Here is a 57,671-nt window from a genome sequence, read left to right on the forward strand (position 1 = left end):
CAGGCGGAACTGGTTGACAGCGATCTTGGCGATCTGCTCCTCGGTCAGCTCGAACAGTACCGGCACCGGCTCGAAGGGACGCCGGCCCTGTTTCATGCGCTTCTCGAACAGCTCGCGGTCTTCCTCGGTCAGGCCCAGGACCTGCACCAGAGTATCGAGGGTCTGTCGCCAGTTGTCGGCCCGCTCGCGGGTGATGGTCAGGCTGAAGCTGGGACGGTTGTCGGCGACGATGATGCCGTTGCGGTCGTAGATCAGGCCCCGGGTGGGCGGGATCGGCTGGACATGGACCCGGTTGTTTTCCGACAGGGTCGAATGGTAGTCGTGCTGGATGACCTGCAGGTAGTACATGCGCGCCACCAGTACGCAGGCGAGCGCAAGAAAGATGATCGCCCCGATCGTCACGCGGGCGCGGACGAGCTGGGCGTCTTTCTCGTGGTCCTTGAGGCGTATGGGTTGCGACATCGCAGGTACGGACTACTTGTGATACGGATGGCCGGCCAATACGGTCCAGGCGCGATAGAGCTGCTCACCGACGAGAATGCGCACCAGCGGATGCGGCAGAGTCAGCGGCGAGAGCGACCAGCGCTGTTCACTGCGGGCCTGCACCTCGGGCGCGAGGCCCTCGGGGCCGCCGACCATGAGGTTGACGGTCCGGGCCTCCAGGCGCCACTGCTGGAGTGTTTCAGCCAATTGCTCGGTGCTCCAGGGCTTGCCGGTAACCTCCAAGGTCACCACGCGCTCGCCCGGCTGCACCTTGGCCAGCATGGCCTCACCCTCCTGGCGGATCAGCCGGGCGACGTCGGCGTTCTTGCCGCGGGTCTGCAGTGGGATCTCGACGAGTTCCAGCGGCAGTTCCGGCGGTAGACGCTTGACGTACTCGTGCCAGCCCTCCTCGACCCAGCGCGGCATGCGCGAGCCGACGGCGATGAGACGCAGGCGCACCGGACTTATTCGCCTTGGGCGGCGCGGCTCTGCTCGGCACCGCGCCAGAGGCGCTCGAGGTCATAGAACTCGCGGGTGGTCGGCAGCATCACGTGGACGACCACGTCGCCCAGGTCCAGCAGCGCCCATTCGCCGCCTTCCAGGCCTTCGCTGCCCAGCGGACGCACGCCCTGCTGCTTGACCTTTTCCAGCACGTTGTCGGCCAGCGACTTGACGTGGCGGCTAGAGGTGCCGCTGGCGATGACCATGATGTCGGTCACGCTGGTCTTCTCACGGACGTCCAGGGAGATGATGTCCTGGGCCTTCATGTCTTCCAGGGCGGCGATGGCCACCTGGACGAGTTGTTCGCTTTGCATGGTGTAGCTCTTACCTCGGTTCGGAGGACGCCGGATAGAGGCCGTGCGTCCGGATGTAGTCAAGCACGGCATCGGGCACCAGGAAGCGGATGGACTTCCCGGTAGCCAAGAGGCCGCGGATCTGGGTGGCGGACACCGCGAGCGGGTTCTGCCAGATAAAGGTGATCTGCCCGCCCGGCCCCTTCAGGGCCTGGGGATCGGGCTGACTGCGCGCCGCCAGGAAATCACGCAATTCCTGGCAGGGCTCGCTGTCGGCGTCGGGTCGTTGCAGGACCAGGATGTGGCACAGCTCCAGCAATTCGCGCCAGCGGTGCCAGCCTGGCAGGCCGCAGAAGGCGTCCCAGCCCAGCATGAGCAACAGCTGCACCTCATCGCCGAGTTCGGCGCGCAGGCTTTCCAGGGTCTCTATGGTATAGGAGTGACGCGTCCGGCGCAGTTCCCGGTCATCGACCACCAGGGTCGCGACGTCGGCCACCGCCAGGCGCACCATCGCCAGGCGATCCTCGGCGGAGACGCTGGGCGCTTCGCGATGGGGCGGTCGGGCGCTGGGAATCAGCCGTAGCTCGTCCAGCGCCAGGGCTTCGGCCACCTCCAGCGCCGCGCGCAGGTGGCCGATGTGCACGGGATCGAAGGTACCGCCGAACAAGCCGATGCGGGTGGGCAGGCTGCTCATCAGCTGCGGACGTGACCGTCGCCGAAGACCACGTATTTCTCGCTGGTCAGTCCTTCCAGGCCCACCGGCCCGCGGGCGTGCAGCTTGTCGGTGGAAATGCCGATCTCGGCGCCCAGGCCGTATTCGAAGCCGTCGGCGAAGCAGGTCGGCGCATTGACCATGACCGAACTGGAATCGACTTCGGCGAGGAAGCGTCGCGAACGGCCGAGATTTTCCGTCACGATCGCATCGGTGTGATGGGAGCCGTAGTGGTTGATATGCTCGATTGCCTGGTCCAGGCCCTCGACGATGCGGATCGACAGAATGGGTGCCAGGTATTCGGTGGACCAGTCGGCCTCGGTGGCGGGCAGGGCCTGGATCAGGTCACGCGTACGCTCGCAGCCCCGCAGTTCCACGCCCTTCTCTTCGAAGCGGCGCGCCATGGCCGGCAGGAAGGTTTCAGCCACCTTGGCATCGACCAGCAGCGTTTCCATGGCACCGCAGATGCCATAGCGGTAGCACTTGGCGTTGAAGGCGATGGACTCGGCCTTGGCAAGGTCGGCAGCCTCGTCGACATAGACGTGGCAGATACCGTCGAGGTGCTTGATCACCGGGACGCGGGCATCGTTGCTGATGCGCTCGATCAGATTCTTGCCACCCCGCGGCACGATGACGTCGACAAACTCCGGCATGGTGATCAGGGCGCCGACGGCAGCCCGGTCGGTGGTCTCCACCACCTGGACCGCGGCAGCGGGCAATCCGACCTTCGCCAGGCCCTTCTGAATGCAGGCCGCGATGGCGCGATTGGAGCGAATGGCTTCCGAGCCGCCGCGCAGGATGGTCGCGTTGCCCGACTTCAGGCAGAGACTGGCCGCATCGATCGTCACGTTGGGACGAGATTCATAAATGATGCCGATGACCCCCAGCGGCACGCGCATCTTGCCGATCTGGATACCGGAAGGCCGAGCGCTCAGGTCGCGAACGGCGCCCACGGGATCGGGCAAGGCGGCAACCTGTTTGAGACCGTTGATCATCGCGTCGATCCGTGCCGGCGTCAGCGTCAGCCGGTCCAGCAAGGCCGGCTCGAGTCCCGCTGCTGTGGCCGCGACGACATCCTCGGCATTGGCTGCGACCAACGCCTCGCGATCTTCGCCCAAGGCATCCGCAATGGCGCTCAACGCCAGGTTCTTCTGGCCAGTGGACGTACGAGCAAGGACCCGCGACGCGGCACGGGCAGCCTGGCCAAGACGGGTCATGTAGGCGGAGACGGACTCGGTCATGGTCGGCGGCCTGCGAAAGACGGTGGGAAAGCCGCAGAGTATAGCGTCGCCGGGCCCTGCGCGGCCAGCGCCGAGGGGCTTGGCCATGGCATTCGCCTGCGCGATTTGGTTGACTCGCCACGGCCTGTCGGGAATCATCCGCGGCTGTATTTGCCGTTCAGCTTGCGTTCAGCTATTCCCTAATAGCCGAAATCGCTCCAGCTCTGCGCCAGGTGCTGCAGCGACGCCTACCAGCCTTCACGGAAAGAACCATGCCCAAGCACCTCACCTTGTCCCTTGGTCTGCTCGCCCTGCTGATCCATGCCGACGCAACCTGGGCCGCCGCTGCCGACGCCGCGCCGACCGCGGCCGCCATCCAGGCCCTGGAAGCCCAGCTGAAGAAGACGCCCCAGGATCCGGATGCCCTGGGCAAGCTGGGCAGTGCCCGCCTGGCGCAGCAGCGCTGGACCGATGCCGAGCAGTTGCTGACCCAGGCCGTACAGAAAGGCGGTAAGACCTGGCAGCCGGCGCTGGACGAGGCGCGCTACCACCACCTGCTGGAACGCGCCCATGCGGCCGAGAACAAGCGCGAGCTGGACCAGGCGCGGGATCTCAGCGTCGAAGCCATCCGGCTGAAGCCCGAAGCGGTCGAGGCGCAGCTGTTCCTCGCCGGCATCCAGAGCCAGAAGCGCCAATGGGAACTGGCCGAGGCCACCTACCGCCAGGTGCTGATGCGCGAGCCGGCCAACGTCGACGCCTACTATGGGCGCATCGCCGCGCTCAACGAGCTGGGCCGCACAGAAGAAGCCCTGCAACTCACCAAGAATCTGCAGCCCAGCGCCAAGAATCAGGTCAAGGGCCTGGATCGCCTGCGCGCCGGCCAGGCCATGCAGGAGGCCGAAGCCGCCGAGGCGCGGGGCGATCTGCAGGGCGCCTCGCGCCTGCTGGAACAGGCCCGCAAGGAAGCCCCGGAAGATCCCTGGCTGCGCCTGGCCCAGGCCCGCCTGGAGGTCCGTCAGGGCCGACCGCGCGCCGCCCGCGATCTGGTGGACAGTCTGGTCAAGGATGGCGCCCAGCGCCCCGAGGTGCTCTATGCCAGCGCCCTGCTGTCCAACGAGCTGGGTGAATACCCGCGCGCCATGCAGACCCTGATGCGCATTCCCCAGGCGCAGCGTTCGCCGGATATGAACGCCCTGGCCGCGCGCATCACCTTCAACGAACAACTGGCCGAGACCGTGGCCCTGGCCAAGCAGGGTCGCCGCGAGGAAGCGCGCAGCCTGATGCAGCGCCTGGAAGCCCGCGCCGGGCGCAATCCGGATCTGATCGGCGATCTGGCCGAGGCCTTCGCCACCGCTGGCGATCCCGAACACGGTCTGGCCCTGCTCAAGCCGATGATCTCCGGCGATACCCGCCCGGCGCCCGCCATGCAGCTGCACTACGCCAGCATCCAGCTACAGCTGAACCAGGACCAGACCGTGGGCAACGTCCTGCGCGACCTGCAGGGCGTGGTACTCGACAGTGGCGAGAAGCAACAGTACGACGACCTCCTCGCCCGCTATCGCATCCGCCAGGCCGATCGCCTCACCGATCAGGGCAAGCTGGCCGCCGCCTACGACACCCTGGCCCCGGCGCTCAAGGCCCGTCCCGACGACAAGGCCGCCCAGGCCGCCCTGGCGCGCATGTACCTGGCCAGTGGCGACACCCAGAAGGCCCGCCAGCTCTATCGCGACGTGCTCAGCGACCAGCCCAAGGACGCCGAACTCTATCTGGGCGCCGCTGAGATCGCCGCCAAGTCCCAGGACAGCGTCACCGCCCGCCAGTATCTGGATCAGGCGGTCAAGCTCGGCCAGAGCGATCCCCAGGTGCTGCGCCGCGCCGCCCTGCTCTATCGCGACATCGGCATGGCCGGTACCGCGACCGGCCTGCTGGAGCAGGTGGTGCAGGTGGAGCGCAAGGATCGCGAATCCGCGGCCCGCGCCGCCGGTGCCAGCGACAATCCCTTCGCCACCCTGCCCGGGCAGACCCGCAGCGATGACGCCCTGGCCGCCGTTCCGGCCGCCGCGGGTGGCAACGCCGGCGGCGCCGACTACGCCTGGAGCGATCCGCTGCAGGCGCAGAAGGCTGCCAACAACCCCTTCAACGACCTGTCCGTGGTACCCACCAGCAGCCTGTCGAGCAGCCTGGCCACCGAGCAGATACTCGGTCAGTTGCAGCGCGAGCGCAGCATCCGCATCACCCAGGGTCTGAGCGTACGCAGCTACGATCCCAGCGGCAGTTCGCGTCAGACCACCGTCAGCGCGCCGCTGGAGATCTCCTTCCCCGCCGGCGACCAGCGCCTGGCCGTGCGTGTCACCCCGACGCGAATCAACGACAGCAGCAGCGAGGGCAGCCAGAAGGAAAACGGCGTGGCGGCATCCATCGCCGTGGAAGACGCCGGGCGCGGCCTCAAGGGCGATATCGGCGTCTCGCCGGTGGGCCTGAGATACAGCACCGTGGTCGGCGGCGCGACCCTGGAACGCCCGCTGAGCAGCCTCAGCGAGAACCTGCTCTATGCCCTGAGCGTGTCGCGGCGTTCGGTGACCGACTCCCTGGCCTCCTACGGCGGCATCCGCGATCCGCGCACCGGCCAGGAGTGGGGCGGCGTCACCGCCAATGGCGGCCTGGCGCGGCTGAGATACGACGACGGGCGCTACGGCTCCTACATCTACGGCGCGGCCCATCGCCTGACTGGCCATGACGTCAAGGACAACGACCGCTTCGAGATCGGCACCGGCGTCTACTACTATCTGCGCAATGGCCCGGACAGCCTGTTCACCGTGGGCCTCTCGGCCACCGCGATCGGCTACGACAACAACCAGAATCACCTGACCTACGGCCATGGCGGTTACTTCAGTCCACAGCGCTACTTCGCCATCGGCGTGCCCCTGGTGTGGGCGCAGCGCGGCGATCTCTGGGCCTATCAGGTGCAGGGCATGCTGGGCGTGCAGACCATTCGCCAGGACGCTGCGGATCGCTATCCCGACGACGCCGCCCTGCAGGCGGCCGCGGAAGCCGCCGGCGAAGGCCAATACGGCAGCAAGAGCAAGACCGGCGTGGCCTACAGCCTCTCGGCCAGCGGCGAATACCGCCTCAGCGGGCAGTTCGCTCTGGGGGGCCGTCTGGGCATGGACAATGCCCAGGACGAGCGCGACGTCAACGGCAACCTCTATCTGCGCTACTTCTTCGAAGAGCAGGAAGGCCGACCGCAACTCTCGCGGCCGCAGCCCTACCGTTCGCGCAACGAGGAATAAGCACAAAGGCCCGCACCCGCGGGCCTTTTTCTTACCCTGCGGCATCCTTCCTTCGCCGCCGAAACGACCGCTCATCCCCACATTCGTCGTCGCTTCGACCGCCCCATCCCCAGGCCGCGCCTTTCGTCCGAACCGCACCAGACATGGCGTTGACGAGGCGTTGAGGTCATCCAACCATTGCCGCAAGACAGGGGCGAATAGCGCAACTATCCGTTCGCTCCGCTGCAATGCCCGCATACGCATTTTCAATTGGTGCGTCACGAATCCCGCGTGACAGTATTCGCAAAAATGACGCCTGGTGGCTTTTAGCCATTAATCTGACGTCAAGCATCCGCTCAGCCCCTCAACCTCCCGGAATCAGCCATGGTCCGTTCGCTGGATATTGCCAATCTGTTCCGCTCCTTCGGCGGTGATCCCCAGCGCTACCAGGAATTCGAGGCGCCCGAAGCGGAGTTGCATGAGGCGGTCTCGACGGCTGCGCCGCTGCCGTCCCCACGCGCACCGGTCGAAGCGGTCAGGGCGCTTGCCGAGTCTGCCGTTCAGGCCGAGCCAGGCGAGTTGCCGCCGCTGTCGCGGGAGCTGGCGCAGCTGCACAGCAGCCGCCAGGCCAGCCAGGCGGCTGCTGCGCTGGATCAGGCGCTGAGTCGCTCGCGACCGGCACTGGCCGGTCCAGTGCTGGCACTGACCTCGGCCCGGGGCGGGACCGGCAAGACGGTCATCGCCGCAGGCCTGGCCCAGGCACTGAGCCGCAGCGGCCAGGCGGTGCTGCTGATGGAGCTGGACAGTCAGAACGTGCTGTCTTCGCTGTTGCTGCAGGAAGCCTCGTCCACCACCGGCTCGATCAGGGCTCCGCTCTCCGCCTGCCTGGCGGTGGACGATCGCCTGCGCCTGGTGCCCTTCGGCGCCCCCGACGACCTGGATCTGCAGGCTTTGGAACGCGCGCTGGCCACCGACACCCAGTGGCTGACGCGGCGCCTGCAGGCACTCGACGTCCCGGCCGACACCCTGGTGATCCTCGACTGCCCCACGGGCTCGACGCCCTTGACTCGTCAGGCGCTGGCCCTGGCCACCCGGGTCCTCGGGGTGACGACCGCGGATGCGACCGGCTATGCCAGTCTGCCGCGCCTCGAACGCCAGTGGCAGCACTGCACCGGCCAGGTCCATCCGCTGCACCTGCTCAACCGGGTCGATCCCGCACGTCCCCTGAGTCAGGACATCGCTGCCATCGTGGCGCATTCCTGGGGCGACCGCCTTCTCGGCGTACTGCCGGAAAGTCCTGATCTGGAGCAGGCACTGGCCTTGGGCCAGGGGTTGGCCAGCGTCCAGGACGCCTGGGCGCACGGCCTCGCCGAGTTGGGCCGGAAATTGCTCGGCGAGCTGCGACCGGCCTTGCGTTACGCGGCGCATTCCTAGCCATGAGCGTTCTCGACCGCCTGGATCAGGTTCGCCAGCGCCGCGCGGCGCGCAGTGCCGACGTCCCGCCCGCAACGCCGGTGGCGCCGGCCTGGCTGCAGCTGCTCGCCTGGACGGCCGCCGCGCTGCTGGGCGCCCTGCTGGTGAGCGTACCCCTGGCGCTGGAAGAGCAGGCGCTGTTCGCCGTCGGCTGCTTCGTCGCGGCCCTGCTGCTGCGCCGGCTGCCCGGGCGGCTGCCGGTGATCGCGCTGATCCTCTTGTCGCTGCTGGCGTCGCTGCGCTACCTCTACTGGCGCCTGACCAGCACCTTGGGCTTCGAGACGCCGCTGGAAATGGTGCTCGGCTACGGGCTGGTGGCCGCCGAGCTCTATGCCCTGGCGGTGCTGGTGTTCGGCTATCTGCAGACCATCTGGCCGCTGCGCCGCACACCGGTGCCGCTGCCGGCCGATCCGGCCGCCTGGCCCACCGTGGACGTCTTCATCCCCACCTACAACGAAGCCCTGAGCATCGTGAAGCTGTCGATCCTGGCGGCCCAGGCCATCGACTGGCCGCGCGACAAGCTCAGGGTGCACGTGCTCGACGATGGCCGCCGCGAGGACTTCCGCCACTTCTGCGCGACCGCTGGCGTCTCCTACCTGGTGCGCGAGAACAACGAGCATGCCAAGGCCGGCAATCTCAACGCGGCGCTCAAGGTGACCGATGGCGAGTACATCGCCATCTTCGATGCCGACCACGTGCCGACGCGCTCCTTCCTGCAGGTCTGCCTGGGCTGGTTCCTCAAGGATCCGCAGCTGGCCATGCTGCAGACGCCGCACTTCTTCTTTTCCCCGGATCCCTTCGAGAAGAACCTCAAGACCTTTCGCACCGTGCCCAACGAGGGCGAACTGTTCTATGGGCTGGTGCAGGACGGCAACGACCTGTGGAACGCCACCTTCTTCTGCGGCTCCTGCGCGGTGATCCGGCGCACCATGCTGGAAGAGGTCGGCGGCGTGGCCACCGAGACGGTGACCGAAGACGCCCACACCGCGCTCAAGCTCAATCGGCTCGGTTACAACACCGCTTACCTGGGCATTCCCCAGGCCGCCGGTCTGGCCACCGAAAGCCTGTCGCGCCATATCGCCCAGCGCATCCGCTGGGCCCGCGGCATGGCGCAGATCTTTCGCATGGACAATCCGCTGCTGGGCAAGGGCCTCGCCCTCGGCCAGCGGCTCTGCTACCTCAACGCCATGCTGCACTTCTTCTATGGTCTGCCGCGCCTGGTGTTCCTCACCGCGCCACTGGCCTATCTGCTGTTCAGCGCGCAGATCTTTCACGCCTCGGCACTGCTGATCACCTGCTATGTGCTGCCCCATGTGCTGCATTCCAACCTGACCAACTCGCGCATCCAGGGCGAATTCCGCCACTCCTTCTGGAACGAGGTCTACGAGACGGTGCTGGCCTGGTACATCCTCAGACCCACGCTGCTGGCGCTGATCAACCCACGGCTGGGCAAGTTCAACGTCACCGACAAGGGTGGCATCATCGCCCGCGACTACTTCGACTGGGAGCTGGCACGGCCCTACATCGTGCTGCTGGCACTCAATCTGCTCGGTCTGGGCGTGGGTATCGGTCGGCTGTTCTTCGGCGATCCCGAAGCGGTGACCACGGTGGCCATCAATCTGGTCTGGACTCTCTACAACCTGGTGATCGCCAGTGCCGCGGTGGCCGTGGCGAGCGAGACGCGCCAGGTACGCGCCGAACCGCGGGTGGCCGCCACCCTGCCGGCCGGACTCGTCCTCGCCGATGGCAGCCGCCTGGCGTGCACTACCCTGGACTTCTCCCAGAGCGGCGTTGGCCTGCAGCTACCCGAGGGTGTGCAGGTGCCCGAGGGCAGCGCGGTCGAGGTGGAACTCAGCCGCGACGGTCGCAGCCGCCGCTTCCCGGCCACCGTGGCCTTCAGCCGCGCCGGCGCTGTGGGCACCCGCTTCGCCGAGCTCAGCGTCACCGAACAGCGCGAGCTGGTGCGCATGACCTTTTCCCGCGCCGATCTCTGGGCCGAGGCCTGGGGCAATCATCGCCCGGACTCCCTTTTGGGCTCGCTGCGCGAGGTCAGTCTGATCGGCGTGCGCGGCATCGCCGATCTCAATCGCAACGTCTGGCGCCTGAGCCGACCTTCCCGGCGCACGGCGCCCTCCTCTTCCGCCTCCCTGGACCGCCCATGACCGTGTCGCTTCGTCTCGCCCCGCTCCTGCTCGCCACCCTGGGTGCCGCACCCGCCATCACCCTGGCCCAGAGCGCACCCCCGGTGGCCGTGGCCATGGCCGGCAGCGGCTACGACAACAGCTTCAAGCAGCTCGGCGCGGTCTATCCCTTCAATCTGCGCGGCATCGACAGTCGCGACGGGGTCAGCTTCGATATCCGTGCCGACGAGATCGTCAGCGCCGCCAAGGTGACGCTGAACTACACCTATTCCCCGGCGCTGCTGCCGGAGTTATCCCAGCTCAATGTACTGGTCAACGACGAGGTCGCCGCCAGCATTCCGCTGCCCAAGGAGACCGCCGGCACGCCCCAGACCCGGGTGGTGGATATCCCGCCGCGGCTGATCACCGAGTTCAACCGGCTGAGCATCCAGCTGATCGGCCACTACACCATGCAGTGCGAAGACCCGCTGCACTCCAGTCTCTGGGCCAAGGTGAGCAACGGCAGCCGCCTGGACATCCAGGTCAACCGCCTGGACCTGGCGCCGGATCTGGCGCGCCTGCCGCAGCCGTTCTTCGATCGCCGCGATGCCCGCCCGCTGGAGCTGCCCTTCGTCATCGCCGGAGCGGCGGACAACGGCACCCTGGAGGCCGCCGGCACCCTGTCGTCCTGGTTCAGCGCTCTGGCCAGCTATCGCGGCGCCCGCTTTCCCAGCAGCCAGAGCGCCTTGCCGGCCAAGGGCAATGCGGTGGTGCTGGTCACCAGCGAAGAGCGCGCCAAGACCCTGGGCCTGAGTCTGCCGGCACCGACGGCGGCGCGGGTCGACATCCTGGTCAACCCCTTTGATCCCCAGGGCCAGCTGCTGGTGATCTCCGGGCGCGATGCCAACGAACTCAAGCGCGCCGCGAGCGCCGTGGCCCTGGGTCACCAGACCCTGTCCGGCCAGGGCATGACCATCGAGACCCTGCAGGCGCTGCAACCGCGCAAGCCCTACGATGCGCCCAACTGGCTGCCCAGCGACCGACCGGTGCGTCTGGGCGAGCTGGCGACGCCCAAGGAGCTCGCCGTCTCCGGCTACGCGCCGGGAACGGTGACCGTGCCGCTGCGACTGCCGCCGGACCTGTTCCTCTGGCGCAACCAGGGGTTGCCGCTGCACCTCAGATACCGCTACACCCCGCAGCCGGTGGCGACCAATTCCTCGCTGCTGGTGAGCTTCAACGACCGCTTCGTGCAGTCCATCCCCCTGCCGTCCCAGGAGCACCTGGACCAGGGCTTGCTGGGTCTGATCAAGGACGAGGAATTGCCCCGCGAGGCCGAGGTGCGGCTGCCACTGGATGGGGAGGCACTGCAGGCCCGCCTGCAATTCCGCTTCATGTACGACTACCTCAAGCAGGGTGAATGCCGCGACGTCATCATCGACAACATGCGCGGCACCCTGGAACCGGACTCGACCCTGGATCTGTCCGGCTATCGGCACTTCATCGCCCTGCCCAATCTGGGCGTGTTCAAGGACAGCGGCTTTCCCTTCACCCGCCTGGCGGATCTGAGCGAAACCGCGGTGATCCTGCCCGATGCGCCCAGCGCAGCGGAGATCGACAGCTACCTGAACGTGCTCGGCCGCTTCGGCAGTTCCACCGGCTATCCCGCCACCGCGGTCACCGTGGCCCGCGCGGGCGAGGTCGAGGGTCTGGCCGACAAGGACCTGCTGCTGATCGCCAGCGGCGCCGACCAGCCGCTGCTGCAGCGCTGGGCCGCCCAGTTGCCGGCCGGCTTCGCCGGCAACAGCCAGCGCTTCGAGGTTTCCGACCTGGCGTTCAAGGTGCGCCAGTGGTTCAGCAGTGACAACGCGGTCAGCCTGGCGCGCAGCCGCGCGGCCCTGAGTGCCAGTGGCGGTGCCGGCACGGCCTTCGTCGCCGGCTTCGAATCGCCGCTCAGGAGCGGTCGCAGCGTGGTGGCCCTGGTCGCCGCCCGCCCCGAAGGTCTGGCCGACATCAGCCGCGCCCTCACCACCCGGGAAGACTATGCCCAGGGGCTGCAGGGCAGCCTGGCCACGGTGCGCGGCCAGCAGGTGGAGAGCCTGGTGGCCGACGAGACCTATCACATCGGTAGCCTGGGGCCGCTGCTCTATGTCCGCTGGCAACTGGCTCGCCACCCGCTGTTGATGCTGGGCTTGAGCGCCCTGGGCGTGGCCTTGCTGGCCGGCCTGCTCTATGCGGCGCTGCGTGCCCGTGCCCGTCAACGGCTGGAGCGCTAGACCATGATCCGCACGCCACTGTTGGCTACCCTGCTGACCGGTCTCCTGCTGCCGCCGCTGGCCCTGGCGGCCGGCACGCCCGAAGCGCTGCTCATCGAGCAGGGGCATTTCTGGCAGGCACGCAAGAACGCGCCCCGCGCCCAGGAGACCTGGAACAAACTGCTCGAACTGGATGCGCAGCAGCCCGAGGCGCTCTACGGCCTGGGCCTGATCGAGGTACAGGCCGACCGGCTGTCGGCGGCCCAGGCCTATCTGCGCCGCCTGCAGGCGCTCAAGCCCCTGCCCCAGCAGGCCTTGCAACTGGAACAGGACATCGCCCTGGCCAGTGGCGACAATCCGCAGCGCCTGGTGGATGCCCGCCAGTTGGTCAGCGAAGAAAAGCCCGTGCCGGCCCTGGCGCTCTATCGCCAGCTGTTTGGCGGTCGGCTGCCCCAGGGCGATCTGGCGCGGGAGTACTACGACATCCTCGCCTATACCCCCAATGGCTGGCAGGAAGCGGGTCCAGGCATCGAGCGCCTGCGCAAGCTGCAACCTGCCGACCCGGCGCTGATGCTGATCCAGGCCAAGCACCTGGCGCGTTTTCCGGCCAGTCGCAGCCGTGGCATCCAGGCCCTGGCCGATCTCAGCACGCGTAAGGACATCGGCGGCGAGGCCGCTGAGTACTGGCGCCAGGCCCTGGTCTGGAGCGGTCCGCCCGGTCCGGCCGAGGTGCCGCTGTTCGAGGCCTATCTACGCCAGCATCCCGACGACGCCGAGTTGCGCGCCCAGCTGGAAAAGGGCCGTGCCCTGAATCGCAGCGGCGGTCTGGATCCGCAACTGGCCCGCGGCATCGAGGCCTTGCGCCGCAATGAGCTGGGCGCTGCCGAAGAGGCCTTCCAGGCACGGCTCAAGACGGCACCTAACGACGCCAACGCCCTGGGCGGACTGGGCATCGTCCGCCAGCGCCAGGAGCGCTTCAGCGACGCCGAGGACCTCTTGAGCCGCGCCAGCCGCCAACCGGGCGGGGCGCGCTGGCAGGCGCCCCTGGCCGAGGTGCGCTACTGGGCGCTGCTCGCCCAGGCCCGTCAGGCCCAGCAGAGCAACGACTTCACTACCGCCCGTGCCCGCGTGGAGCAGGCGCTGCGGCTGGACGCCAAGCGTCCGGAAGCGCCGCTAGCCCTGGCCGGACTCCAGGCCCAGACCGGGCAGCTGGACGCCGCCGAGGCCGGTTATCGGCGGATCCTGCAGCAGGATCCGCGCAATCTGGAAGCCCGCCGCGGCCTGATCGACCTGCTGGCCGAGAGCGACCGTCCGGCCGAGGCCCTGCGCCTGCTCGACACCCTGACCCCGGCCGAGCGCGCCAAGCTCGGCAATCTGGATCGGCTCAAGGCCACCCAGGCCCTGCAGGAAGCCAAGCTGGCCGAAGGTCGTGGCGATCTCCAGGGCGCCCGGCGCGCCCTGGAAGACGCTCGCCGCGCCGATCCGGACGACGTCTGGACGCTGCTCGCCCTGGCCCGCCTGCAGCTACGCCAGGGCCAGGCTCAGGCGGCCCGCCAGACCCTGGACAGTGGCCTAGCCAAGGATCCCCAACGCCCCGAGGCGCTCTATGTCCGCGCCCTGTTCGCCCTGGAGCAGCAGGATCCCGCGGCGGCGCGCGAGCTGCTCGGGCGCATCCCGTCGGCCCAGCGCACTCCGGCCATGAACGGCCTGGCCACCGATCTCGACTTCGATGCCAGGGTAAGCGCCGCTCGCGACCTAGCCCGCCGCGGCCAGCAGCAGGCCGCACGCCGCCAGCTGGCGGCCCTGGAGCCGCAGGCCGGCGAGCGCGCCGCGGCCCTGGGTGGTCTGGCAGCGGCCTATGCCGAGGCCGGCGATCCCGAACGCGGTCTGCGCCTGCTGCGCGATGTCCTGGCCCGCGAACGCACGCCCGATCCCGCCCTGCGCCTGCAATATGGCGAGGTGCTGCTGCGCAGTGGCGCCGACGACGAGGTCAACGCCCTGCTGCACGACCTCCAGGGGCAGCGCCTGAGCGCCGCGCACCGTCAGGGCTATGAAGACCTGCTCTATCGCTATCGGGTGCGCCAGGCCGACCAGCTGCGCGAGCGCGGCGATCTGGTCACCGCCTACGACACCCTCGCGCCAGCCCTGGCCCAGCGCCCGGACGATGACCTGGCCAATGCCGCCCTGGCGCGGTTGTACCTGGCCAATGGTGAGGCCGACAAGGCGCTGCGCCTCTATGAGCCCCTGTTGCGCCGCGCGCCCGACAATCCCGGGCTGCAACTGGGCGCGGCCGATGCGGCCGTGCGGGCCCGTGACAGCGCCTATGCCGAACGCGCCCTCGAACGCGCCGTCACCCTGGGCGCCGATGACGTGGCGGTGCTGACCGAGGCCGCACGTCTCTATCGCGCCCTGGGCCGCGATGGCCGGGCCACCGAACTGCTGCGCCAGGTGGTCGCGGTGGAGCGCCGCGACGCCGAGACCGCGCGGCCCCTGGCCAGCGCGCCGGCCAATCCCTTCGGCACGCGGCGCGGCAGCGCCACCCTGGCCAGCCAGGCCATTCCGCCCACTGCCGACCAGTTGCTGGCGGCGGCCAAGGCCGCACCCCTGGCGGACGCGCCCGTGGCCCCGCAGGACAGCGCCGCCGAGCGCGCCCTGGACGACCTGTTGCAGACCCGCAGTGCGCGCATCACCCAGGGCCTCACCGTGCGCAGCAACGACAACGAGCGCGGCCTCGGCAAGCTCACCGACGTGGAGGCGCCGCTGGAGATCGACTTCCCGCTGGGCGACGTGCGCCTGGCCGTGCGGGTGACCCCGGTCAGCCTGAACGCCGGCAGCGTCGGCAGCGACGCCCGCAGTCGCTTCGGTGGCGGTCCGGCCGCGACCCAGGCCGCGCCGGATGCCTCGCCGGGCAGCCAGAGCGACAGCGGCGTGGGCCTCGCGGTGGCCTACAGCGATCCCCAGCGCGGTCTCAAGGCCGACGCTGGCACCACCCCCCTGGGCTTTCTCTATTCGACGCCAGTGGGAGGGGTGAGCCTGGAGCGGCCGCTGACCGATAACAGCCGCTACACCCTCTCGGCCTCGCGCCGCGCGGTGATCGACAGCCTGACCTCCTTTGCCGGCAGCGAGGACGCCCGTACCGGTCAGCAATGGGGCGGCGTGACCGCCAACGGCGTACGCGGCCAGCTCGGTTATGACGACCGCCAGTTCGGCGCCTATGCCTATGCTTCCTGGTACCGGCTGCTGGGCAACCATGTCGCCGACAATAGCCGCACCGAATTGGGCACCGGGCTGTATCGCTATCTGATCAACAGCGAAGACAGCCGCCTGACGCTGGGCCTGTCCCTCACCGGCATCGCCTACGACAACAACCAGGCCTTCTTCACCTACGGCCATGGCGGCTACTTCAGTCCGCAGCGCTTCTATGCCCTGGGCGTGCCCCTGACCTGGTCGCAGCGTACCGATCGCTGGACCTGGCAGCTGCGCGGCGCGGTAGGCGTGCAGCGCATCGTGCAGGACGGCGCCGACTTCTATCCGACCGACGCCCGGCTGCAGGCCGCGGCGAGCCAGGCGCTCGGCGCCCCGGCGGTCTATGGCGGCCAGAGCAAGACCAGTATCGGCTACAGCCTCCATGGCGCCACCGAGTACCAGCTCGGGCGCCAGCTGTTCGTTGGCGGCAACCTCGGCGTCGACAACGGCCGCGATTTCCAACAGCTCAATGGCGGCCTCTATCTGCGCTATACGCTGGATCCCCAGGACCGTGCACTCGCCCTGCCGGTCAGTCCCTATCGTTCCCCCTACGACAACTGATTCACGGAGCTCCCATGGCAGCCAGCCTTCTCACCGGCCTTACCATTCTCATGATCGGCGACAGCCACCTGGCCACCCCCGACTACCTGATCGGCGCCCTGCAGGACAGCCTGGTGCAGCAAGGCGCCAAGGTGCACACCCTGGGTATCTGCGGCACCAACGCCGGCGACTGGCTCAAGGTCACCCCTGGCACCTGCGGCGGCGCCGAGCGGCGCAACGGCGACAAGGCCGTGGTGCTCGGCGGCAAGGCCGCCACCCAGCCGATCAACGAACTCATCGCCGCCGACAAGCCCGACCTGGTGCTGATCGTCATGGGCGACACCATGGCCAGCTACACCAACCCCAGCTTTCCCAAGACCTGGGTCTGGCAGCAGACCACCAGCCTGACCAAGGCCATCGCCGCCACCAAGACCCACTGCGCCTGGGTCGGCCCGACCTGGGGCACCGAGGGCGGCAAATACGGCAAGACCTTCGACCGGGTCAAGCTGATGTCCGGCTTCCTCGCCAGCAACGTCGCACCCTGCAGCTACATCGACTCTCTGAGCTTCGCCAAGCCCGGTCAGTGGGCCACCATCGACGGCCAGCACCTCACCGGCCCGGGCTACAAGTCCTGGAGTTCGGCCATCGTCGACGCCCTGAACAAGCTGCCCGCCGACAAACTCAAGGGAGCCGCCCAGTGAAGGCCCTGCTGCTGCTCGGCCTGCTAGTGAGCGGGATGGCCCAGGCCGAGGTGTCCCTCTATCCCACCGGCCCCAGCGAAGACTCGGCTTTCCTCAGATTCGTCAACGCCGGCAGCGAGCCGCTGGCGCTACAGGCCTCCGGCTCCGCCGCACGGCTCCAACTGGAAGCCGCCAAGCCGGTCTCCGACTACCTGACGGTGCCGGCGACCAAGGCCATCCAGGGCGAACTGGTCCAGGGCGCGGCCAAGGCCCCGCTGGAGCTGACCGTGGCCGCCGGTGAATTCGCCACCCTGGTAGTTCTGCCCGGCAGCCCGCTGGTGCAGCGCCTGGTGCGCGAGCAACCCGACGACTTCAACGCCCTCAAGGCCTCGCTGGCCTTCTACAGCCTGGATCCGCAGTGCGCGAGCCCGGGGCTGCAGGCGGCCGGTCGCAATGCCGAGATATTCAAGAACGTTGCCGACGGCACCCTCCAGCGCCGCAGCCTCAACGCCGTGGCGCTCAAGGTGCAGCTGACCTGCGCCGGCCAAGCCACCGGTGACGCCCTGGACCTGGGCGAACTCAAGGCCGGCGAGCGCTACAGCGTGCTGCTGCTACCCGGCGCCGCGGGTCCGCGGTTGCTCGCCACCCAGGACGCTATCGCCCACTAAGGACAGCCGCTCGATGGTCTTCGCCTCGCTGGAATTCCTCACCCTCTTCCTGCCGCTGTTCCTGCTGGTCTACGCCCTGGCGCGGCCCGGCGGGCGCAACGGGGTGCTGCTGGTGGGCAGCTGGCTGTTCTATGGCTGGCTGAGTCCGCTGTTCCTGCTGCTGCACATGGCCCTGGCCTTGCTGGCCTGGGTCGGCGGGCTACTGGTGGATCGCGCGCGCGAAGGCTCAAGGACCCGGCTGCGGCTGCTCGCCGGGCTGATCGTGCTCAACCTGGCGGTGCTCTGCTGGTACAAGTACGCCAACATCGTCGCCGCCACCTGGAGTCAGGTGCTGGTGAGCGCCGGCGCCCTGCCGCTGGACTGGCAGAAGGTGGCCTTGCCGGCCGGGCTGTCCTTTATCGTGCTGCAGGCCATCTCCTACCTGGTGGATGTCCACCGCCACGTGGTGCCGGTGGAGCGCAGCTTCGTCAACTACGCCACCTACCTCTCCATGTTCGGCCACTCCATTGCCGGGCCGATCATCCGCTACGACTGGGTGCGGCGCGAACTCAACCAGCGCTGGTTCACTCGTGAGAATTTCGCCCTCGGCGCGCGCCGTTTCATGATCGGCCTATGCATGAAGGTGCTGGTGGCCGACACCCTGTCGCCGCTGGTGGATGTGGCCTTCCACCTCGATCAGCCGTCCTTCGTCGACGCCTGGATCGGCTGCCTGGCCTATTCGCTGCAGCTGTTCTTCGACTTCGCCGGCTACAGCGCCATGGCCATCGGCCTGGGCCTGATGCTGGGTTTCCACTTCCCGGAAAACTTCAACCGACCCTATCTCGCCCGCAGCATCCAGGACTTCTGGCGGCGCTGGCACCTGTCGCTGTCCAGCTGGCTGCGCGACTACCTCTATATCTCCCTGGGCGGCAATCGCGGCGGTCGCTGGCGCACCTATCGCAATCTCTTCCTGACCATGGCCATCGCCGGCCTCTGGCACGGCGGCGACAGCTGGAACTACCTGCTCTGGGGCATGCTGCACGGCCTGGCGCTGTGCCTGGATCGCCTCTGGGACGAACTCGGTGGCCGCCCGCTGCCGCGTCCCCTGGCCCACGGCCTGACCCTGCTGTTCGTGGCCCTGGCCTGGACACTGTTCCGCGCGCCGGACTTCGCCACGGCGCTGTCGATGTACGCCGGTCAGTTCGGCCTGCACGGCTTCGCCCTGGGCGATGCCCTGGCCGTGACCCTGAGACCCGTGCACGGCCTGGCTGCCGCCCTGGGTGTGGCCTGCGTCCTCGCCCCGCTGTGGCAGGCGCGCATCGAGGCGCGTCTGCCTGGCAGCGCCCTGCTGCGCGGTGTCGGTGCCTTTTGGCCGATAGCCGGCTTCCTGCTCTGCTTCGCGCTGATCGCCAGCCGCGAAGCCGTGCCCTTCCTCTACTTCCAGTTCTGAGGCCGCCGTCATGAGCGCTCCCGCCCTGCCGCCCTCGCCCGCCCCGCAGCCGCCCAGTGTCACCAGCACACGCCTGGCGCCCCTGGCGGGAATCGTCTTCGCGCTGTTCCTGGCACTTGGCCTGGCGTCCTGCGCCTGGGCGCTGCTGAGCGAGCGCCTGTCGCTCTGGCCGGAGCGGGTGGATCGCCACGCCCTGCTCGAAGGCGAGCTCACCCACCATATCGCCAAGGAGCTGGCCAAGGCGCCGCTGCCGGAAGCGGCTGCCCGCCTGGAACGGGGCGCCAGCTGGCTGCTGCTGGGCGATACCGGTCCGCGGGTACGTCAGGGCTGCCCTGGCTGGCTGTTTCTCGCCGAAGAACTCGACGTCCCGCGCCAGGCGGCCGCCAATGCTCGGGCCCGCGCCCAGACGGTGATCGAGCTGCGTCAGCAACTGGCTGCCCGGCACATCCAGCTGCTGGTCACCGTGGTGCCGGACAAGAGCCGCATCGCCGCCGACCAGCTGTGCAGCCTGCACCGACCGGCCGCCTTCGCCAGCCGCGTCGCCGACTGGACGCGGCTGCTCAGCGCCGCCCAGGTGCCGGTGCTCGACCTCACCGCGGCACTCGCGCCCCTGGGCAGCGCCGCCTTCCTGCGCACCGACACCCACTGGAACGAGACCGGTGCCGAGGCCGCAGCCCGCGCCCTGGCCACCCATATCCAGGCGCTGCCCTTCCAGGCCAGCCCGGCACGGACATTCGCTCGCACGCTGCTGGCGCCGGCACCGCGACCCGGAGACCTGGTACGCCTGGCCGGCCTGGACTGGCTACCGCCGCGCCTGCAACCCGCGCCCGAGGTCCTGCGGCTGACCCAGGTCGACAGCCGCGCCGCGGCCGGCGCCAGCGATGATCTGTTCGGCGACGGCGACCTGCCCAATGTCGCGGTGATCGGCACCTCCTTCTCGCGCAATTCCAATTTTCTGCCCTTCCTGGAACAGGCCCTGGGGGCCAGCGTCGGGCGCTTCGCCAAGGACGGCGGGCATTTCGCCGGCGCGGCGCGGGACTACTTCGACAGCCCTGCCTTCCGACAAACCCCGCCACAGTTATTGGTCTGGGAAATTCCCGAGCGCGATTTACAATCTCCCCGCCCCGAGGCGTTGCGTCTCGATCCGCGTCCTTGAGGCAACCAAGGCTTTCCCCATGGGTCTGAGGACGCAGCCCTTAGCTCTCAGGAAGCCTTTCGATGACGGAACTGTTCGCCGGCCTGACCCAGTGGATCACCCATCACAATGAGTGGCTCGGCGTTGCCATCTTCGTCGTAGCCTTTCTCGAATGCCTGGCCTTGGCCGGTCTGGTGGTGCCCGGCACGGTGGTGCTGTTCGCCATTTCCATCGCCGCCGGCAACGGCGCCATGAGTCTCTTCGACACCCTGCTGCTCGGCTTCCTGGGTGGCATCCTCGGCGATGCCGTATCGTATTTTCTCGGCCGCCATTTCCACGAACGCATTCGCCGCCTGCCGGGCCTGCGTACCCATCCCGAATGGATCAGCCGCGCGGAAGACTTCATCCACAAGTACGGCGTTGCCAGTCTGCTGGTCGGCCGCTTCATCGGCCCCTTGCGGCCCCTGTTGCCGCTGATCGCCGGCATGCTCGACATGCCCGTGGTGAAGTTCGCCGCCGTCAGTCTGGTGGCCGCGACTGGCTGGTCGATCGCGGCTCTGGGCCCAGGCTGGGTGGCCGGGGCGGCCTTGCGCCTGCCGCTGCCCGAGGGCTTCTGGTATCAGGCGGGCCTCGTGACGGGCGGCACTGTGCTGCTGGCGACCGTCATCGCCCACGGCGCCTGGCGCGAGCGGGCCGGCACCACCCTGCTCAGCGGTGCGCTCTGCCTGGTCGGTCTGCTGGCCCTGCTATTCGGCTGGCACCACCTGCGCGCCTTCGACGAGGGCCTGATGGCGCTGGTCCAGGAGCATCGCGAAGGCTGGCTCAACCTGGTCGCCGTGGTCATTACCCGCATGGGCGATTTCCGCACCCAGCTGATCCTCGCCGCGGTGCTGATTCTGGTGCTGGCCGCCTTCCGCCAGTGGCGGCCGCTGCTGTTCGCCCTGGGCACCACCCTGGGCACCGCCCTGGCCAATGGCCAGCTGAAGAACCTGCTGGCCCGCGCCCGACCCGACGTGCTGGCCGAGCCACTCACCACCTACAGTCTGCCCAGCGGCCATAGTTCGGCCTCCTTTGCCTTCTTCCTGACCCTGGGCATCCTGGTCGGTCGCCGCTACGGGCCACGCGGGCGCCTCGCCTGGCTGGTGATCGCGGCCCTGCCGGCCGCGCTCATCGCCCTCAGTCGCGTTTATCTGGGCGTGCACTGGCCGACCGACATCCTGGCCGGCGCCCTGCTCGCCGGGGGCTTCTGCGGCCTTAGCCTGGCGCTGTTGCAAAAGACCGGCGGCAATCGCCTGGAACCCGTTCCGACCCGGACTTGGTGGGTACTGTTGCCGCTGATCCTGCTGATCCTGGCTTTCGCCGCGGGCTGGGCCCTGCCGGAGGCCATCGAACGCTACGCGCCCCGCCTGTAGCGCCACCCCGAACTAAAAAAACCTGTCGCGGTCATGCAGTTCCGGTGCAATTGTGGTCTGAACGCCTGGAACGGCAGAAGTGGCTGGGGAGAGGTGATCGATGGCAGCGCAGATTGCCGACTGGAACGAATTGGACTTTCTCGCCGGCGGCGGCGAAATGGGTGCCCGGTTGCGTACCCACGACTGGTCGGAATCCCCTCTGGGCGCGCCGTCGCAGTGGCCGCAATCACTGCGCTCCGCACTCAGCATCTGCCTGAATTCCAGCTTTCCCACCGCCATCTACTGGGGGCCGGACCTGCTGCTGCTCTACAACGACGCCTGGGCGCCGATCCCCGCCGAGCGGCATCCCTGGGCCCTGGGCCGTCCGGCGCAGGAGGTCTGGCAGGACATCTGGCCCGTGGTTGGGCCGCAATTCGAGCAGGTCCTGAGCACCGGCCAGGGCTTTTCCGTCTTCGACCAGTTGCTGCCGATGGTGCGTCAGGGCGTGGTCACCGAGACCTACTGGAACTACAGCTTCACGCCGATCCGCGGTGAAGGCGGCGAGGTCGCCGGATTGTTCAACCAGGGGCACGAGACCACCCAACGCATCCTCGACGAACGCCGGCGCGCCGCCGATGCCGCGCGCCAGCGGCGGATGTTCGAACAGGCGCCGGGCTTCGTCGCCATCGTCCGCGGCCCGGACCACGTCTTCGACTTCGTCAACGTCGCCTTCAGCCGACTGTTCGATGGTCGGCCCCGCGAAGGTCTCACGGTACGCGAAGTCTTTCCCGAGCTGCAGAATCAGGGTTACTTCGAGTGGCTCGAACAGGTCTATCGCAGCGGTCGCCGCTTCGTCGCCGAACACCAGCCGATGCGCCTGGAAACGGCGGGTGAACCGATCCGGACCCTGTACCTGGATTTCATCTATGAACCCCTGACCGACGAAACCGGCCAGGTGATCGGCATCTTCTGCCAGGGACAGGACGTCACCGAAGCCCATCTGGCTCGGGCCGCCCTGGAGGCCAGCGAGCGCCGCTTTCGCACCGCCCTGGAAATCGAGACGGTGGGGGCGCTGTGCTTCGACGCCGAGGGCCGGTTGATCGACGCCAACGACGCCTTCCTGCGCATGAGCGGGCATGACCACGGCGATCTGGCGGCCGGTCGTATCGCCTGGCCCGCGCCGACGTTGCGATGCGCCGACGACCAGCTGCCGCCCGACGAGCGCAGCTACCGGCGACGCGACGGCTCGACCGGCTGGGCCCTGGTGGCGGCCAAGCGCCTGCCCGACGGCAGTGCCTTCGAATTCCTCGTCGACATCAGCGACCGCAAGCAGGCCGAGGCCGAGTTGCGCGAGGAAACCCGTACCCTGGAAGCCCTCAAGCGCATCGACACGGAGCTGGCCAGCCAGCTGGATCTGGCGCACCTGGTGCAGACCGTGACCGATGCCGGCGTGGAGCTGACCGGTGCGGACTTCGGCGCCTATTTCAATCAACAGCCCGAAGCGCGTGGCGGGCGCCTGCAGCGCTTCACCCTGTCCGGCGTCGAGCGGGGTGTTTTCGAGCAGTTCGGCGAGTCCGGCGCCACCGCGCTGTTCGCCACCACCCTGGACAGCGCGGGCGTGGTCCGGAGCGACGACCTGGCGAGCGATCCCCGGCTTGGCCAGGCCCTGGCGACTCCCGGCAGAACGGCCAGCCGTCTGCCCCTGCGCAGCTATCTGGCTGTCTCGGTGGTAGCCCGCAGCGGGGCGGTGCTGGGCGGACTGGGCTTCGGCCATCCCGAGCCGAGGCGCTTCAACGCCCGCCACGAACGGCTGATGGTCGCCCTGGCCGCCCGTGCGGCCATTGCCATCGAACAGGCCCAGTTGTTCCAGGCGGTGCGGACCGCCAACGAGACCCTCGAACAGCGGGTGATCGAGCGCACCGCCGAGTTGACCCAGGCCCAGCAGGCCCTGCACCAGGCGCAGAAGATGGAAGCCATCGGCCAACTGACTGGCGGCATCGCCCATGACTTCAACAATCTGCTGGCCGGCATCATCGGCAGCCTGGAGCTGATCGAGCGCCGCCTGCAGCAGAACCGTACCGACCAGCTCGACCGGCTGCTCGGTGGCGCCCAGGCCTATGCCGCGCGCGCGGCCTCCCTGACCCAGCGGTTGCTGGCCTTTTCCCGGCGGCAGACGCTGGAACCCAAGCCAACCGATGTCAACGAGCTGATGCTGGCCATGGAGGAGCTGATCCGTCGCAGCGTCGGTCCGGCGATCGAGGTCCAGGCCGAGCCGGCGGAGCCGCTCTGGCCGACGGTGATCGATGCGGTCCAGCTGGAAAGCGCCCTGCTCAATCTGGCGATCAACGCCCGCGATGCCATGCCCCAGGGAGGCCAGTTGCGGTTGTCCACGGCCAATCTGCCCGAGGATGCGCCGGAGCGACCGCACGACCTGCCCGCCGGCGACTATGTGAGGGTCAAGGTGAGCGATACCGGGACCGGCATCGCGTCGGAGATAGTGGAGCGGATCTTCGATCCCTTCTTCACCACCAAGCCGCCAGGCCAGGGCACCGGCCTGGGACTGTCGATGGTGCACGGCTTCGTGCACCAGTCGGGCGGTCAGATCCAGGTGGACACCACACCTGGCGCGGGCACCTGCATCTCGCTCTATCTGCCACGGGCGCCGGAGGGCGACGCCCGCACGTCCTGAGCGACGCTTGGCAGCGCCGCTCCGCCGAGTTTAGAGGCCGGCGCCGTGGGGCGTGGTGCCGCCCTTCATCTGGGATTGCAGGTAGTTCTGCAAGCCGATCTTGTCGATCAGGCCCAGCTGCTGCTCCAGCCAGTAGGCGTGGTCTTCCTCGGTGTCTTCCAGCTGCACGACCAGAATCTCGCGGGTGACGAAATCCTTGTGCTGGTTGCACAGGGCCACGCCCTGGGCCAGGGCTTCGCGCACTTCGTACTCCAGCGCGAGGTCCGCACGCAGCATCTCCGGCACGGTCTGGCCCACGGTGATGGCGTTGGGCCGCATGTCCGGCGTGCCTTCGAGGAACAGGATGCGGCGCAGCAGGGCATCGGCGTGCTGGGTTTCCTCTTCCATCTCGTGGCCAATCCGCTCGTACAGGCGCATCAGGCCCCAGTCCTCGTACATCCGCGAATGGATGAAGTACTGGTCGCGCGCCGCCAGCTCGCCACGCAGCAGCTGGTTGAGGTAGTTGATGACGTCCGGATGGCCTTGCATGAAAAGAGTCCTGTGCTGTTCAGTGCCCAGTTTAGCGCGCCGGCGCCAGGGAGGCGCCGTTCATCGCCCGACCACTGGGGCCGTTCGTCTCATCGCAGCGCTAATCGTTCTGCTTCACGCTCAGCTTAACCACGGTGGCGGCGGCTCCTCGCGCACGCTGGGTTCATCCTGTTCGCGCCGTGCCGCCTGGCGGCGCTCCTCGTCACGCCGCGCCGCCTCGATCTCGCGCATCACCGCATGGACGTCGGCCTGGTCTTCACGCTCGGCGAATTCACCGGTCAGCCGCGTATTGGCGAACAACTCGCCCTTCTCGAACAGCGCCCACATCTCCGGCGCATAGCGCGTCGTACGCAATTCCGGCGCGAAGCGACCGAAGTACAGCGCCATGTTCTCCACGTCCCGCGCCAGCAGGCGGAAGGCGTGGTTGTTGCCAGCCGCGTCCACCGCCTGGGGCAGATCGATGATCACCGGGCCGTCCTCGGCCAGCAGCACATTGAATTCGGAAAGGTCGCCGTGGACCAGGCCGGCGCAGAGCATGCGCACGATCTGGCCGATCATCAGCTCGTGATAGCGCAGCGCTTCCTCGGCGGTGAGGGTCACGTCGTTGAGACGGGGCGCGGCCTCGCCATTGCCGTCGGTGACCAGGTCCATCAGCAGCACGCCATCGAGGAAGTCATGGGGCTTGGGTACCCGCACCCCGGCGTCGGCCAGGCGATAGAGCGCCGTCACCTCGGCGTTCTGCCAGTTGTCCTCGCGCTCGCGACGACCGAACTTGGAGCCCTTGGCCATGGCGCGATTTTCCCGGCTGCCACGCACCTTGCGCCCCTCCTGGTACTCGGCGGCCTGGCGGAAGCTGCGCTTGTCGGCCTCCTTGTAGACCTTGGCGCAGCGTACCTGGCTGCCGCAGCGCACCACGTAGACCGCCGCCTCCTTGCCACTCATCAGGGGCCGTATCACCTCATCGACCAAGCCGTCCTCGATCAGCGGCTCGATGCGTTTGGGAGTTTTCATCGCCGGTTCCAGCTCCTTCTTGTCGGTCGTCACAGGGGACGTGTGAGGCAAGTTTCAAGCCAGACGCCGAGAAAGGGAAGTCGGCATCGCCCCTGAGCGTGCGACTCATCGAAGCGGACAAGATTCCTCGGCCGAGACCGACTGCGTGTTCAACCCCCGAAGAAGGCCAGGAAACGCCGCCACTCGGCCTGGGCCACGGCCAGTTCCACCGGGGCGAAGCGCACCTCGTGATGGGCCGGGCACTGGGCCAGGCGCGCCAGGTCCAGGGGATGGATGAAGCCCAACAGCGGATAGCCGCCCATGGTCTGGCGATCGGCCATGAGCACGATGGGCTGGCCGTCGGGCGGCACCTGGATGGCACCGGTCACCACCCCCAGCGACCACTGGCGGCGTGGTGGCCCCAGGGGCACGTCCCCGGCCAGGCGGATGCCCATGCGGTCGGATTGCGGGCTGATGCGCCAGGGCTGGTCGCAGAGCGCCTGCTGCGCCGCCGGACCGAAGGCCTCGGCGTCGCCGCCAAAGATCACCCTCAGGGTTGGCACCTCGCGATAGTCCGGGACGAAACGCGCCGCCGGTCCGCACCTGTGGGCATGCAACACGGTCACAGTCGCGCAGCCCAGCCGCTGTCCGGCCGTCAGGGCAGCGCCCTGGCCCTCCAGCCCGCCCAGGCCTTCGCGCCGGTTGCTGGCCACGCTGCCCAGGGTCGTCGAGGCCTGGAAGCCGCCACCGGCCGCGGCCAGATAGGCGCGCTGTCCAGCCTGGGCGAAGCCCAGCCGCAGTCGCGCGCCGGCCTTTACCGGAAAGCACGACCAGGCCGGCAGGGACTCGCCATCCAGCCGGGCGTCCAGCGGCGCGCCGGTCAGGGCCAACCAGGTGTCGGTCTCGATCTCGAATTCGGCGCCGCCCAGGGCGATCTCCAGCAGTGGCGCCGTCATCGGGTTAGCCACCAGGCGATTGGCCCAGCGTGCGGCATGGCCGTCCATGGGGCCCGAGGGCGCCACGCCCAGGTGCTGCCAGCCCTGGCGGCCGAGATCCTGCAGCAGGGTCAGGGGACCGGGCTTGCTGACCATCAGACCGCTCATGGCTGACCTCCCTGGGCACGAAAGGCCGCTTCGTCGACCGGTACGAAGCGCACGCGATCGCCAGGCGCCAGCAGGCACGGCGGCTCGGCCCGGGCATCGAAGACGGTCCACAGGCAGCGGCCGATGAGATTCCAGCCCCCTGGCGAGGCCTGGGGATAGACCGCGGTCTGGCGCTCGGCGATGGCCAGACTGCCGGCGGGGACGCTGGTGCGCGGCGTGCTGCGCCGCGGCAGCGCCAGGCACTCATCCAGCTCGCCGAGAAAGGCGAAACCGGGCATGAAGCCGATGGCGCCTACCTGATAGTCACGACCACAGTGCCGGGCGATGACCTCGGCCGCGCTCAGGCCACAGCGCTCGGCCACCTCGGCCAGATCGGGGCCGGCATAGAGGGTCGGTACCTCGTGCAGGCGCCCGCCCTCGCCCGCCTGCGCAGCGCCCGGCCAGTCGGCCAGCAAGGGTTCGAGGCCGGCCTGTACCTCGGCCAAGGTCAGCTGCAGGGGATCGTAGTGCACCAGCAGACTGGTCCAGCCCGCTACCAGATCGGTCACCGCCGCACCGAAACGCTGGCGAATCCGCTCGCCCAGGCGGGCGATGCGCGAAGGCAGTTCGGCATCGGGGTGCTCGGCCAGTTCGAGCAGCAGCGCCGCAACGCCAAAGGGCTTGCAGGCGATCATAGGGCGTCCAGCGCCGCGCGCAGCCGGCGCAGCACTGCCAGGGATTCGGCATTGTCGCCATGCACGCAGAGGCTGTCGGCCTGCAGGCGCATGGGCTGGCCATCGAAGCCGGGAAAGTCTTCGCCCCGGGCGATGGCGACGGCCTGGGCGAGGATGCGCTCGGGGTCATGGTGAACGGCGCCAACCTGGCCACGCGGGGCCAGGGAGCCGTCGGCCAGATAGGCGCGATCGGCGAAGGCTTCCAGCAGCAACGGCACCCCGGCGGCTTCGGCCAGCCGGCGCTCGCGGTCATTGTCGGCCTTGGCCAGCACCATCAGCGGCAGTCCTTGGCGATAGCGGGCGCAGGCGGAGAGCGCCGCGCTCAGCAGGGCATCTTCCTTGACCAGGGCGTTGTAGAGGGCGCCATGGGGCTTCACGTATTCGACGCGCACGCCTGCGGCGCGGCAGAAGGCGTCCAGGGCGCCGATCTGGTAAAGGATCATGGCCTCCACTTCGGCCGGGGTGCAGGCCATGGGCCGCCGACCGAAACCCACCAGGTCGGGATAGGCCGGATGTGCGCCGATCTGCACGTCATTGGCCACCGCCAGGGTCACGGCGCGCTGCATGGTCAGGGGATCGGCGGCGTGGAAGCCGCAGGCCAGATTGGCCTGGTCGACCAGGGGAATGGCATGGGCATCGTCGCCCATGGACCAGGCACCGTAGCTTTCACCGGAATCGCAATTGAGCAGCAGGCGAGCGGGCATGACAGGATCCTCTGAGGAAGTAGCTCGAGTGTCGGAAAGCCGGGGCGCCGCTGTCCAACAAAAGATTCCGGGCGCTGGCGATAAGATACCGTTGAAACACCCGGGCTAGACCAGCACCGGCAAGGCACGCTCCGGGCCCAGGCGCGTACACCAGTCGGCCACCACCGTCTGGCTCAGGGCCACCACCGCCTCGCTCAGCGCCAGGCCGGCACCGCCGTGCCAGCTGGCCTGGACATCGAAGGGCGGCGGTCCGGCCAGCGGCAAGGGCATCAGGCTGCCGCGGGCCAATTCTTCGATCACCAGGGCCGGCGGCAAGGCACCGATGCCGAAGCCCTCGCCCATCAGCTTGATGATGGCCGCCACCGAGTTGATGCAGCAGACCCGCGGTTCGGCGATGCCCTCGCGCTGCAAGAGGCCGAGGATGTCCTGGTGCGGCCGCGAATGGCGGGAAAAGGTGATCAGCCGCTCGCCGGCCAACTCGGCCAGGTTGGCGTAAGGCCGCGCCAGGTGACTGTCGCTCGCCACTAGCCAGCGCACCGGATAGCTGGCCAGGTGCAGGTTGCGAATGCCTTCGGCGCGCAGCAGATCGGTCTGGAAGATCAGGTCGAGCTGTCCCCGCGCCAGTTGCTCGGCCAGATTCAGCGCGGTATCGGCGGTCAACTCCAGCTCGATGGCCGGATAGCTCTGGGTGACCGCGGCGATCAACTGATCCAGCCAGCTGTGGATCACGGTATCCATCACGCCGATGCGCAGGCGACCCTCCAGGGTCTGGCCATGCCCCAGGGCCTCGTGCAATTCACGCTGGGTGGCCAGCATCCGCTCGGCGTAGCCCAGCACCCGATGCCCCTCAGCGGTCAGACTCACGCCGCGGGAGTCGCGCAGGAACAGTTGCACGCCCAGCTCGCTTTCCAGCACGGCGATGCGGCTGGAGATGGCGGCCTGGGTGGTGGAGAGCTTTTCCGCCGTCAGGCGGAAACTGCCCAGGCGGGCGACCCAGACGAAGGTATCGAGAAAGCGCAGATTCATGGGGACCTCGACAAGGCTATCCCGTCACTTTACCCCCACCAGCAGGCTTGTCTGCCCCGCTTTTCCCTATCGGCGGCGAACAGTTTTATTTGCTGGACGCCAGCTCCACCGACGGCAAAAGATGCCAGCCGGCGCCATGCCAAATGACGTCCGACAACAATAACGAGCCGTGCCACGGGCACGGCCTGGATCAGCCGAAGCCGCCTGCGGCTTCCTACCGTCCGCCGCACCGTCTGCCCGGAGCGCGGTGGACCCGCTGGAGACATCCACCCATGCAAACCACCGTCAACCTCTGGCCGCTGCTGGGCGTGCTGGTCATCGTGGTCGGCTTCGTGCTGAGGTTCAATCCGCTGCTGGTGGTCGCCCTGGCCGCCGTGGCCACCGGGATCGCCGCTCAGTTCAGCCCCGAGGCACTGCTCGCCGCCATCGGCACCGGCTTCATCAAGGCGCGCGCCCTGCCGCTGATCATCCTGCTGCCGCTGGCGGTGATCGGCCTGCTCGAGCGCCACGGCCTGCGCCTGCATGCGCAGAACTGGATCGCCCGCTTTCGCAACGCCACCGTCGGCCGCCTGCTGATCTTCTACCTGTTCGTCCGCGAGACCACCGCGGCCTTGGGGCTGACCAGCCTCGGCGGCCATCCGCAGATGGTCCGGCCGCTGCTGGCGCCCATGGCCGAAGGCACCGCCGAAAAACTCCATGGCCGCCTGCCCGAGGCGCTGCGCCAGCGGTTGCTGGCCTTCTGCGCGGCCACCGACAACGTCGGGCTGTTCTTTGGCGAGGACATCTTCGTCGCCTTTGGCGCCATCGCCCTGATGCACACCTTCCTGCTCGGCGCCGGCCTCGATGTCGAACCCCTGCACATCGCTCTCTGGGGCATTCCCACGGCCCTCTGCGCCTTCTTCATCCATGCCCTGCGCCTGCACCGCTTCGATCGCCAGCTCTATCGCGAGCTGACCGCGCGCAAGGAGGTGCAACCATGATCCTGTCGATCCAGTATCTGTTCTGGCTGGCTGGCGCCATCCTGGCGCTGACCGCGGTCATGACCCTGGCCGATCGTCACCACCCCAAGCGCTGGACCAGCGGCCTATTCTGGGGCCTGTTCAGCCTGGTCTTCCTGATCGGCGATCGCCTGCCGCCGGCCTGGGTCGGCGCCGGAGTGCTGCTGATGGCCGTGCTGGCCGGTTGCGGCGCAGTGGGCAGTGGTCACCACGTGACTCGCCCTGAACGCGAGACCCGCGCCAGCGCCGGCCGCCTGGGCAATCGCCTGTTCATTCCGGCCCTGGCGATTCCCGTGGTGACGGTGATCGGCAGCGTGCTGCTCAAGGATGTGCAGATCGCCGGCCTGCCGCTGCTCGATCCCAAGAACGTCACCTTCGTCTCCCTGGGCCTGGGCGCCCTGGTGGCCCTGGCGCTGGCCTGCTGGCTGACCCGGGACACCCCGATCCAGGCCATGCGCGAATCGCGCCGCCTGACCGATGCCCTGGGCTGGTCGCTGGTGTTGCCCCAGGCCCTGGCCATGCTCGGCCTGGTCTTCACCGATGCCGGCGTCGGCAAGGCGGTGGCGCACCTGGCCACCGCCTACGTGGCCCTCGACCTGCGCCTGGTGGCGGTAGTGGTCTATGTGGTGGGCATGGCCGCCTTCACCGTCATCATGGGCAACGGCTTCGCCGCCTTCCCGGTGATGACCGGCGGCATCGGCGTGCCGGTGCTGGTGGGTGTCTATCATGCCGATCCGGCGGTGATGGCTGCCATCGGCATGTTCTCCGGCTACTGTGGCACCCTGATGACGCCCATGGCGGCCAACTTCAACATCGTCCCGGCGGCCCTGCTGGAACTGGACGACAAGAACGCCGTGATCAAGGCCCAGGTCCCCACCGCCCTGGCGGTGCTGGCTTGCAACGTGGTGCTGCTCTATCTGCTGATGTGAGGTATCCCATGACCCTGCTGCTCACCGGCTTCGCGCCCTTCGGTGGCGAAGAGCTCAACCCTTCCTGGGAGGCCGTGCGCCGACTCGACGGCGAACGCCTCGGCGATCTACCCGTGGTCGCGGCGCAATTGCCGACCGCATTCGGCGCCGCCCTCCGGGTGCTGGACGAGTTGCTCGACCGCCATCGCCCCACCCTGGTGGTGGCGGTCGGCCAGGCCGGCGGGCGGGCCGAGCTGTCGCTGGAACGCATCGCCATCAACGTCGACGATGCCCGCATCCCCGACAATGCCGGGCGTCAGCCCATCGACGAGCCGGTGGTGGCCGGCGGCCCGGCGGCCTACTTCAGCACCCTGCCGATCAAGGCCATGGTCCATGCCTTGCGCGCCGCCGGCTTTCCCGCGGCGGTGTCCCAGACCGCCGGTACCTTCGTCTGCAACCACGTCTTCTATGGCCTACAGCATCGCCTGCAGGGCACCGGGGTACGCGGCGGCTTCATCCATATTCCTTATCTGCCGGCCCAGGCCGCCAACCAGCCCGGGGCGCCGTCCATGGCCCTGGAGACCCTGGTCGCCGGCCTGCGCCTGGCGCTCACCTGCGCGGCGACCACCCAGGCGGACCTGCGCGAAGGCGGCGGCCAACTGGACTGACACCCGCAGGTGCGGCGGCGGAGGACCATCCGGGCTGGCTGGCCTACAATGCCCCCTCCGCCGCCGCTGCGATTAGCCCATGTCCACCCTGCTTGCCGACTGGCGTCATCCCCTGCTGCACCGCCGCGTCTGGGCGCTGGCCGCGCCCATGATCCTGTCCAATCTCAGCGTGCCGCTGGTGACCCTGGTCGACAGCGCCATCGCCGGTCACCTGCCGCAAGCCCGCCAGCTCGCCGCGGTGGCCATGGGCGGCGCCTTCTACACCGCCCTGCTCGGCATCCTCGCCTTCCTGCGCATGGGCACCACCGGTTTCGCCGCCCAGGCCAGCGGGCGCCGTGATGGCGCCGCCCTGCGCCAGATCCTCTTGCAAGCCGGTCTGCTGGGCCTCGGGTTGTCGCTGGTCCTGCTGCTGATGGCCAGCCTGGCGCTGGAGCCGCTGCTCGCCTGGCTCGGCCTGGATCCCGCCTTCGCCGAGCTGGCCGCGCGCTTCCTGCACCTGCGCCTGCTCGGCCTGCCTGCGGCGCTGCTTAGCTACGCGCTGATCGGCTGGCTGCTCGGCACCCAGGATGCACGCACGCCGCTGGTGCTGCTGCTCACCACCAATGCCCTGAACCTGCTGCTGGTGACCGCTTTCGTGCTCGGCCTCGGCGCCGGGGTGCAGGGCATCGCCCTGGCCTCGGTCCTGGCGGAATGGAGCGGCATGCTGCTCGGCCTCGGGCTGGTGCTGCGCCGCCTGCGGCTGTGGCCCGGCCGGATCGATCGCCAGGCGCTGCGCCAGCTCTCCAGCTGGCGCCCGCTGCTGGCGGTCAATCGCGACATCTTCATCCGCTCCCTGGCGCTGCAGGCGGTGTTCCTGCTGTTCGCCGCCCAGGGCGCCCAGCTGGGCGAGACCACGGTGGCGGTCAACGCCCTGCTGCTCAATGGCCTGCTGGTCACCGCCTTCGCCCTCGACGGCCTCGCCCATGCGGTGGAGGCCCTGGCCGGTCATGCCCTCGGCGCTCGCGAGGGCGCCACCCTGCGCCGGGTGCTGGTAATCGCCGGCGGCTGGTCGTTGCTGGCCAGCCTGGTGTTCGCCGTCGCCTTCGCCCTGGGCGGCGATCTGTTCGTCGCCCTGCAGAGCGACATCGCCGCGGTGCGCCAGGAGGCCCATGCCTACCTGCCCTATCTTACGGTGCTGCCCTTGATCGCCATGGTCAGCTACCTGCTGGACGGCCTCTTCATCGGCGCCACCCGCGCCCGCGAGATGCGCAACTCGATGCTCCTCGCCCTGCTGCTGGCACTGCCCCTCGGTGGGTTGCTGCGCGGCCTCGGCAATCACGGCCTGTGGCTGGCCTTTCTGACCTTCATGGCGTTGCGCGGCCTGATCTCCGCCCTGCTCGCCTGGCGCCTGGCCCGGCGCGAAGGCTGGCTCGACGACCACGCCAGCGCCTGATCCTGCGGAACCGCCGGCTCGGCGCTCCCCTCAAAGTCGAACATCCCCTGCCGAGAGCGCTGCCATGAGCGAAGACACCCGCGATCAGGAACCCCTGGACACCCCCGCCGACGGCGACGACGTCCCCGAGCACCAGAAGCCGGAAAACCTGGAGAAGCTCAAGGATTACGGCAAGGATCAGATTCCGCCCGGCATCGCCTGACGCCAACCCTGAACCCCTCGACAAAAGCCGTCGACGGCGGTGGCAAAGCCCCGGCGGAGCTTCTAGCATCCGTCGGGTTGAGTGGGCCCCAAGGCCTTCGTGAAGGGAATCCAGATCACCATGACCGTCAGGTCCTACCTGTCGCCTTTCCTTGCGCCCTTATTGGCGCTGCTGGTGCTGTTCCCGGCGCCGGCCCAGGCCGTGGATGGCTATGCGGGCATCGCCTTCGGCACCGAGCTGAAGGCCTTTCTGGCGAAAAAGCTCTGCACCTTCCAGCCGCGCAAGATCGACGTGGTCGGCGTCGAGTATTTCGAATGCAACGACCTCGCCTTCGCCGGTGAAAAGGTCGAGGCCGGTGCCTTCTTCATCGATGGTCGCTTCCTGCGGCTGTCCATCGTCACGCCCCTGGCCCAGTCCTTTCTGATCGCCGAAGGCCTCACCCAGAAGTATGGCAAGCCCTCCTCCCAGTCATCGGCCGCCGCCTTCGAACGCCTGAACCAGGATGACGACGCCCAGGCCTATCTGGCCTTCGATCACGACACCGTGGTCTACAAGTTCAGCGCCCAGGCGGCACGTCGGAAACAGGTCCTGCTGATCTACACCTCGCCACGTTACGAACCCCTGCTCAAGGAGCGGCAGTTGCAGTTCGTCAAAGACTCGCTTTAAACATCCGGTTACAGCTCGTCGGACAGTTGTCCCCCAGGCGGCCAAAGTGTCGCCCCGTTCACGCCTGGCCGGAAACAAGCCATGAACAATGGCAGATAGCCATGGTCAGAACGCGGGCAAGGAGCCCCTTCCTGTAACCGGCTACTTACGGACGTCGTTCCTTCGGGAGTCCTACCATGACCGAACCTGTCGCGATGCGCGCTCTGGCGCCGCAGCGTTCCTGCTTTCGTTTGCCCCCAGCGCTTGGCTTCAGCGGCACAGGTTCTCCTTTGAAAAGGATCATTCAATGAACACTCGCAATCTCTGGGTCGACTATGCGAAAGCCATTGGCATCGTGCTGGTCGTCTATGGCCATGTCGTCCGCGGCCTGCTCAACGCCGGCATCCTGCAGGACGCCGAATTCCACGGCCTGGTGGACAGCGTCATCTACAGCTTCCACATGCCGCTGTTCTTCTTTCTTTCCGGCCTGTTCTTCTACAGCTCCTTCGTCAAGCGCGGCACCGGCGGCCTGTTGGTGAACAAGATCGACACCATCGTCTATCCCTTCCTGGTCTGGTCACTGTTGCAGGGCTCGGTGGAGGCGCTGATGTCGCGCTACACCAATGGCGGCGTCAGCTTCAGCGAAGTCCTGACGGTCTGGGAGCCACGCCAGCAGTTCTGGTTCCTCTATGCCCTGTTCCTGGTGTTCTGCCTGGCCATGCTCGCCTATCGCTGGGCCAAGCCGCTGGCCTTCTTTGCCGTGTTCGCCTTTGGCGCCCTGGTCTATCTGTTCCAGAACGCCGGCCCGGAAGACTTCTTCTTCACCTTCACCGCGCAGAACTTCGTGTTCTTCGCCTTCGGCGTCTGGTTCAACAACTTCAAGCAGGCCATCGAGGAACAGGCCGGCCGGGTGATGCTGGGCTCGGGTCTGCTGTTCGTGGTGCTGGAGTACTGGTTCCACGGCCTACTGGGCCTGGTCTATACCGATCGTGGCCTGGCCACCCTGGTCCTGGCGCTGAACGGCATCGTCTTCGTCAGCGCCACCTGCATGGTGCTGGCGCAACGGCCGCTGCAGTGGGTACTGACCCTGGGGGCACTGTCCATGCCCATCTATGTGATGCACGTGCTGAGTGGCAGCGGTGCGCGCATCGTCCTGAGCAAGGGCCTGCACATCAACGACGGCCTGCTGCACATCGTCGCCGGTTGCGCCTTCGGCATCCTGGTGCCCGTGGCCATCGCCAAGCTGCTGGAAGCCCGTGGCATCAACGGTCTGTTCGAGGCGCCGGCGTGGATCTCCGCCCGGCGGTGGCTTCGGCCCAAAGCTGAAACCCCCCGCCCGGCCGTCTGAGTGACGGCTCCGGCCAGGGCGCCCTGCGCCTCTGGCTAGCGTGGAAGAGCGTTTCGATCAGCACGAAACCCCCATGAAAAAACCCGCTACCAGGTAACTGGTAGCGGGTTTTTTCATGGGCTGAAGCCCTAGGGCTTCAGCGGTCAAGGCGGATCACTGGCTGGCCAGCACCTGACCGTTCTTCACTTCCAGTTGCTTGCCCGGCTCGTGGTCCATGCGGACCTGGCCGATCTTGCCATCCAGCAAGTACTTGACGTCATAGCCGACCACCTGGTCCTTGCTGTCGGTAACCGTGTTGCAACGGGTCTGGGTGGTGGTGTAGGTGTCGCGGTTCTGCATGTATTCCTGACCCTTGTTGCCGGCGTAACCACCGCCCACGGCACCGGCGATGGTCGCCAGGGTCTTGCCGCTGCCGTTGCCGACCTGGTTGCCCAGCAGACCGCCGACGACCGCGCCTACGGCGGTCCCGGCGATCTGGTGTTGGTCCTGAACAGGTCGCCGATGAGTCACCGCGACCTCCTTGCAGACCTCGCGCGGGGTCTTGACCGTTTCCTTGACCGGCTGGACGGCGACGACCTCGGCGTACTGAGGCCCGCGGTCGACGAAACTGTACGCCACGGCGCCACCTGCGGTGGCGACGATGGCTCCCAGAACCGTACCTACGAGCATCGACTTGTTCACTACAACCTCCTGACTACTCTGTCATAGCGGGCACCTGGCCCTTTGCCATGCCTGGGACATCAGGGACGCTCGTCGAGTTCCTTGGCCTGCGGCGGAATCAGGTCCTCGCTCTTCAGATCCAGCCAGATCAGCACAACGTTGGCGATATAGATCGACGAGTAGGTACCGGCCATCACGCCGATGAACAGCGCCAGCGAGAAGCCGAACAGGTTGTCGCCACCAAAGATCAGCAGGGCTCCCACGGCGAGCAGGGTCGAGATCGAGGTCGCCAGGGTCCGTAGCAGGGTCTGGGTGGTCGAGACGTTGATGTTCTCGATCAGGTCGGCCTTGCGCAGCACCCGGAAGTTCTCCCGCACCCGGTCGAACACCACGATGGTGTCGTTGAGCGAGTAACCGATGATCGCCAGGACCGCCGCCAGCACCGTCAGGTCGAAGGTGATCTGGAAGAACGACAGCAGCCCCAGAGTCACCACCACGTCGTGCACCAGCGACAGGATGGCGCCCACGGCGAACTTCCACTGGAAGCGGAAGGCCACGTAGACCAGCACGCTGCCCAGGGCCAGCAACATGCCCAGGCCGCCCTGGTCACGCAGCTCCTCGCCCACCTGCGGGCCGACGAACTCGGTACGGGTCAGGGAGAAGTTCTCGGTGCTCGCCTGCTGCAGCGCGCCGGTCACCTTCTGGCCCAGTTGGGGATCGTCACCGGGCATCCGTACCAGCACGTCGGTGGTGGCGCCGAAGCTCTGCACCACGGCGTCTTCGAAGCCGGCGCCCTGCAATTCCTGACGGATCTTGCCGAGGTCGGCCGGCTGCTCGTAGCGCAGCTCGATCAGGGTGCCGCCGGTGAAGTCCAGGCCGAAGTTCAGCCCCTTATAGAACCAGCTGAACAGCGCCAGTACGGTCAGGAGCGCGGTGATGGCGAACGCGATATTGCGTACGCCCATGAAGTTGATGGTCTTTTTCATGGCCGCGTCCTCAAATCCACAGCTTCTTGACGTTCCGGCCGCCATAAATCAGGTTGACCATGGCACGGGTCACGAAGATGGCGGTGAACAGGGAGGTGAAGATACCCAGCGACATGGTCACGGCGAAGCCCTTGACCGGCCCGGTGCCCATGGCGAACAGGATGGCGCCCACCAGCAGGGTCGTCAGGTTGGAGTCCAGGATCGCCGTGAAGGCCCGATTGAAACCTTCGTGAATGGCGCGCTGGATCGGCATGCCGTTGGCGATCTCTTCACGGATCCGCGAGAAGATCAACACGTTGGCGTCCACCGCCTGACCCATGGTCAGCACGATACCGGCGATACCCGGCAGCGTCAGGGTGGCATGCAGGATGGACATCAGCGCCATCAGCAGCACCATGTTGAACGCCAGGGCGATGGTCGCCAGCACCCCGAAGAAGCGGTAGATGGCGATCAGGAACAGCGAGACGAAGACCATGCCCCACAGCGAGGCATCGATGCCCTTCTCGATGTTGTCGGCGCCCAGGCTCGGGCCGAGGGTGCGTTCTTCGGCGAAGTACATGGGTGCGGCCAGGCCACCGGCACGCAGCAGCAGCGCCAGTTCCGAGGCCTCGCCCGAGCCATTCAGGCCGGTGATGCGGAAGCTGTTGCCCAGGGCCGACTGGATGGTCGCCAGGCTGATGATGCGCCGCTCTTCCTCGAAGCCGGGCACCGCCACTTCCTTCTGCACGCCGTCCACGGTCTGGGTGGTGTAGCGGGTGACCGGGCGCTGCTCGATGAACACCACGGCCATGCTGCGGCCGACGTTGGTGCGGGTGGCACGGTTGATCAGATCGCCACCGTGGCCATCCAGGCGGATGTTGACCTGGGGCCGGCCGTTCTCGTCGAAGCTGGCCGAGGCGTCGGTGACCTGGTCACCGGTGATGATGACGTTACGCTCCAGCGGTACCGCCGGACGCCCGGGCTCGCGGAATTCGAAGCTCTCGGTGGAGGCCCGCGGGGTGTCCGCGGTGGCGGCCAGGCGGAATTCCAGGTTGGCGGTCTTGCCGAGGATGCGCTTGGCTTCGGCGGTGTCCTGCACACCCGGTAGCTCGACCACGATGCGGTCGGCGCCCTGGCGCTGCACCAGCGGCTCGGCCACGCCCAGTTCGTTGACCCGGTTGCGTACCGTGGTCAGGTTCTGGGTGACGGCATAGTTGCGGATCTCGCGCAGCTTGGCCTCGGTCAGCTGCAGACGCAGCACCTGCAGGTCGCCCCGGGTATCGGTGGTCAGCTCGAAATCGGTGTAGTTCTTGCGGATCAGGCTCTGGGCCTGCTGCAGGTCGGCGGCATCGGTGAAGCCGAGCTGCAGGGCGCCGTTCTGGTCGGGCATGCTGCGATAGCGCACCTTCTCGCGGCGCAGCAGGGTCTTGACCTCGTTGTCATAGACCTTCAGGCGCGCATCCACGGCCTTGTCCATGTCCACCGCCAGCAGAAAGTGCACACCGCCGGAGAGATCCAGACCCAGCTTCATGGGGCTGGCGCCCAGCTTGCGCAGCCACTGCGGGGTGGTGGGCGCCAGGTTCAGAGCCACCACGAAGTCGTCGCCCAGGGTACGGCGGACCACTTCCTGGGCCGGCAGTTGATCATCGGCGCGCATCAGGCGGATCAGCACCCGGCTGCCGTTCTCATTGAGATCGCTGGACTTCACCGCCAGATGAGCCTCGGCCAGGGCCGCGTTGACACGCTGCACCTCGGCGGGGGTCACCGTGCGTTCGGTGCTGGAAGCGCTGATCTGCAGGGCCGGATCGTCGGGGTACAGATTAGGAACCGAATAGATGGCGCCCACGACCAGTACGGCCAGGATCAGCAGGTACTTCCAGAGGGGATATTTGTTGAGCATGACACCGCCCGAGATAAAGGCGGGGCGCCTTGCGCGCCCCGGTGTTAGCTAGATTAAGGAAGGCTCAGAGGGCCTTCAGGGTGCCCTTCGGCAGGGTCGCGGCGATGGCGCCCTTCTGGAACTTGAGTTCGACGTTGTCGGACACTTCCAGCACCACGAACTCGTCGGTGACCTTGTTGATGCGACCGGCGATGCCACCGGTAGTCACCACTTCGTCACCCTTCTGCAGGCCGCCGATCAGGTTCTTGTGATCCTTGGTGCGCTTGGCCTGGGGACGCCAGATCAGGAAATAGAAGATCACCACGAAGCCGATCAGGAAGATGAACTGAATGTATTCACCTCCCGGTGCGGCGTTGGCGGCCGGCGCGGCAGCTTCCTGGGCCTGGGCCGTGGAAATCAGAAAACTCATTGCACTACTCCTTGCAGAGTTGGATGACGGAAAAAGAAGAGATGCCGGGGGTCGCTCGCCACCGGTTCGACCGCTGCAGAACCGCGGTCACGCACCCGGCGAAGGACGCGCGAGCGCCGTTTCGCCTGGACGATCGGACAGGGGCTTTCAGCGGTCGAGCGGCGGCGTAGGCAGGCCGCGCCGAGCATAGAAGGCGTCCACAAAGTCGGCCAATTTACCCTCTTGGATAGCCTGGCGCAAACCGGCCATCACCCGCTGGTAGTACCGCAGGTTGTGGATCGTATTCAGCATACTCCCCAGCATTTCCCCGCATTTATCCAGATGGTGCAGATAGGCCCGGGAGAAATGTTTGCAGGTGTAACAGTCGCAGGTGGGATCCAGCGGCGTCTCGTCGTGACGATGCACGGCATTGCGCAACTTGAGCACGCCAGTGTCGATGAACAGATGGCCGTTGCGCGCGTTGCGGGTGGGCATCACGCAGTCGAACATGTCGACGCCACGGCGCACGCCTTCCACCAGGTCTTCCGGCTTGCCCACGCCCATCAGGTAGCGCGGCTTGTCCGCCGGCAGGTGCGGCGGCAGGAAATCCAGCACGCGAATCATCTCTTCCTTGGGCTCGCCTACCGACAGGCCGCCGATGGCGTAGCCGTCGAAGCCGATGCCTTCCAGGCCCTCCAGGGACCTCAGGCGCAGCTCCTCGTGCATGCCGCCCTGGACGATGCCGAACAGCGCCGAGGGGTTGTCGCCATGGGCTTCCCGGGAGCGCTTGGCCCAGCGCAGCGACAGCTCCATGGAGCGGCGCGCGGTGTCGAAGTCCGCCGGATAGGGGGTGCACTCGTCGAAGATCATCACGATGTCCGAGCCCAGGGCGCGTTGCACCGCCATGGATTCCTCGGGGCCCATGAAGACCTTGGCGCCGTCCACCGGCGAGGCGAAGTAGACGCCCTCCTCCTTGATCTTGCGCAGCGCGCCCAGGCTGAACACCTGGAAGCCGCCGGAATCGGTGAGGATCGGCCCCTGCCACTGCATGAAGTCGTGCAGGTCGCCATGGCGCTGGATCACCTCGGTCCCAGGCCGTAGCCAGAGGTGGAAGGTGTTGCCGAGGATGATCTGGGCACCGATATCGGCGACGCTGTCGGGCAGCATGCCCTTGACCGTGCCGTAGGTACCGACCGGCATGAAGGCCGGGGTCTCGACCACGCCGCGGGGAAAGGTCAGGCGGCCGCGACGGGCCTTGCCCTCGGTGGCCAGCAATTCGAAATTCATGAAACTCATATCAGCTCTCCGGGCCCTGGGCCCCGGGATTGCGGGTGATGAACATGGCGTCGCCATAACTGAAGAAGCGATAGCCCTCGGCCACGGCCGTCGCATAGGCGGCCATGGTCTCGCGGTAACCGGCGAAGGCCGACACCAGCATCAGCAGGGTCGATTCGGGCAGGTGGAAGTTGGTCACCAGCGCATCGACGACATGGAAGGGGCGACCGGGATAAAGAAAGATATCCGTCTCGCCGGCGAAGGCCTTGAGCTGGCCATCACGGGCGGCGCTTTCCAGCGAACGCACGCTGGTGGTACCGACGGCGATCACCCGACCGCCACGGGCGCGGCAGGCGGCCACGGCATCCACGACGGCCTGGTCGACCTGCAGCCACTCGCGGTGCATGTGGTGGTCTTCGATGCGCTCGACCCGCACCGGCTGGAAGGTGCCGGCGCCGACGTGCAGGGTGACGAAGGCGGTCGCCACGCCCTTGGCGCGGATGGCGTCCAGCAGCGGCTCGTCGAAGTGCAGTCCGGCGGTGGGCGCGGCCACCGCGCCGGCATTGCGCGCATAGACGGTCTGGTAGCGCTCGCGATCCTCGGCCTCGTCGGGCCGGTCGATATAGGGCGGCAACGGCATATGACCGACCCGCTCCAGCAGCGGCAACACGGGCTCGGCGAATTTCAGTTCGAACAGCGCCTCGTGGCGCGCCACCATCTCGGCCTCGGCACCGCCGTCAATGAGGATGCGGCTGCCTGGTTTGGGCGATTTGCTGGACCGCACATGGGCCAGCACCCGCTCCTCGTCCAGCACCCGCTCCACCAGGATCTCCAGCTTGCCGCCACTGGCCTTCTGGCCGAACAGCCGCGCGGGTATCACCCGGGTGTCGTTGAACACCATCAGGTCGCCCGGCTGCAGATAGCCCAGCAGATCGGCGAAGTGGCGATGGCTCAGCTCACCGCTGGGGCCGTCGAGCACCAGCAATCGACTGCCGCGGCGCTCGGCCAGCGGATGACGGGCGATGAGGGATTCGGGAAGGTCGAAATGGAAGTCGGCGACGTGCATGGCAGGTAGATCTCGAAAGGCCGCACAGCTTACCGGAAGCGGCCTTTTTCACCAACGCACTTTGGATTGACCGGACCTGCCTGCATCCCTATACTCCGCCGCCATTGCCCCGGTGGCGGAACCGGTAGACGCGGCGGATTCAAAATCCGTTTCCGAAAGGAGTGGGAGTTCGAGTCTCCCCCGGGGCACCAAGTTGGTACCTTCCAGGCCTCCCCCGTGTTGCCTGGAAGCCGAAGAAACCGCCCCTCGAGGCGGTTTTTTTGTGCCTGGTGCGCCCTGGTCGCGGCGTCGATACGAGCCTCAATCCACGACGAATAACCTAGCCCCAGTCGCGGTCGAGGATCTGTGAGCCTCTGCATTGTCGGCCACCTGGTAACTCATGCCGGCGGTCAAGGTGAAGACGCGACCATCGGCCAGCTCGGTATCCAGCCGACCATCCAGGCAAAGTAGAATATGTCCCTTGCTGCACCAGTGATCGGCAAGATAACCCTCACTGTACTCGACCATGCGGACCCGTATTGCACCAAACTGGCAGGTACGCCAAAGCGCTGAGCCGCTCGCTCCCGCATGGACTACAGGTTCGATTTTCGACCAGTCAGTGGTACCGAATGGAATGTCGCTCAGTTGCATGACGGCCTCTACCTAGGTCAGGAAGGGTATGTTAGCCCGGCAGCAAGACGGTCAAGGGATACAGATTGGATGAATTTTCAAGGTATGCAGCCTTGCGCTAATTGCGGTTTTTGTACCTTTGCGAATACGGCGACCCCCATCCATCAGGCACGTTCTTGATCACCACACTCCCGCTTTCATCGTAGGGAAGGATGCCTTTTGAAATGGATATTGCTTGGCCTCGCGTTACTGCTGACCGGCTGCAACCACTACAGCTCGGCCGACTCCGTCTGCGAACCCAGCCCACTGAGCGGTGAGGACTGCAAGAAGTCGCAACCGGTCGGTAACTACCTGATGGACAAGTATCGGGAATGGCAGCGTTACCAATAGGCTGGTGCCCGCACAAGGCTTGCCGAGACCGGAAGATGCACCTGAGCCCTTCCCTGCTACTCGTCCTGCTGCTGACCCTGGGTGGCTGCGCCGTACAGCGACCCACCCAGCCAGCGAGTGCGGGTGTCGACCTGAATCGCTCGCCCAGCTGGACGTTGCAGGCCCGGTTGCACAGCGCCCTCTATGGCTGCGAGTTGCTGGTGCTGCATGGCAACAACGCCCGCTTGGCGGGCGAACAAGGGCGGCTGGCGGACTTTCGTCAGCGGCTGAGCAGTTGCCAGACCCAGGCCGCTGCCGAAGAGAAGTCTGCTACGGACCAATTACCCGCCGGCCAGGATTGGCGGCTGCGCAATGCGCAGAAAGCCTACTTGGCCATCTGGCAGGGCTATCTGGCGGGGCTAACCATCGATCATCCAGCCGACTTGCAGCAGAAGCAGTCTTATCTTAAGGCGCGATCAGCGCTGCTCGACGTGGCGACAGGAGCACCCGGACATCCGCGCTGAGCCCCGGAAACGATCGGATAGCCAGCTGACCACCGGCAGCTGAAACGCAAGGGCAAAGCGTGCAATAGTAAGACATCGATACGGACGCGAGATCTTGCACATGGAAACGCTCTCCCCCCTCTCTCAGGTGGCGGTCAAGGACCTGGAAACGGCCCAGACCCCCGCCCGCTTCTCCACCGCCTTCATCGAGCGCCTGCTCTCGCGTTGCGAGACGCGCATGGACGAGATGGACGCCTGCCCCGACATGAGCGCTGATCTGCGCCTGATCCACATGCAGAACGTCGATCTGCTGGTGCGTACCGTGGTGGGCGAATGCCGCCATCGGGATCAGATCCGCCGCGTGCAGCGCATCCTGAGCTTCTGCGAAGCCCACGCCGGCTGGCTGCAGCCGCAACCGGTCGTGAGCAAGGGCGCCGCCTAGCGGACGGCGCCGCCGGGCCCTAGCCGGCCCGGCGCAGCAACAGGATCCCAGCCACGGCGCAGAGCAGCGCCGGTGCCAGCACGGCCAGCAGCGGCGAGAAGCCGAACACCAGGCTGGACGGTCCCAGCAGGTCCTGGAAGATGCGCAGGGCGAAGCCGATGATCACCCCGGTGAAGATCCGCTGGCCCAGGGTCACCGAGCGCAGCGGGCCGAAGATGAAGGAGATCGCCATCAACACCAGAGCGGCGGTCACCAGCGGCTGGAAGATCTTCGACCAGAACGCCAGCCAGTAGCTCTTGTTGCTCAGGCCCTGATCGGCCAGGTAGTGGATGTACCACCACAGCCCGGAGATCGACAGCGCATCCGGCTCCATGATCACGGTATCGAGCACCTGCGGGGTCAGCTCGACGTTCCAGATCACCTTGGGCTCCTGACGCACACTGGTCTGGCGATTGCCGAAGTCGGTGATGCTGACGTTTTCCAGCTCCCAGTGATCTCCACGATAGATACCGCGCTGGGCGAAGCTGGATTGCAGCAGATGGCGATTGTCGTCGAATTCGTAGCGCGTCACGCCCAGCAGCAGGCCATTGGGCTGCACGGCGTTGACGTGGGTGTACTCGTGGCCCTGGCGATGCCAGAGGCCATGACGCGAACTCTGCGCCTTGCCGGCGCTCTGCGCCAGGGCACGACCGCTCTGCGCCAGGTTCTCCGACCAGGGCGCCACGTACTCGCCGACCAGGATGCCGGCGATGAGCAGCACGAACATCGGCTTCATCACCGCCCAGACGATGCGCCCCAGGGAGACCCCAGCGGCACGCATCACGATCAGCTCGCTGCTGCTGGCCAGGGTGCCCAGGCCGATCAGGCAGCCAATCAGCGCCGCCATGGGCAGCATCTCGTAGGCTCGCCGCGGCGAGGTGAGCAGGACGAACTTGAGCGCCTCGGCGACGCCGTAGTTGTCGTCGAAGTCGCCGAGCTGGTCGATGAAGGCGAACAGCAGGGCTAGACCAACGATCACACCCAGCACCGCGAGGATGCTGACGAAGACGGTGCGCCCTATGTACCAATCGAGCTTGTTCATGCCGCTACCTCCGGCTTGCGACCGCGCAGACGCGCCTTGAGCGGTTCCCAGAAGGCCAGCAGCAGCCCCAGCACCAGGAACAGCAGGTGCACGCCCCACAGACCGATGGCCGGCGGCAGGCGGCCTTTATCCAGGGCGCCGCGGGCGGCGATCAGCAGCGACAGGTAGGCCATGTACAGCAGGATCGCCGGCAGCAGCTTGAGGAAGCGGCCCTGACGCGGATTGACCTTGGCCAAGGGCACGGCGATGAGAGTCACGACGAACACCAGGATTGGCAGCGACAGCCGCCATTGCAGCTCGCCGCGATACTGCAGCTCGTTGCTGCGCATGAGTTCACCGGTGGTGACGGCGTCACGCTCGCTGATGTCCTCGCTGACCGCGGGCTTGGGCAGGAGCACGCCATAGGTCTCGTACTGCACGGCGCGGTAATCGGCCTGGCCCGGCACGCCGTCGTAGCGGAAGCCGTTCTGCAGGATCAGGTAGCGACTGCCGTCCGGGTGGATTTCCTGCCGCCCGGTGTCGGCCACCAGCACGCCCACGCCGCGGTCCTTGCCGCCGGCGGTGGAGGTGTTGCGCTCGGAAATGAAGACGCCGCCCAGCTGGCTGCGATCCGCCGACAGGCGCTCGGTGTAGGTGACCCGCGAATTGTCCCGCAGCGACTGGAAGCGGCCCGGTTCGAGGGTGTCGAACTCGGTCATGGCATCCTGCTGATTGAGGATGGTGGTGACCTTCTGCACGCCCAGGGGTGCCAGCGACAGACTCAGCCAGGCGACCACCAGGGCCACCACCGCGGCCGGCGCCATGCTGTAGGCCAGCAGGCGGCGCGGACTCAGGCCGGTGGCGGTGAGCACGGTCATCTCGCTGTCCAGGTACAGCCGGCCATAGGCGAGCAGGAAGCCGAGAAAGAGGCCCAGCGGCAGGATCAGCTGCAGGAATCCGGGGATGCGGTAGGCCATGATGAGCAGGAGCACGCCCGGATCCAGCAGGCCCTGGGCCGCCTGGGCCAGGTACTTGATGAAGCGGCCGCTCATGATGATCACCAGCAGCACGGCACTGACCGCACCGAGGGTGGTGAGAACTTCTCGAGACAGATAGCGGAAGACGATCAAACAGGATTCTCCAGGGTTGTCAGGCTCTGGCGCGAACGCTCACACTAGCTCGGCTGCATGGCTTGCGTTGCAAGGCCCACCCGTTGAAGGCCGATCGCCGGGAAAGGCCCTGGCGAAAGCCCCGCATTATATCCTGCGAACTCATGTGTTTGTCTTGGGGAGCTTCTCCTAATGGAATTCGTCGTCAAAAACGCTCGTCCGGAAACCCTGAAAACCGCCACGCTGGTCGTGGCCGTCGGTGAAGGCGGTGCGCTCGACGCAGCGGCCAGCGCCGTGGACGCTGCCACTTCCGGCGCCCTGAGCGCGGCCGTCAAGCGCGGCGACATCGCCGGCAAGGCCGGCCAGACCCTGCTGCTCACCAATCTGCCCGGCATCAAGGCCGAGCGCGTGCTGCTCGTCGGTAGCGGCGCCAGCGAAGGGCTTTCCGACCGTCAGTACCGCAAGCTGGCCAGCGGCGCCCTGGGCGTGCTCAAGAGCCTGGGCGGCAGCGACGCTGCCATCGCCCTCGGCGATGTGCCGGTCAAGAATCGCGATGGTTATGCCCGCCTGCGCCTGCTGGCCGAGACCCTGGCCGATGGCGACTACGTCTTCGATCGCTTCAAGAGCAAGAAGGCCGAGCCGCGGCCGCTGAAGAAGCTGACCCTGGTCACCACCAAGGCCTCCCAGCCGGAGGCCGAACGCGCTCTGGCCCATGCCCTAGCGATCACCCACGGCACCGCCTATGCCAAGGACTTCGGCAACCTGCCGCCAAACGTCTGCAACCCGGTCTATGTAGCCGATCAGGCCAAGGTCCTGGGCAAGCAGTTCAAGGACGCCGGGCTCTCCGTCGAGGTGCTCGACGAGAAGAAGATGCGCGAACTGGGCATGGGCTCCTTCCTCGCCGTGGCCCAGGGCAGCGCCCAGCCGCCGCGCCTGGTGGTGCTGCAGTACCGGGGCGGCGCCAAGAACGCCCAGCCCTACACCCTGGTCGGCAAGGGCATCACCTTTGATACCGGCGGCATCAGCATCAAGCCGAGCGCCGGCATGGACGAGATGAAGTACGACATGTGCGGCGCCGCCAGCGTCCTGGGTACCTTCCGTGCCCTCATGGAGCTCAAGCCGGCGATCAACGTGGTAGGTCTGCTGGCCCTGGCCGAGAACATGCCGAGCGGCACCGCCACCCGTCCGGGTGACATCGTCACCAGCATGAGCGGCCAGACCATCGAGATCCTCAACACCGACGCCGAAGGCCGCCTGGTGCTGTGCGACACCCTCACCTACGCCGAGCGCTTCCAGCCCAAGGCGGTGATCGACATCGCCACCCTCACCGGCGCCTGCATCACCGCCCTGGGTTCGCTGGTCTCGGGCCTGATGGGCAACGACGATGCCTTGATCGACCAGGTCAAGCAGGCCGGCGATCGCGCCGACGACCGCGTCTGGCAACTGCCGCTGCACGAGGAGTACCAGGAGCAGCTGGACAGCCCCTTCGCCGACATGGCCAACATCGGCGGTCCCAAGGCCGGCACCATCACCGCGGGCTGCTTCCTGGCGCGCTATGCCAAGGCCTATCCCTGGGCGCACCTGGACGTGGCCGGCACCGCCTGGATCAGCGGCGGCAAGGACAAGGCCGCCACCGGTCGCCCGGTACCGCTGCTGGTGCAGTACCTGCTCGACCGCACCGCCGAGGCCTAAGCACCTGCTCAAAGTCTGCTGCGCGTCGGCCAAACGGCGTTGAAAAGACCTTCGGAATGCTCATTTACGTTTTGTAAACTCCACTTCCTCAGGTCTTTTCGCCTTGTTTGGCTCTAGCTCGCGAGACTTTGAACACGCGCTAACGCCTATAGAGGCCGCGACGCCCCTACGTCGCGGCCTTGCCGCTTCCCTCCCCTTCTTCGTGATCCGCCATGACCCGTGTCGATTTTTATGTCCTGCCCTCCACCGATCCCGCGGCGCGGCTGGCCTTTGCCTGCCGGCTGGTGGACAAGGCCTGGAAGCAGGGCATGCCGGTCTATGTGCATTGCGCCGACACCGAGCAGCGTCAGCGCCTGGACGAACAGCTATGGGCCTTCCGTCCCGACAGCTTCATTCCCCACGACTTGGCGGAAACCGCCAGTGACAGTCCGGTGGTGCTGGGCCTGACCACGACCGCCGAGCAAACGGGCGAACTGCTGATCAACCTCAGCCTGGCCCCGCCGCCCTGCCATGCGGGTTTCGCCCGGATCGCCGAAGTGGTCGTCGAAGCCCCCGACGTGCGCCAGGCGATGCGCGAAGGTTTTCGCTTCTACCGCAAGCTTGGCTATGCTCTACAGGACCATCAGCTGTCACGTGTCTGATTTCATGACCAGCACCAAGCCTCCCGCGCACGTCCTGCAAGACCTCGAAGCCATCCGCCAGGTGCTCGACAAGAGTCGCAACACGATTCATCCGAGCAGCGCCGATGGCATCCCCATCCTCTCCGACGTCATCGCGCCCAGCGCCGAGCGCCTCAAGGCCATCCCGCCGCTGCTCGACCAGATCGTGCCGGACGCCATCGAAGAGGTGACACCCAGCGCGCCCCATGAAGACCTGGCCCACGTCCGCCTGCACCAGGAGGCGCCGGCCATCCTGCAGGAACTGCTCGACGAGCAGTTGCCGCGCCTGGAAGCCGAGTTGCAGCGCCGTCTGCAACGGCGCCTGGAAGAACTGCTGCAGCGTCCCTGAGCGCGGAGCGCCAAGGCGCCCTGCCGCCGGCCGGCGGGAGTCGCTATACTCGGAGGCTTTCCTCTTCCAGCGACAAAAGCCCCCTCCATGGACAAGACCTACCAGCCGCACGCCATCGAAACCTCCTGGTACCAGACCTGGGAACGCCAGGGCTACTTCGCGCCCCAGGGGTCGGGCGAGCCCTACACCATCATGATCCCGCCGCCGAACGTGACCGGCAGCCTGCACATGGGCCATGGCTTCAACAATGCCATCATGGATGCCCTGATCCGCTTCCGCCGCATGCAGGGTCGCAACACCCTCTGGCAGCCGGGCACCGACCACGCCGGCATCGCCACCCAGATGCTGGTGGAGCGCCGCATCGGTGCCGAGGGCCTGTCGCGCCATGACCTGGGCCGGGAAAAATTCCTGGAAAAGGTCTGGGAATGGAAGAGCGAATCGGGTGGCAACATCAGTCGGCAGATCCGCCGCCTGGGCTCCTCGGTGGACTGGTCGCGCGAGCGCTTCACCATGGACGACGGCCTCTCCGAGGCGGTCAAGGAAGCCTTCGTACGCCTGCACGAGGACGGTCTGATCTATCGCGGCAAGCGCCTGGTCAACTGGGACACCAAGCTGCACACCGCCATTTCCGACCTGGAAGTGGAAAGCCATGACGAGAAAGGCCACCTCTGGCACCTGCGCTATCCCCTGGCGGACGGCGCCCGCACCGCCGAGGGCATGGATCACCTGGTGGTCGCTACTACCCGCCCCGAGACCCTGCTGGGCGATGCCGCCGTGGCCGTGCATCCGGAAGATCCGCGCTACAAGGATCTGATCGGCCAGTACGTCGAACTGCCCCTGGTGGGCCGCCGCATCCCCATCGTCGGCGACGACTACTGCGACCCCGAATTCGGCACCGGCTGCGTCAAGATCACCCCGGCCCACGATTTCAACGATTATGAAGTCGGCAAGCGCCACAACCTGCCGCTGATCAACGTCTTCGACGCCGACGCGGCCATCCTGCCCGGCGCTCAGGTGTTCAACCTGGACGGCAGCGTCAACGGCATGTTCGACGCCACCCTGCCCGAGGCCTACGCCGGCCTGGACCGTTTCGAGGCGCGCAAGCGCATCGTCGCCGACCTAGACGCCGCCGGCCGCCTGGAGAAGATCGAGGACCACGCCCTCAAGGTGCCCAAGGGCGACCGTTCCGGCACCGTGATCGAGCCCTGGCTGACCGACCAGTGGTACGTCTCCACCAAGCCCCTGGCCGAGAAAGCCATCGGCGTGGTCGAGAGCGGCGAGGTGCAGTTCGTGCCCAAGCAATACGAGAACATGTACTTCAGCTGGATGCGCGACATCCAGGACTGGTGCATCAGCCGCCAGCTCTGGTGGGGCCACCGCATTCCCGCCTGGTACGACCAGGCCGGCAACGTCTATGTCGGCCGTGACGAAGCCGAGGTACGCGCCAAGCACGACCTCGGTGACATCGCCCTGCGCCAGGACGACGATGTGCTGGATACCTGGTTCAGCTCCGGTCTGTGGACTTTCTCCACCCTGGGTTGGCCCGAGCAGACCGAGGCGCTGAAGACCTTCCATCCCACCGACGTGCTGGTCACCGGCTTCGACATCATCTTCTTCTGGGTCGCCCGGATGATCATGCTGTCCACCCACCTGACCGGGCAGATCCCGTTCAAGACCGTCTACGTCCACGGCCTAGTCCGCGATGGCCAGGGCCAGAAGATGTCCAAGTCCAAGGGCAACGTGCTCGATCCCCTCGACATCGTCGATGGCATCGACCTGGACACCCTGCTGCAGAAGCGCACCAGCGGCCTGATGCAGCCCAAGCTGGCCGAGAAGATCGCCAAGCAGACCCGCGCCGAATTCCCGGACGGCATCGCCAGCTACGGCACCGATGCCCTGAGATTCACCTTCTGCTCCCTGGCCACCACCGGCCGCGACGTCAAGTTCGACATGGGTCGCGTCGAGGGCTATCGCAACTTCTGCAACAAGCTGTGGAACGCGGCGAACTTCGTCATGGAGAACGTCGAAGGCCAGGACACCGGCGTCAATGACGAACCGGTCGAGCTGTCCTCGGTGGATCGCTGGATCATCTCCCAGCTGCAGCGCACCGAGGCCGAGGTGACCCGTCAGCTCGACGCCTTCCGCTTCGACCTGGCCACTCAGGCCCTCTATGAATTCGTCTGGGACGAGTACTGTGCCTGGTACCTGGAGCTGGTCAAGCCGGTGCTGTGGGACGAGAACGCCTCCATCGAGCGCCAGCGCGGTACCCGCCGCACTCTGGCGCGGGTACTGGAAGTGGTGCTGCGCCTGGCGCACCCCTTCATGCCCTTCATCACCGAGGAAATCTGGCAGCGCCTCAAGGCGCCGGCCGGTGTCCAGGGTGAGACGCTGATGCTGCAGCCCTGGCCGGTAGCCAACGAGGCGCGCATCGACGCCGCCGCCGAAGGCGACATCGAGTGGGTCAAGGCGCTGATGCTGGGCGTGCGGCAGATCCGCGGCGAGATGAAGATTTCCATGGCCAAGCGCATCGACATCATCGTCGCCAATGCCAGTGCCGAGGACCAGCGCCGCCTGGCCGACTTCGAGCCGCTGCTGAACAAGCTGGCCAAGTTGGAATCGGTCCGCGTGCTGGCCGCCGGCGAGGAAGCGCCGATGTCCGCCACCACCCTGGTGGGCGAGATGGAAGTGCTGGTGCCCATGGCCGGGCTGATCGACAAGGACGCGGAACTGGCGCGCCTGGACAAGGAGATCGGCCGCCTGGAAGGCGAGGTCAAGCGCGTCGGCGGCAAGCTGGGCAACGAAGGCTTCGTCGCCAAGGCGCCTGCCGAAGTGCTGGAGAAGGAGCGTGCCAAACTGGCAGAAGCCGAACAGGCCCTAGCCAAGATGGTGGACCAGCGGCAGCGCATCGCTACCCTCTGATGCCCCTGAAGCCCACCCTCGCGGTGGGCTTTTTATTGCCTAGGACGATTCTCATGGATGTGAGCAAGACCAAGACCAGTTTCTATCGCCGGCTCTATGTGGCCTGGCTGGTGGCCAGCGGCACCGCCACCAGCGTGCCCGCGCTGATGGCCGCCACCGGCATGCCGCGGCGTACGGCCCAGGACACCCTGCTGGCGCTGGCCGATCTGGATATCGACTGTCAGTTCGTGCAGGGCGACGGCGCGCGCAACAACGCGGGCGGCTACGAGGTCCGCGATTGGGGCGCGGTGGATCCGCGCTGGGTCGAGCGTGAGCTTGCACGGATCAAGACCGTTCTCGGCTATCCCTGACGGCTAGAAATCCAGCACCTGCACCACGTCGTAGGCCGGCGTTTCATAGGGATGCGCCTCCTTGAGCGCCGCCACGGCCTGGCGGGCGACCTGCTCATCGGCCAGTACCAGCTCCACTCGCCATTCCGTTAGCTGTTCGAGACTGCCCTGCTCGCCCAGGTGCGGCTGGCTGCCCGCCAGTGGACGGAATTGACCGAGGCCCTGGACCTGCCAGCAGCAACTGTCATAGAGCCCGATGCGGCCACCGCCCACAGCAAAGATCGCCTGCTTGACGGCATCGAGGTGCGAGTCGGGGACGTAGAAACACAGCTTGAACATCGAGGACTCCGGAGACGCTGGACGGTCCCTTCAGCTTAAACCCTTCCCAGAAAGACGAAACCCGCGCCGAGGCGCGGGTTTCGTCAGACGCGAGCCGAGGACTCAGTCCACCCAGACCCGCGCATTGCGGAACAGGCGCATCCAGCCGCCGTCCTCGCCCTGCCAGTCGGCCGGGATCCAGGAGTTCTGTACGGCGCGGAAGCAGCGCTCGGGGTGCGGCATCATCAGCAGCACGCGACCGTCCTGGCTGGACAGACCGGTGATGCCCAGCGGCGAGCCGTTGGGGTTGGCCGGATAGGTCTCGGTGACCTTGCTGTGACCGTCGACATAGCGCAGCGCCACGGTGCCGGAGACGTCAGCGGCGACCAGCGCCTGCTGGTTCGGGTATTCGGCGAAGCCTTCGCCATGGGCGATGGCGATGGGCAGCCGCGACCCGGCCATGCCAGCGAGGAACAGCGAGGGCGAATCCTGCACCTGGACCATGGCCACCCGCGCCTCGAACTGCTCGGAGCGGTTGCGCACGAAGCGCGGCCAGAATTCGCTGCCGGGCACCAGCTCGCGCAGGTTGGCGACCATCTGGCAGCCGTTGCACACGCCGAGGGTGAAGGTATCGGTGCGCTCGAAGAACTGCTGGAAGCCGTCGCGGGCCCGGGCGTTGAACAGGATGGACTTGGCCCAACCACCGCCGGCGCCGAGGACGTCACCATAGGAGAAGCCGCCACAGGCGACCACGCCCTTGAAGTCCGCCAGGTCGATGCGACCGGAGAGGATGTCGCTCATGTGCACGTCGATGGCGGCGAAGCCGGCGCGATCGAAGGCCGCGCCCATCTCCACCTGACCGTTGACGCCCTGCTCGCGCAGGATGGCGACCTGGGGCCGCACGCCCTTCTTGATGTAGGGGGCGCAGATGTCCTCGTTAGGATCATAAGCCAGCTTGGCCGACAGACCCGGATGATCCTCTTCCAGCAGAGCGTCGAATTCCTGCTGGGCGCAGTCGGCGTTGTCGCGCAGGCGCTGGATCTGGAAGCTGGTCTCGCTCCAGACGCGCTGCAGCATGCGCCGCTCGGCCCGGTAGAGATGCTCGTCGTGGTAGTGGATGTTGATCTCGTAGCCGTTGACCGGGTTGCCGATCACCGCCACGCAGTCTTCCAGACCGGCCGCGCTGAACTGGGCCAGCACCTCGTGGGTGAAGTCCTGGGGCACCTGGATGACGGCGCCCAGTTCTTCGGCGAACAGCGCCCGGGTCAGCTCGTCACGGTCGGCGGCCAGGGCGTCCAGGCGCAGGGCCAGGCCGCAGTGACCGGCGAAGGCCATTTCCACCAGGGTGGTGATGAGGCCGCCGTCGGAACGGTCGTGGTAGGCCAGCAGCAGGCCGTCCTGGTTGAGGCCCTGGATCACGGCGAAGAAGGCCTTGAGGTCTTCGGCTTCGTCGACGTCGGGAGCCTGCTGGCCGAGCTTGCCGTGGGTCTGGGCAAGGATGGAGCCGCCCAGGCGATTCTGGCCGCGGCCGAGATCGATCAGGATCAGGTCGGTCTGGCCCTTGTCCAAGCGCAGCTGGGGGGTCAGGGTGCGGCGGATGTCCTGCACCGGGGCGAAGCCGGTGATCACCAGTGACAACGGCGCGGTGACGCTCTTGTCTTCGCCACCGTCCTGCCAGCGGGTCTTCATGGACATGGAGTCCTTGCCGACCGGGATGGTGATGCCCAGCTGCGGGCACAGCTCCATGCCCACCGCCTTGACGGTTTCATAGAGGCGCGCATCTTCGCCCGGGTGGCCGGCGGCGGCCATCCAGTTGGCGGAGAGCTTGATGTCGCCGAGCTTGTCGATGCGCGCTGCGGCCAGGTTGGTGATGGTCTCGCCGATGGCCATGCGGCCGGAAGCGGGCGCGTCGAGCAGCGCCAGCGGGGTGCGCTCGCCCATGGCCATGGCTTCGCCGGTGTGGACGTCGAAGCTGGTGGCGGTCACGGCGCAGTCGGCCACCGGGACCTGCCAGGGACCGACCATCTGGTCGCGGGCGACCAGGCCGGTGATGGTGCGGTCGCCGATGGTGATCAGGAAGCTCTTGCTGGCCACGGCCGGGTGGCGCAGGACGCGCTCCACCGACTCGGTCAGGTCCAGGCCGGCGCCGTCGAAGGCGTCGCCCAGTTCGGCTTCCCGGGTGGCGCTGCGGTGCATGCGCGGCGGCTTGCCGAGCAGGACGTCCAGCGGCATGTCCACGGCGTTGTTGCCGAAGTGGCTGTCGGCCACGGTCAGCTGGCGCTCCTCGGTGGCCTCGCCGACCACGGCGAAGGGGCAGCGCTCGCGTTCGCAGATGGCCTTGAAGGTCTCGAAGTTTTCCGCGTCCACGGAGAGCACGTAGCGCTCCTGGGACTCGTTGCACCAGATCTCCAGCGGGCTCATGCCTGGCTCGTCGTTCGGCACGTTGCGCAGTTCGAAGCGGCCGCCGCGACCGGCATCGTTGACCAGTTCGGGGAAGGCGTTGGACAGGCCGCCCGCGCCTACGTCATGGATGAAGGTGATGGGGTTGTTTTCGCCCAGCTGCCAGCAGCGGTCGATGACCTCCTGACAGCGGCGCTCCATTTCCGGGTTCTCGCGCTGCACCGAGGCGAAATCCAGGTCGGCGGAGCTGGCACCGGTGGACATGGACGAGGCGGCGCCGCCGCCCAGACCGATCAGCATGGCCGGACCACCGAGCACGATGAGCTTGCCGCCCACCGAGATGTCGCCCTTCTGCACGTGGTCGGCGCGGATGTTGCCCAGGCCGCCGGCGAGCATGATCGGCTTGTGGTAGCCGCGCATCTCGGGACCACGGGGGGTCTCGACCTGCTGCTCGAAGGTGCGGAAGTAGCCGGCTAGAGCCGGGCGACCGAATTCGTTGTTGAAGGCGGCGCCGCCCAGCGGGCCCTCGATCATGATGTCCAGCGGGGTGACGATGCGCTCGGGTTTGCCGTAGGGCTGCTCCCAGGGCTGCTCGAAACCGGGGATGTTCAGGTTGGAGACGGTGAAGCCGGTCAGGCCGGCCTTGGGCTTGGAGCCGCGGCCGGTGGCGCCTTCGTCGCGGATCTCGCCGCCGGAGCCGGTGGAGGCGCCGGGGAAGGGGGCGATGGCCGTCGGGTGGTTGTGGGTCTCCACCTTCATCAGGATGTGCACGGGCTGGCTGTGCGCGCCGTACTCGCGGGACTCGGCGTCGGGATAGAAGCGGCCGGCGGTGAAGCCTTCCATGACCGCGGCGTTGTCCTTGTAGGCGGACAGCACGCCGGTGCGGTTCATCTCGTAGGTATTCTTGATCATGCCGAACAGGGACTTCTCCTGGCTCTCACCGTCGATGTCCCAGCTGGCATTGAAGATCTTGTGCCGGCAGTGCTCGGAGTTGGCCTGGGCGAACATCATGAGTTCGACGTCGTGGGGATTGCGCCCCAGGGCGGTGAAGCTCTTGACCAGGTAGTCGATCTCGTCCTCGGCCAGGGCCAGGCCTAGTGCCAGGTTGGCCTGTTCCAGCGCGGCGTGACCACCGCCGAGCACGTCCACCGCGGTGAGCGGCTTGGGCGCGGCATGGCTGAAGATGTCGGCGGCGGCGTCCAGGGTCGGCAGCACGCGCTGGGTCATGCGGTCATGCAGGGCCGCAGCCAGTTGCGCGTGGGCAACGCCGTCCAGCTCGCCGGCGACGTAGTAGGCCACGCCGCGCTCCAGACGCTCGATCTGCGCCAGGCCACAGTTGTGGGCGATGTCGGTGGCCTTGCTCGACCAGGGCGAGATGGTGCCCAGGCGCGGGACGATGAGGAACAGCGCGCCTTGGGGTTCTTGCTGGGGGACGCTGGGGCCGTATTGCAGCAGTCGGCCGAGGATGCCCTCTTCCTCCGCGCTCAGGGTGCCGGCGACTTCGGCGAAATGAACGAACTCGGCATAGAGCCCGGAGACACCGGGAACCAGGCGAGTCAGCTGGTCGAGAAGTTTGCCGTGACGGAACGAAGAAAGAGCGGGAGCGCCGCGCAGGATCAGCATCGGGGACAGCCTCGGGGCCAAGTCACTTTGGGGCCGTGCATTCTAGCCTAAAGGCGCGCCGGGGACACCTTCCGGCGACGAGGGTTCATGCAGCCTTACCACCATCCTTGTATGTATAAAATGGGCGCTGGGCCACTTCTCGCGTATACTGCCCGCCGTTACGGCCTGCCGCGCCCCATGGACGCGGCTCCCCATTGGGCTCAGGATAGAGCCTTTGGCCGGACCGGTGGCGCGGAGCGTCCCGACCATAACGAGTGCCCGGAGGGGCCGACCGATGAGGCGCGTCAGCAAGGCGCCAGTGCCGTTTTGATGCCGTATGGCCGAGCTAGCCCATTTGAATAGAGCCTTCAAGCGATTCGCCTGGCTTACCCTGCCCTTCCTCGCCTTGCTCATGAGCTGCGGGGAGGCCGACGTGCCTGCGCCGCCCAAGCCTACCGCGCTGGAGCAGGTGCAGCAGGCGGGAGTCCTGCGCGTGGTGACGCGCAACAGTCCGGCGACCTATTTCCAGGACCGTAACGGCGAGACCGGCTTCGAATACGAATTGGTCAAGGGCTTCGCCGAATCGCTCAAGGTACGCCTGGAAATCAGCACCGCCGACAACCTCGACGACCTTTTCAATCGCTTGACCGCGCCGGACGGGCCGGTGATCGCCGCGGCCGGCCTCACGCCTTCGATCAATCGCCAGAATCTGAAGTTTTCCCGCAGCTATCTGGACGTGGTGCCCCAGGTCATCTATCGCAACGGCACCGTCCGCCCCAGCACGCCCAAGGACATGGTCGGCAAGCGCATCCTGGTGCTCAAGGGCAGCAGCCAGGCCCAGCAACTAAAGGCGCTGCAGGCCCAGGTGTCGGGGCTGGCCTTCGACGAATCCGATCAGGTGGAGGTCAGCGACCTGCTGCGCATGGTCGACGAGGGCCAGATCGACCTGACCCTGGTGGATTCCAACGAACTGGCCATGAACCAGGTCTATTTCCCCAATGTGCGGGTGGCCTTCGACCTGGGCGATAACCAGGGCCAGGCCTGGGCGCTGCAGCCCGGTGAGGACAACAGCCTGCTCGACGCGGTCAACGCCTACCTGGACAAGGTCCGCCGCGACGGCACCCTGCAGCAGCTCAAGGAGCGCTACTACGGCCACGTCGACGTGCTTGGTTACGTCGGTGCCTACACCTTCGCCCAGCACCTGCAGGAACGCCTGCCCAAGTACGAGAAGCACTTCCGCAAGGTGGCGCAGAAACACCAGTTGGACTGGCGCCTGCTGGCCGCCATGGGCTACCAGGAATCGCTGTGGACGCCGGACGCCACCTCCAAGACCGGGGTACGCGGACTGATGATGCTGACCAACAACACCGCCCAGGCCATGGGGGTATCCAATCGCCTGGATCCCGAGCAGAGCATCACCGGCGGCGCCAAGTACTTCGACCAGATCCGTGACGAGCTGCCCGACAGCATCAACGAACCGGATCGCACCTGGTTCGCCCTGGCCACCTACAACATCGGCATCGCCCATATCCTCGACGCCCGCCGGCTGGCCGAATCCCAGGGCCTGGACCCGGATCGCTGGCTGGACGTGAAGAAGATGCTGCCGCGCCTGGCGCAGAAGCAGTGGTACAGCAAGACCCGCTATGGCTACGCCCGTGGTGGTGAGACGGTGCAGTTCGTGCAGAACGTGC

At 67.1% G+C, this 57,671-nt stretch carries 49 protein-coding genes and 1 tRNA gene (2 of these 50 only partly in view); 28 read left to right on the forward strand and 22 right to left on the reverse strand.

Features of this window, described 5'->3' with window-relative positions; all coding sequences use genetic code 11:
- The 5 genes in view from mrdA to C722_RS0121595 are tightly spaced (at most 12 nt apart) and all read right to left on the reverse strand, a layout consistent with a single transcriptional unit that may run on beyond the window.
- On the reverse strand, nt 1-462 hold the 5' portion of the coding sequence (gene mrdA / locus C722_RS0121575; RefSeq protein ID WP_017642515.1) for a penicillin-binding protein 2. The gene continues 1,446 nt to the left of window position 1, outside the view; only the first 462 of its 1,908 coding nucleotides appear in the window; its start codon is at nt 460-462; its stop codon lies off the left edge, out of view.
- A 12-nt stretch (nt 463-474) separates the two neighbouring features.
- Nucleotides 475-942, reverse strand: a complete 468-nt coding sequence (gene rlmH, locus C722_RS0121580) for a 23S rRNA (pseudouridine(1915)-N(3))-methyltransferase RlmH (RefSeq protein ID WP_007159668.1) — start codon at nt 940-942, stop codon at nt 475-477.
- A 5-nt stretch (nt 943-947) separates the two neighbouring features.
- Entirely contained in the window at nt 948-1,298 is a 351-nt protein-coding gene (rsfS, locus tag C722_RS0121585; protein WP_017642516.1) for a ribosome silencing factor, read from the reverse strand.
- A 10-nt stretch (nt 1,299-1,308) separates the two neighbouring features.
- Nucleotides 1,309-1,971, reverse strand: a complete 663-nt coding sequence (nadD, locus tag C722_RS0121590) for a nicotinate-nucleotide adenylyltransferase (RefSeq protein ID WP_017642517.1) — start codon at nt 1,969-1,971, stop codon at nt 1,309-1,311.
- A complete protein-coding gene (locus C722_RS0121595; RefSeq protein ID WP_026084015.1) occupies nt 1,971-3,230 on the reverse strand; it encodes a glutamate-5-semialdehyde dehydrogenase in 1,260 nt (419 codons plus the stop codon). Before C722_RS0121595 ends, nadD begins: the two co-directional genes overlap by 1 nt.
- A gap of 251 nt (nt 3,231-3,481) precedes the next feature.
- Between C722_RS0121595 and C722_RS0121600 the strand changes: the two genes are divergently transcribed.
- The 11 genes from C722_RS0121600 (at nt 3,482) to C722_RS0121650 (ending at nt 24,101) form a co-directional block, all read left to right on the forward strand.
- Nucleotides 3,482-6,499 (forward strand): cellulose biosynthesis protein BcsC, encoded by a 3,018-nt coding sequence (locus C722_RS0121600; RefSeq protein ID WP_017642519.1) that lies wholly within the window; start codon nt 3,482-3,484, stop codon nt 6,497-6,499.
- Between the two features lie 363 nt (nt 6,500-6,862).
- Entirely contained in the window at nt 6,863-7,912 is a 1,050-nt protein-coding gene (locus C722_RS25510; RefSeq protein ID WP_017642520.1) for a cellulose synthase operon protein YhjQ/BcsQ, read from the forward strand.
- A gap of 2 nt (nt 7,913-7,914) precedes the next feature.
- A complete protein-coding gene (gene bcsA, locus C722_RS0121610) occupies nt 7,915-10,113 on the forward strand; it encodes a UDP-forming cellulose synthase catalytic subunit (RefSeq protein WP_017642521.1) in 2,199 nt (732 codons plus the stop codon).
- On the forward strand, nt 10,110-12,344 hold the full coding sequence (bcsB, locus tag C722_RS0121615; RefSeq protein WP_017642522.1) for a cellulose biosynthesis cyclic di-GMP-binding regulatory protein BcsB: 2,235 nt from the start codon (nt 10,110-10,112) through the stop codon (nt 12,342-12,344). The genes bcsA and bcsB overlap by 4 nt, the downstream gene beginning before the upstream one ends.
- A gap of 3 nt (nt 12,345-12,347) precedes the next feature.
- Nucleotides 12,348-16,130, forward strand: coding sequence for a cellulose biosynthesis protein BcsC (locus tag C722_RS0121620; RefSeq protein ID WP_017642523.1), 3,783 nt, complete (start codon nt 12,348-12,350; stop codon nt 16,128-16,130).
- Nucleotides 16,131-16,144: 14 nt separating this feature from the next.
- A complete protein-coding gene (locus C722_RS0121625) occupies nt 16,145-16,810 on the forward strand; it encodes a cell division protein FtsQ (RefSeq protein WP_017642524.1) in 666 nt (221 codons plus the stop codon).
- A gap of 35 nt (nt 16,811-16,845) precedes the next feature.
- Complete coding sequence (locus C722_RS0121630) at nt 16,846-17,457, forward strand: alginate O-acetyltransferase AlgF (protein WP_051226201.1); 612 nt, start codon at nt 16,846-16,848, stop codon at nt 17,455-17,457.
- A 13-nt stretch (nt 17,458-17,470) separates the two neighbouring features.
- Nucleotides 17,471-18,886, forward strand: a complete 1,416-nt coding sequence (locus C722_RS0121635; RefSeq protein WP_017642526.1) for an MBOAT family protein — start codon at nt 17,471-17,473, stop codon at nt 18,884-18,886.
- Nucleotides 18,887-18,896: 10 nt separating this feature from the next.
- Entirely contained in the window at nt 18,897-20,042 is a 1,146-nt protein-coding gene (locus C722_RS0121640; RefSeq protein ID WP_017642527.1) for a hypothetical protein, read from the forward strand.
- Nucleotides 20,043-20,104: 62 nt separating this feature from the next.
- Nucleotides 20,105-21,433: a bifunctional DedA family/phosphatase PAP2 family protein gene (locus C722_RS0121645; protein ID WP_017642528.1), complete on the forward strand. Its 1,329-nt coding sequence runs from the start codon at nt 20,105-20,107 to the stop codon at nt 21,431-21,433.
- Between the two features lie 100 nt (nt 21,434-21,533).
- On the forward strand, nt 21,534-24,101 hold the full coding sequence (locus tag C722_RS0121650; protein ID WP_017642529.1) for an ATP-binding protein: 2,568 nt from the start codon (nt 21,534-21,536) through the stop codon (nt 24,099-24,101).
- A 30-nt stretch (nt 24,102-24,131) separates the two neighbouring features.
- Here the strand turns inward: C722_RS0121650 and bfr are convergent, their stop codons facing one another.
- The 6 genes from bfr to C722_RS0121680 all read right to left on the reverse strand — a co-directional run bounded on the left by bfr (nt 24,132) and on the right by C722_RS0121680 (nt 29,165).
- On the reverse strand, nt 24,132-24,629 hold the full coding sequence (gene bfr / locus C722_RS0121655; RefSeq protein ID WP_007159675.1) for a bacterioferritin: 498 nt from the start codon (nt 24,627-24,629) through the stop codon (nt 24,132-24,134).
- 120 nt (nt 24,630-24,749) lie between these two features.
- On the reverse strand, nt 24,750-25,640 hold the full coding sequence (locus C722_RS0121660) for a PA4780 family RIO1-like protein kinase (RefSeq protein WP_017642530.1): 891 nt from the start codon (nt 25,638-25,640) through the stop codon (nt 24,750-24,752).
- A 149-nt stretch (nt 25,641-25,789) separates the two neighbouring features.
- A complete protein-coding gene (locus tag C722_RS0121665) occupies nt 25,790-26,722 on the reverse strand; it encodes a biotin-dependent carboxyltransferase family protein (RefSeq protein ID WP_017642531.1) in 933 nt (310 codons plus the stop codon).
- Nucleotides 26,719-27,396: a 5-oxoprolinase subunit PxpB gene (gene pxpB / locus C722_RS0121670; protein WP_017642532.1), complete on the reverse strand. Its 678-nt coding sequence runs from the start codon at nt 27,394-27,396 to the stop codon at nt 26,719-26,721. Before pxpB ends, C722_RS0121665 begins: the two co-directional genes overlap by 4 nt.
- Entirely contained in the window at nt 27,393-28,139 is a 747-nt protein-coding gene (locus C722_RS0121675) for a 5-oxoprolinase subunit PxpA (protein WP_017642533.1), read from the reverse strand. The genes pxpB and C722_RS0121675 overlap by 4 nt, the downstream gene beginning before the upstream one ends.
- 105 nt (nt 28,140-28,244) lie before the next feature.
- Nucleotides 28,245-29,165 (reverse strand): LysR family transcriptional regulator, encoded by a 921-nt coding sequence (locus C722_RS0121680; RefSeq protein ID WP_017642534.1) that lies wholly within the window; start codon nt 29,163-29,165, stop codon nt 28,245-28,247.
- A gap of 272 nt (nt 29,166-29,437) precedes the next feature.
- On the opposite strand from C722_RS0121680, the gene C722_RS0121685 reads away from it, so the two are divergent.
- The 7 genes from C722_RS0121685 (at nt 29,438) to C722_RS0121715 (ending at nt 35,366) form a co-directional block, all read left to right on the forward strand.
- Nucleotides 29,438-30,145, forward strand: coding sequence for a DUF969 domain-containing protein (locus C722_RS0121685; RefSeq protein WP_017642535.1), 708 nt, complete (start codon nt 29,438-29,440; stop codon nt 30,143-30,145).
- Nucleotides 30,142-31,092 (forward strand): DUF979 domain-containing protein, encoded by a 951-nt coding sequence (locus C722_RS0121690; RefSeq protein WP_017642536.1) that lies wholly within the window; start codon nt 30,142-30,144, stop codon nt 31,090-31,092. Before C722_RS0121685 ends, C722_RS0121690 begins: the two co-directional genes overlap by 4 nt.
- An 8-nt stretch (nt 31,093-31,100) precedes the next feature.
- The gene (pcp, locus tag C722_RS0121695) at nt 31,101-31,739 is read left to right on the forward strand and encodes a pyroglutamyl-peptidase I (RefSeq protein ID WP_017642537.1); all 639 of its coding nucleotides are present in this window, start codon (nt 31,101-31,103) and stop codon (nt 31,737-31,739) included.
- A 79-nt stretch (nt 31,740-31,818) separates the two neighbouring features.
- On the forward strand, nt 31,819-33,171 hold the full coding sequence (locus tag C722_RS0121700) for an MATE family efflux transporter (protein WP_017642538.1): 1,353 nt from the start codon (nt 31,819-31,821) through the stop codon (nt 33,169-33,171).
- Between the two features lie 64 nt (nt 33,172-33,235).
- The gene (locus tag C722_RS26485) at nt 33,236-33,373 is read left to right on the forward strand and encodes a hypothetical protein (RefSeq protein WP_007159685.1); all 138 of its coding nucleotides are present in this window, start codon (nt 33,236-33,238) and stop codon (nt 33,371-33,373) included.
- Nucleotides 33,374-33,493: 120 nt separating this feature from the next.
- A complete protein-coding gene (locus C722_RS0121710) occupies nt 33,494-34,039 on the forward strand; it encodes a hypothetical protein (protein WP_026084019.1) in 546 nt (181 codons plus the stop codon).
- Between the two features lie 286 nt (nt 34,040-34,325).
- A complete protein-coding gene (locus tag C722_RS0121715; RefSeq protein WP_017642540.1) occupies nt 34,326-35,366 on the forward strand; it encodes an acyltransferase in 1,041 nt (346 codons plus the stop codon).
- Between the two features lie 153 nt (nt 35,367-35,519).
- Here C722_RS0121715 and C722_RS0121720 read toward each other — a convergent pair whose 3' ends face one another.
- The 6 genes from C722_RS0121720 to queA form a co-directional block, all read right to left on the reverse strand.
- Nucleotides 35,520-36,047 (reverse strand): glycine zipper 2TM domain-containing protein, encoded by a 528-nt coding sequence (locus tag C722_RS0121720; protein ID WP_017642541.1) that lies wholly within the window; start codon nt 36,045-36,047, stop codon nt 35,520-35,522.
- A 59-nt stretch (nt 36,048-36,106) separates the two neighbouring features.
- Nucleotides 36,107-37,012, reverse strand: coding sequence for a protein translocase subunit SecF (secF, locus tag C722_RS0121725; protein ID WP_017642542.1), 906 nt, complete (start codon nt 37,010-37,012; stop codon nt 36,107-36,109).
- Between the two features lie 10 nt (nt 37,013-37,022).
- Entirely contained in the window at nt 37,023-38,891 is a 1,869-nt protein-coding gene (gene secD / locus C722_RS0121730; RefSeq protein WP_017642543.1) for a protein translocase subunit SecD, read from the reverse strand.
- Between the two features lie 64 nt (nt 38,892-38,955).
- Nucleotides 38,956-39,300 (reverse strand): preprotein translocase subunit YajC, encoded by a 345-nt coding sequence (gene yajC / locus C722_RS0121735; RefSeq protein ID WP_007162951.1) that lies wholly within the window; start codon nt 39,298-39,300, stop codon nt 38,956-38,958.
- 147 nt (nt 39,301-39,447) lie between these two features.
- Nucleotides 39,448-40,566: a tRNA guanosine(34) transglycosylase Tgt gene (gene tgt, locus C722_RS0121740; RefSeq protein WP_051226203.1), complete on the reverse strand. Its 1,119-nt coding sequence runs from the start codon at nt 40,564-40,566 to the stop codon at nt 39,448-39,450.
- 10 nt (nt 40,567-40,576) lie between these two features.
- Complete coding sequence (queA, locus tag C722_RS0121745) at nt 40,577-41,620, reverse strand: tRNA preQ1(34) S-adenosylmethionine ribosyltransferase-isomerase QueA (protein WP_017642545.1); 1,044 nt, start codon at nt 41,618-41,620, stop codon at nt 40,577-40,579.
- 106 nt (nt 41,621-41,726) lie between these two features.
- Between queA and C722_RS0121750 the strand changes: the two genes are divergently transcribed.
- Nucleotides 41,727-41,811: transfer RNA gene (locus tag C722_RS0121750), tRNA-Leu, on the forward strand.
- Nucleotides 41,812-41,920: 109 nt separating this feature from the next.
- Here C722_RS0121750 and C722_RS0121755 read toward each other — a convergent pair.
- Complete coding sequence (locus C722_RS0121755) at nt 41,921-42,250, reverse strand: DHCW motif cupin fold protein (protein WP_017642546.1); 330 nt, start codon at nt 42,248-42,250, stop codon at nt 41,921-41,923.
- A 198-nt stretch (nt 42,251-42,448) separates the two neighbouring features.
- Between C722_RS0121755 and C722_RS26335 the strand changes: the two genes are divergently transcribed.
- The 3 genes from C722_RS26335 (at nt 42,449) to C722_RS0121770 (ending at nt 43,543) form a co-directional block, all read left to right on the forward strand.
- Complete coding sequence (locus tag C722_RS26335; RefSeq protein WP_017642547.1) at nt 42,449-42,619, forward strand: hypothetical protein; 171 nt, start codon at nt 42,449-42,451, stop codon at nt 42,617-42,619.
- A 35-nt stretch (nt 42,620-42,654) separates the two neighbouring features.
- Nucleotides 42,655-43,122: a hypothetical protein gene (locus tag C722_RS0121765; protein ID WP_017642548.1), complete on the forward strand. Its 468-nt coding sequence runs from the start codon at nt 42,655-42,657 to the stop codon at nt 43,120-43,122.
- Between the two features lie 100 nt (nt 43,123-43,222).
- Nucleotides 43,223-43,543, forward strand: coding sequence for a hypothetical protein (locus C722_RS0121770; RefSeq protein ID WP_017642549.1), 321 nt, complete (start codon nt 43,223-43,225; stop codon nt 43,541-43,543).
- Nucleotides 43,544-43,562: 19 nt separating this feature from the next.
- On the opposite strand, the gene lptG is transcribed toward C722_RS0121770, so the two are convergent.
- Nucleotides 43,563-44,624 (reverse strand): LPS export ABC transporter permease LptG, encoded by a 1,062-nt coding sequence (gene lptG, locus C722_RS0121775; RefSeq protein ID WP_017642550.1) that lies wholly within the window; start codon nt 44,622-44,624, stop codon nt 43,563-43,565.
- Nucleotides 44,621-45,733: an LPS export ABC transporter permease LptF gene (lptF, locus tag C722_RS0121780; RefSeq protein ID WP_017642551.1), complete on the reverse strand. Its 1,113-nt coding sequence runs from the start codon at nt 45,731-45,733 to the stop codon at nt 44,621-44,623. Before lptF ends, lptG begins: the two co-directional genes overlap by 4 nt.
- A gap of 171 nt (nt 45,734-45,904) precedes the next feature.
- Here lptF and C722_RS0121785 point away from each other — a divergent pair, with 171 nt between their 5' ends.
- From C722_RS0121785 to C722_RS0121805, 5 genes are all read left to right on the forward strand, one after another.
- A complete protein-coding gene (locus tag C722_RS0121785; protein ID WP_017642552.1) occupies nt 45,905-47,404 on the forward strand; it encodes a leucyl aminopeptidase in 1,500 nt (499 codons plus the stop codon).
- A 212-nt stretch (nt 47,405-47,616) separates the two neighbouring features.
- Nucleotides 47,617-48,045 (forward strand): DNA polymerase III subunit chi, encoded by a 429-nt coding sequence (locus tag C722_RS0121790; RefSeq protein WP_017642553.1) that lies wholly within the window; start codon nt 47,617-47,619, stop codon nt 48,043-48,045.
- Nucleotides 48,046-48,049: 4 nt separating this feature from the next.
- Nucleotides 48,050-48,412 (forward strand): hypothetical protein, encoded by a 363-nt coding sequence (locus C722_RS0121795; RefSeq protein WP_017642554.1) that lies wholly within the window; start codon nt 48,050-48,052, stop codon nt 48,410-48,412.
- Between the two features lie 87 nt (nt 48,413-48,499).
- Nucleotides 48,500-51,331, forward strand: a complete 2,832-nt coding sequence (locus C722_RS0121800) for a valine--tRNA ligase (RefSeq protein ID WP_017642555.1) — start codon at nt 48,500-48,502, stop codon at nt 51,329-51,331.
- 53 nt (nt 51,332-51,384) lie between these two features.
- Nucleotides 51,385-51,681 (forward strand): helix-turn-helix domain-containing protein, encoded by a 297-nt coding sequence (locus C722_RS0121805; RefSeq protein ID WP_017642556.1) that lies wholly within the window; start codon nt 51,385-51,387, stop codon nt 51,679-51,681.
- Between the two features lie 3 nt (nt 51,682-51,684).
- On the opposite strand, the gene C722_RS0121810 is transcribed toward C722_RS0121805, so the two are convergent.
- Nucleotides 51,685-51,999 carry an NIF3 1 gene (locus C722_RS0121810; RefSeq protein ID WP_017642557.1) on the reverse strand — a complete coding sequence of 105 codons (315 nt, stop codon included), beginning with the start codon at nt 51,997-51,999 and terminating at the stop codon, nt 51,685-51,687.
- A gap of 102 nt (nt 52,000-52,101) precedes the next feature.
- Complete coding sequence (purL, locus tag C722_RS0121815) at nt 52,102-56,001, reverse strand: phosphoribosylformylglycinamidine synthase (RefSeq protein WP_017642558.1); 3,900 nt, start codon at nt 55,999-56,001, stop codon at nt 52,102-52,104.
- A gap of 316 nt (nt 56,002-56,317) precedes the next feature.
- Between purL and mltF the strand changes: the two genes are divergently transcribed.
- Nucleotides 56,318-57,671, forward strand: partial view of a membrane-bound lytic murein transglycosylase MltF gene (mltF, locus tag C722_RS0121820; protein WP_017642559.1) — the 5' portion only. Its footprint extends 131 nt past the window's final position; 1,354 of the gene's 1,485 nt are visible here — the first part of the coding sequence; the start codon lies at nt 56,318-56,320; the stop codon falls past the right edge of the window.

Source organism: Pseudomonas sp. 313 (assembly GCF_000316965.1).
GTDB classification, from domain to species: Bacteria; Pseudomonadota; Gammaproteobacteria; order Pseudomonadales; family Pseudomonadaceae; genus Chryseomonas; species Chryseomonas benzopyrenica.

Bases quoted from the DNA above. Each gene is read 5' to 3' on its own strand.
- C722_RS0121675 (WP_017642533.1), bottom strand. From the start codon at position 28,139: ATGCCCGCTCGCCTGCTGCTCAATTGCGATTCCGGTGAAAGCTACGGT.
- C722_RS26485 (WP_007159685.1), top strand. From the start codon at position 33,236: ATGAGCGAAGACACCCGCGATCAGGAACCCCTGGACACCCCCGCCGAC.
- C722_RS0121690 (WP_017642536.1), top strand. From the start codon at position 30,142: ATGATCCTGTCGATCCAGTATCTGTTCTGGCTGGCTGGCGCCATCCTG.
- C722_RS0121805 (WP_017642556.1), top strand. From the start codon at position 51,385: ATGGATGTGAGCAAGACCAAGACCAGTTTCTATCGCCGGCTCTATGTG.
- bfr (WP_007159675.1), bottom strand. From the start codon at position 24,629: ATGCAAGGCCATCCGGACGTCATCAACTACCTCAACCAGCTGCTGCGT.
- pxpB (WP_017642532.1), bottom strand. From the start codon at position 27,396: ATGATCGCCTGCAAGCCCTTTGGCGTTGCGGCGCTGCTGCTCGAACTG.
- C722_RS0121715 (WP_017642540.1), top strand. From the start codon at position 34,326: ATGAACACTCGCAATCTCTGGGTCGACTATGCGAAAGCCATTGGCATC.
- C722_RS0121600 (WP_017642519.1), top strand. From the start codon at position 3,482: ATGCCCAAGCACCTCACCTTGTCCCTTGGTCTGCTCGCCCTGCTGATC.
- C722_RS0121620 (WP_017642523.1), top strand. From the start codon at position 12,348: ATGATCCGCACGCCACTGTTGGCTACCCTGCTGACCGGTCTCCTGCTG.
- queA (WP_017642545.1), bottom strand. From the start codon at position 41,620: ATGCACGTCGCCGACTTCCATTTCGACCTTCCCGAATCCCTCATCGCC.
- C722_RS0121595 (WP_026084015.1), bottom strand. From the start codon at position 3,230: ATGACCGAGTCCGTCTCCGCCTACATGACCCGTCTTGGCCAGGCTGCC.
- C722_RS25510 (WP_017642520.1), top strand. From the start codon at position 6,863: ATGGTCCGTTCGCTGGATATTGCCAATCTGTTCCGCTCCTTCGGCGGT.
- C722_RS0121630 (WP_051226201.1), top strand. From the start codon at position 16,846: ATGGCCCAGGCCGAGGTGTCCCTCTATCCCACCGGCCCCAGCGAAGAC.
- C722_RS0121700 (WP_017642538.1), top strand. From the start codon at position 31,819: ATGTCCACCCTGCTTGCCGACTGGCGTCATCCCCTGCTGCACCGCCGC.
- bcsA (WP_017642521.1), top strand. From the start codon at position 7,915: ATGAGCGTTCTCGACCGCCTGGATCAGGTTCGCCAGCGCCGCGCGGCG.
- C722_RS0121685 (WP_017642535.1), top strand. From the start codon at position 29,438: ATGCAAACCACCGTCAACCTCTGGCCGCTGCTGGGCGTGCTGGTCATC.
- C722_RS0121645 (WP_017642528.1), top strand. From the start codon at position 20,105: ATGACGGAACTGTTCGCCGGCCTGACCCAGTGGATCACCCATCACAAT.
- C722_RS0121795 (WP_017642554.1), top strand. From the start codon at position 48,050: ATGACCAGCACCAAGCCTCCCGCGCACGTCCTGCAAGACCTCGAAGCC.
- bcsB (WP_017642522.1), top strand. From the start codon at position 10,110: ATGACCGTGTCGCTTCGTCTCGCCCCGCTCCTGCTCGCCACCCTGGGT.
- C722_RS0121665 (WP_017642531.1), bottom strand. From the start codon at position 26,722: ATGAGCGGTCTGATGGTCAGCAAGCCCGGTCCCCTGACCCTGCTGCAG.
- purL (WP_017642558.1), bottom strand. From the start codon at position 56,001: ATGCTGATCCTGCGCGGCGCTCCCGCTCTTTCTTCGTTCCGTCACGGC.
- C722_RS0121650 (WP_017642529.1), top strand. From the start codon at position 21,534: ATGGCAGCGCAGATTGCCGACTGGAACGAATTGGACTTTCTCGCCGGC.
- C722_RS0121810 (WP_017642557.1), bottom strand. From the start codon at position 51,999: ATGTTCAAGCTGTGTTTCTACGTCCCCGACTCGCACCTCGATGCCGTC.
- C722_RS0121625 (WP_017642524.1), top strand. From the start codon at position 16,145: ATGGCAGCCAGCCTTCTCACCGGCCTTACCATTCTCATGATCGGCGAC.
- C722_RS0121765 (WP_017642548.1), top strand. From the start codon at position 42,655: ATGCACCTGAGCCCTTCCCTGCTACTCGTCCTGCTGCTGACCCTGGGT.
- C722_RS0121680 (WP_017642534.1), bottom strand. From the start codon at position 29,165: ATGAATCTGCGCTTTCTCGATACCTTCGTCTGGGTCGCCCGCCTGGGC.
- C722_RS0121635 (WP_017642526.1), top strand. From the start codon at position 17,471: ATGGTCTTCGCCTCGCTGGAATTCCTCACCCTCTTCCTGCCGCTGTTC.
- C722_RS0121755 (WP_017642546.1), bottom strand. From the start codon at position 42,250: ATGCAACTGAGCGACATTCCATTCGGTACCACTGACTGGTCGAAAATC.
- C722_RS0121790 (WP_017642553.1), top strand. From the start codon at position 47,617: ATGACCCGTGTCGATTTTTATGTCCTGCCCTCCACCGATCCCGCGGCG.
- C722_RS0121770 (WP_017642549.1), top strand. From the start codon at position 43,223: ATGGAAACGCTCTCCCCCCTCTCTCAGGTGGCGGTCAAGGACCTGGAA.
- C722_RS0121640 (WP_017642527.1), top strand. From the start codon at position 18,897: ATGAGCGCTCCCGCCCTGCCGCCCTCGCCCGCCCCGCAGCCGCCCAGT.
- secD (WP_017642543.1), bottom strand. From the start codon at position 38,891: ATGCTCAACAAATATCCCCTCTGGAAGTACCTGCTGATCCTGGCCGTA.
- pcp (WP_017642537.1), top strand. From the start codon at position 31,101: ATGACCCTGCTGCTCACCGGCTTCGCGCCCTTCGGTGGCGAAGAGCTC.
- lptG (WP_017642550.1), bottom strand. From the start codon at position 44,624: ATGAACAAGCTCGATTGGTACATAGGGCGCACCGTCTTCGTCAGCATC.
- C722_RS0121800 (WP_017642555.1), top strand. From the start codon at position 48,500: ATGGACAAGACCTACCAGCCGCACGCCATCGAAACCTCCTGGTACCAG.
- C722_RS0121660 (WP_017642530.1), bottom strand. From the start codon at position 25,640: ATGAAAACTCCCAAACGCATCGAGCCGCTGATCGAGGACGGCTTGGTC.
- yajC (WP_007162951.1), bottom strand. From the start codon at position 39,300: ATGAGTTTTCTGATTTCCACGGCCCAGGCCCAGGAAGCTGCCGCGCCG.
- tgt (WP_051226203.1), bottom strand. From the start codon at position 40,566: ATGAATTTCGAATTGCTGGCCACCGAGGGCAAGGCCCGTCGCGGCCGC.
- rsfS (WP_017642516.1), bottom strand. From the start codon at position 1,298: ATGCAAAGCGAACAACTCGTCCAGGTGGCCATCGCCGCCCTGGAAGAC.
- C722_RS0121785 (WP_017642552.1), top strand. From the start codon at position 45,905: ATGGAATTCGTCGTCAAAAACGCTCGTCCGGAAACCCTGAAAACCGCC.
- secF (WP_017642542.1), bottom strand. From the start codon at position 37,012: ATGAAAAAGACCATCAACTTCATGGGCGTACGCAATATCGCGTTCGCC.
- nadD (WP_017642517.1), bottom strand. From the start codon at position 1,971: ATGAGCAGCCTGCCCACCCGCATCGGCTTGTTCGGCGGTACCTTCGAT.
- C722_RS0121710 (WP_026084019.1), top strand. From the start codon at position 33,494: ATGACCGTCAGGTCCTACCTGTCGCCTTTCCTTGCGCCCTTATTGGCG.